Here is a 43,560-nt window from a genome sequence, read left to right on the forward strand (position 1 = left end):
ACTGAAGACTGGATAGCCTTGAATATAGCGCTGAAAAGTTACTTCACTGGTTCCATGTGTGTACTGCTGGTAATGGATCGTTTCTGTCCAGTTCTCTACTTGTCTCAGTTCCTGGAAACTGCTGAGCAGACGCTCACTGAATGTCATCTGCCCCATGTCAGTCCGCTGTCTCAAATAAGTCAACGTATTTACTGCATCATTGATTCGTACTTCCGTCGTCAGATCGATATAGCGCGTCGTCTGTCCAGTCCGTCTGGCATCGACCTCTGACGTATCCGCAAAGAACTGATTGATATACAGGTTGTTCGGCAGGCGTTCAACCAGATAGTCCTTGTACTCTATTTCTACTTCATCAGCTGAGAGATAGGTGAATGAGTCGCCAAGAGCAACAGTTTCCACTTCAATAAACTGATTGTTTGCGGCGAACAGCAGCTCATTGATGATTTCCGAAGTGAAATTCGATTCAGACACTGTGTAGTTGATTTCATTACTGACATCGTAAAATCCGATATTCTCAATATTCTCACGGTTTAAATAGAACCGGTTGAAGATACGGTTCTCATAATCGGTCGGCAGATCATCGAAAGCTTCTTCGAACAGCCCGAACGGAATGGGCGCATCAAAGACGAACTCCACCCACTCCCCCGTAGCTAGCTGGTCCTGATAGGCTTCCCGACTAAGGCGCTGAGGGTTGTTTACCTCACCAAAATTCATGGTATTAAAATACTCTTCGATCCAGTCCCTGGTATGGAACGCATCGGCTTTCTGTTTGCTTTCATTGATCGAGCGGTGCCAGACGATCTGATTGGGTGCAAAGACCTCTGTCAGTGTCCGGTCGACGAGGGAGGCTGGAACGAATCCACTTCCTCCTGAAGCAGGTTCTCTGAGTTCCCCGCCGGCTGTCCATAGCTGAAAGCTCAGAAACAGGCTGAGGCCTATAAGCACGGTCAGCAGCACATGTTTAATTCGGGACCAGGTCATACCCACTCATCCTCCTCTTCAAATGGCACATAAGGAAGCGACAGATAAAAGGTCGTTCCTTTTCCTTCTTTACTTTCAGCCCAGATGCGGCCACCATGCTGTTCAACGACCTCCTTGGAAATCGCCAAGCCCAAGCCGCTACCGCCCATTGCGCGAGATCTTGCACGATCGACACGGTAGAATCGGGTGAAGATCTTGTTCAAGTCGGCTTTCGGAATCCCCATGCCTTCGTCTGAAATGCTGATGATCACTGCATCGTCAGTCTTGTGCATGCGGCCAGTAATGGTTCCGCCATCCGGTGAATACTTGATTGCGTTGTTCATGATATTGTCGAGCACCTGAATCATCCGGTCAGGATCCACCTCAACGAAGATCGCTTCTCTAAGCAGCTCTTTATGAATACGATAATTTCTCGTCTCGTATTCCGCTGAATGGATCAACATGTCAAAGCGGTTCAGGACATGATCGACCATTTCAGTAATATCCACGATTTCAAGTTCAAGGGGACTCTTTCCTGAGTCGATGCGAGACAGGTGAAGCAGATCCTGGATCATTCGAATCATCCGGTCTGTTTCATTCTGAGTCACTTCCAGGAACCGCGGAGCAAGTTCAGGGTCTTCCCAGGCCCCATCTGCCAGTGCTTCAATATAGCTGCGCATACTGGTCAGAGGTGTTCTCAGCTCATGAGACACATTGGATACGAACTGTTTTCTTTCTTCATCGATACGTTCCTGCTCAGTGACATCGTGCAGCACACAGACGATTCCGCTGATGAAGCCGGACTCTCTCTGGATAAGAGAGAAGGAAGCTCTCAGCAGTGTCGCTACGCCGCCTTCGCTTGCATTGACCAGGACATCATCCTGCTTTTCAAGAATCGTCCGGAGTGTAATTTCTTCTTCAACATTCAATACGGATAATAGATTTTCTCCAATGGCTTCTTCATCCGTTCGTCCCAGCATCGTCTGAGCCATATCATTGATAATGATAATTTTCCCTCGTCTGTCGGTCGCGACGACACCATCAGTCATATGAGTCAGGACACTGTTCAGACGGCGTCTTTCCGCATCGATGGATTCCTGAGCTTCAGCTACATCGTCAGACAAGTCATTGATCAGCCCTGCAAGCTGTCCCAGTTCATCTTCGCCGTAGACCTTCAGCGTTCCTGAATAGTCCCCATCAGCGATCTGACGGGTCTGGATCTGCATCTCTTTGATCGGTTTAGTCAGTGCACGGGATACCATATTAGCCAGAACTAAAGATAGAATAATTGCGACTGCACTGGACTGCAGGAAAATCCACGTGATCTGAGAAATCTGTGCATACACCGATTCGATGTTGCTTTCCATTAAAATAGCGCCAAGAAACTGTCCATCATCCGCATCCGAAAAGACGGGTTCAACCACTTTCCATCTCCGGTTGTTCGTTACCGGATCGATCACCTGTCTAGGGACCGTCGATTCAGTAAACAGCGCCTGTCTCAAATCCACATCATCTGACAGCTGCCCGATGATGTTCTGTTGGGTACTGTCACTTGTTCCGACGACGACCAGATCATCATTGACGACCTGAAGATCGGTGATGCCACTGCCTGAAAAGTCGGCCAGCAGGCTATTGATCTCCTGAACCGGATCGACTTCATTGTCCTCAGTGTTATTGGCTTCAAGCTCAAGCAAAGGCAGGATCGCACTTTCCAGAAAGCTCATCTGAACTTGTCTGTCTTCCTGGAAATTGGCGATCAGCTGTCTTTCAATCTGGGTAATAAAATTCGCCCCGATTAGCTGCAGGGCGAATACAAGTAATAAGACTATGACAAAGACGATCTTTGTATTGATAGACTGATAAAATCTGATTTTTTTCTTCATAAATCACTACTTCTCCTGTTGTTCAGGACTTCTTAAATAATAGCCTACTCCTCGTCGAGTTACTAAGAACGTCGGGTGACTTGGGTTGTCTTCGATTTTTTCACGCAGACGTCTGACGGTTACATCAACGGTTCTGACATCTCCGAAGTAATCGTATCCCCATACTGTTTCCAGTAAATGTTCACGAGTCATGACCTGACCGATATGTCTGGCCAGATAATGAAGCAGCTCAAATTCACGGTGAGTCAGTTCGATCGTATCTCCACGTTTGGATACGATATAGGCATCCGGGTGGACAGTCAGATCGCCAACTTCGATGTCATTGGTTTCTTCCTTGACCGGCTCATTGCTCTGAATAGACGACTGACGTCTGACATTCGCCTTTACACGGGCAACCAGTTCACGGTTGGAAAATGGCTTGGTCACATAGTCATCTGCGCCCAGTTCCAGACCAAGGACTTTGTCGATCTCCTGATCTTTCGCTGTCACCATGATGATCGGCGTGTCTCTAGTCTTGCGTACTTCACGGCAGACTTCCAGGCCATCCATTTTTGGAAGCATCAGATCTAAAACGATCAGATCCGGATTCTCCTCTTCTACTTTTTCTACTGCCTCTTCACCATCATATGCGGTGACGACTTCGAATCCTTCTTTTTCTAAATTAAATTTCACTATATCTGAAATCGGCTTTTCATCGTCGACGACTAATATTTTTTTCAAAGACGTTCCTCCTCAGAAACATTTTACTTGCTCAATCAAAATCATAGAATCTGTTCCTCTAGATTATACCGCACCTGAAGGTCAGGTTCAATTTAAGGTGAATCATTGATTCCTCTGCTTAAACCAGATGAACGGTCAGTGCGACCGAGTCGTTGGCTTTGACCGCTTTATCCGGTCTGATTTCCAGAGACGCGACAGACGGATGATCAAGAATAATCACCGGAATAACCGGCTGGAACCCTCTATCTTCAATTAACTGCTTGTCGAACTCGGCCAGCTTCTGTCCTTTTTCAACAGTCATATTCCGTTTAACAAACGTTTTAAAACCCTCACCGTTCAGCAGTAAGGTATCGATACCAATATGGATTAGTACCTTGATTCCTTCTTCGGTTTCTATATAATAGGCGTGTTTGGCATCGGCTACTTCGATCAGCTTGCCGCTTACCGGTGCATAAACTGAATCTGATGTCGGGATGATTGCAAAGCCATCGCCGATCATCTTCGCTGAAAACAGCTCATCAGGCACTTCTTCAATAGTGATAACCTCTCCATCGGTTACCGCAGACACGTCCATCGTATGAGCCGATTCACTGATTTCATGTTCTCCATATTCAGCTGGTTGATTCCCCATAGTTTTCTCCTTTTTCATTCAATAACAAACTGCATTGTAGATGCTACTATTCTAACAATTAAAGCCATTTCAAGCAATGTCTTTTGAAAATAGCGTTTTGGTTGGTCTTCATTCGTCTTCGTGGTATTCTATTTATATAAAACCGCCGACAGGCAGCATATGCAAAGGAGGGGCAAAATGGATTTAGGATATATCCTTTCTCTCGTCATTTTAGGTGTGTCACTCGTTGTTCTTATCGTCATGGGCTTTTTAGCTATGAAGAAAATGAAACCGACTTTGAAAAACATCGAAGACACCAAAGAAGTGGTCAACGGACACATCGATCATTTCACGCGTGAAGCAGAAGTCATGCAGGAAAAAGTCGACCATATCATGGCTCGGGTCGATAACACCAAAAATGTTGCAGAGATCAAGATTCAAAATTTTGACGAACTTTCAGACAGTGCAGCCAGTCTTTCCGAATCTCTCATGTACCTGAAAGAGCACGGAGCTGAGTATTCAAAAGGCATCGCTGAAAACAGCTACAAGGAATTGAAAACAGACGGACCCCGTTTAGCCAGAACATTCAAACTGGCTTTCAAGAAAACGGTCGATAAACAGAAACAGCGGCATAAAACTGGACACGCTGATCAGCTGCCCGCTGTAGTCAATCATCAGTTAACTGAAATCGAAAGGTAGGAGACATCTATGCCAAAAGTAAGTTTAACCAAAGCCGTATTATTGAGTGCCGCATCAGCCTTTACTGCTCTGCTGCTTGCACCGAAACCAGGAAAAGCATTCCGCCAGGATCTTAAAGAGGAAGCTCTTAAATTGAAGGACACCGGTGAAGAAAAAGCCCACGAGCTAGTGGATGACTTCAAAGCGTCTTACATGGAAGCTGAAAAAGAACTGGAGTCTGAACAAGCTAAACTGGATGCCAAGCAGGCTAAGCTCAGCCAGACGATTGAAGAGATCGAAAGAGATCTGGCTCGAAGTGAAGCTAAGAATCAGGATGACACCGTCGTTGTGGATCCGGCAGCTGCCAGTCATGCGATGTATGCAGATGACAAAACCGGTGACGTGAAGAATACACCGCTTGAACCTGAACAGGATCAGGCTATTCCTAAAGATAAAGTAGACGAAGCTTTACACGACAACTACTTGTCAGACAATGAAGACTTCCAGCTCGATAAAGACAATCTAGCTGACGAAGAAGATGCTTCTCACAAAACAAATCCGAATAACTAATAGAATAGAGTTTGAAATCAGGCACCGGACTGCGGATTACTGCAGTCCGGTGCCTTTTTGAATGTTTCGGGCTGGATTCCTGTATTGTCGGGTATGGTTGGATTTGGGGGACGAAAGGTCCATAAAAAGATATATGGACCTTTCGCACCACACACAAGGACTCCAATGCCTCATAAATCGGTATTATGAAGCACCTGACGAGTATGAGGCGTACCCAACACCTCACAACATGCAGATATGAGTCATTCGACTCATTCTATTCAGAAAACCCAACCAAATTAGGACTGAAAAATTCTCCATGAGATTTTTCTTCAGCCTTTTATGTCCTTGTCCTCTTTTACGCATAAAAAAGCGGGAGAAATCATCTGCTGACTTCTCCCGCTTTCTCTCTTATTATTCTGTTTTTTTGACCCATACGGAAATGGATTCTGCATTGACAGGGAAAGTGGCTTTCCCTTCTTCATCGATTTCGATTTCTTCATCTCTGTTGTTCATCAGGTCGACATAGACCTCATTAGCATGCAGTTCGCCAACAGACATTTCCTTGAATCCTTCGTCTCCATTTGACATGATGACCGCACACCCTTCAGGATGCTCGTCGTTTCCTGTTCGGGTAAAACCGATACAGTTGCCGTGATCCAGGTAATTGTACTGTTCGCCGTACGCGTAATCTTTTCTCGCTTTCAGAAGCAACTCAATTTCTCTGCGACATCCATCGTAGTCGACGTCTCCCTTGTACCCATAATAGTCACTATAGAATACACACGGGTAGCCGTAGTAGCTTAATAGAATAAAGCCGTATGCCAGAGGTTTGAACCACGGCTCGACGTACGATTCCAGAGACTGCCCCGGCTGAGAATCGTGATTCTCAACAAAAGTGACCGCCTGTTCAGCATTCGCCTTGTAAAGCGTCCCGTCCAGAAGACGTCTCAAGTCGAATGCATTGTGCTGCTTGGATGCTTCATGGAGCGCATAGTGGAATCGTACATCCATCATGGAGATAGAATAGTCATGTTCTTCCAGATACTCCTCAAGATATTTATAGCGCTGATGCCAGTATTCCGCTACGAAGAAGAACTCCTCGCCATGAACCTCTCTGACATCTTCGATCAGTTCTCTCATGAACTGGCTGTCTATATGTTTTACTGCATCCAGCCTGATGCCATCGATATTTGTTTCTTCGATGAACCAGTGGATCCATTTTTTCGTTTCTTCAACGACTTCAGGGTGACTGTAGTCGATATCTGCAAACATCAGGTAGTCAAAATTACCGAACTCAGTGGAGACGTTGTCATCCGGTGCCCAGCCTTTGTCTTCTCCTTTGATTCTGTAAATGCCTTGCTCTTCTGTAATCGTGTCTTCTGATACCCCTGAAAAATGGTACCAGTGCCATTCAAAGTCAGAGTACTTGCCTTCCCTGCCTGGAAAGTTGAAATACGTCCAGGACTCGATTTCGCGTGTATCGCCTATGGCATCGTGACGATTCTCCGGATCGACAGGTGTGGCTTCGAACCGTTCAGTTCCATCTGCCCCTGCCTTATGGTTTAGGACGACATCGGCATAGACATGAATCCCCTGTTCGTGCAGTGCCTCAATTGCTTCCAGCAGTTCGTCCTTAGTCCCGTACTTGGTGCGTACCGTTCCCTTCTGATCAAATTCTCCCAAGTCATAGAGATCATAGATACCATACCCTACATCATCCTGACCGACTGATTTAAAACAGGGGGGAATCCATACTGCCGTGACACCAATCTCGCTCAGGTGCTCAGCATCCTCTTTCAATCGTTTCCAGTGCTTACCATCATTTGGCAAGTCCCATTCAAAGTACTGCATCATTGTTCCATTCATTGATATGTCTCCCCTTTTAGCTGTCTTCTAAATTAAAGACACACTGTATCTTTTAATTTTACCTTTGATTTCGATTTTTAACAAATGAAACCCCTTTGTCACAGCTTTCATTCTAATCTCAAAGAAGTTTGTTAAATCCCTTGTTTTTACAGTAACAGAAAGGTAAAATCAAGCTATTCACGAATCAGACATTGCTCTGTTCTGACACTTATATTTTTTTGGCAGGAAGGATTGTTTTTTTTATGAGAGCACTTTTAAGTCGATTTTCTAATTGGCCGATTCCAATTAAAATCGTCATTAGTTTTGCATTTGTCATGTTTGCCGGTTCTCTAATCTTGGCATTACCCATCAGTCAACTTGACAGTTCTCAGGCGACTTACTTTGATCATTTATTTGGTGCGATATCAATGGTCGCTGTCACCGGACTTTATACAGTATCTGTTGCCCATACATATAATCTGTTCGGACAAATTGTCGTACTGGCTCTGATCAAACTTGGTGGTCTCGGAATAATCACTATTGTGTCTGCTGTCATTCTGCAGCTCGGGCGACGAGTCAGTATGAAAGAGGAAGTCACTCTTCAGCAGGCGTTGAACAGAAGTGACAGGATGGGATTTAAAAACTTTTTAATATCTGTTGTCAAGTATACAACCCTTATCGAAGCTGTTGGTGCTTTTTTTCTTGCTTTTTATATGATACCCACTTTTGGATGGGGGAGAGGTCTCTTCACCAGTATCTTCCTAGCTATCTCAGCCTTCAATAATGCCGGATTTGATAACTTAGGAACGACCAGTCTGCAGCAGTTTGTCGAAACACCTATAGTGAACATTGTCATTCCTATTCTGATCATTCTCGGCGGGATCGGATTTTCGGTCTGGTTCGATGTAGCTAAACACTTTAAAAAATTCATCGCTGTCCGAAGCTGGATTGATTTCAAGGGCACTTACAGACGCTTGAAGATTCATACCAGGCTAGTTATTAAGTGGTCTTTCTGGCTGATTGTTTCAGCTATGGTCCTATTCATGTTATCCGAATGGAATCATGCTGGTACTTTAGGTAACCTGAGCTTTTTCGGAAAAATACAAGCAAGTTTCTTTCAAGCAGTGACCTTGCGTACTGCCGGATTTGCTACCCTTGACTATACTCAGTTACACATGTTCACGCTCATATTCTTTACGATCTATATGTTTATTGGTGGATCTCCAGGTGGAACTGCCGGGGGGGCGAAGACATCAACGGTCGCTCTTGTTGTTAAACTGATCAGCTCTGAGATACGCGGGATCGATAATGTGAACTACAAAAAGCGCACCCTTCAAATGGATATTGTTAAACGTGCACTGGTCATAGTTGTTATGTTTGTTCTTCTAAACTTTATTGCCCTGGCTCTCATGACAATCTTTGATGAGCATATTCCACTTCAATACTTGTTCTTCGAATCCGTTTCGGCATTTGGTACTGTCGGTCTTTCGGCAAATCTGACACCTGAACTTTCAAGGTATAGCCAGAGCATCATCATGTTATCAATGTTTGTAGGTCGTCTAGGACCAATCACTATCTTTACTGCCCTAGGAAAGAAAGACAGAAAACAGAAAAATATTACGTACGCAACCGGAAATATCTTAATTGGATAGGAGTTTTATAGAATGATAAAAACAGTAGGTGTCCTGGGACTAGGAGTTTTCGGATCTACTATTGCGAAAGAATTAGGTGAGCAGCACTATGATGTTATCGCCGTAGATAAAGACCTCGTCGATGTCAACAGAGTAGAAGAATACGTAGTACAGGCTGTTCAAGGTAATATTACTGATCTTGAACTTCTCGAAAGCATAGGTCTAAGCAATTGTGATGCCGTAGTCATCGGTACCGGATCGAATCTTGAAGCAAGTGTTCTAGCTGTAATGAACTGTAAAAAATTAGGGATTAAAAAGATTATTGCTAAAGCAAAGAATCGCACGCATATGGAGATTCTTCTTGAAATCGGTGCAGACGAAATCATCCGACCTGAAAAGGAAATGGGCGATAAAGTGGCTCGTAATATCATGCGCAATAATATCCTGGATGTCATTAATCTGGATGAGGATAATTCAATCATTGAGTTTACTGCTCCAGAAAGATGGATCGGTCGAAGCTTGAAAGATCTGGATCTACGTAAGAAGTATAAAATCAATGTTATAGGCATGAAATCCTCTCCGGACGGTCCATTGTCAATCAATGTTCCACCCGAGCAGAAAATTGAACCTGACAGTTTCATCGTAGCCATCGGTAAGCCTGACACCTTTGAGCACCTGGACTACACAGATCAGCTAAGATAAATAGACAGAAACAGCCTGTATGAAGGAAAGATGTTCATACAGGCTGTTTCTTTATTATTGTAATTAGTTAACTGGTGCCCAGACATTTTCAAGAATGTTAGTCTGATCGCGATCCGGTCCGACAGAAAATGTAGAAATACGTACGCCCGTCAGTTCAGACACGCGGCGGATGTAGTCCCGTGCATTTTCAGGCAGTTCTTCTAACGTTCTGCATCCAGTGACATCTTCATGCCATCCCGGCAGTTCTTCATATATCGGCTGACATTCACCCAGCTCTTTCAGGCTTGCAGGATAGTGAAGGATTTTCTTTCCATTACGCTCGTATGCCGTACAGATCTTGACAGTTTTCAGTCCTGACAGAACATCGATCGAGTTTAATGAAAGATTGGTAATCCCCGATACGCGTTTTGAATGACGCATGACAACACTGTCAAACCATCCAATACGTCGCGGACGTCCAGTTGTCGTGCCGTATTCATTTCCGGCATCTCGGATCTGCTGACCGATCTCATCATGCAGTTCAGTCGGGAACGGGCCGTCTCCGACACGTGATGTATAGGCCTTACATACGCCAACGACTTTTTCAATTTTAGACGGGCCGACACCACTCCCGATTGTCACGCCTCCAGCTACAGGGTTGGAAGACGTAACGAATGGATACGTTCCCTGATCGATATCCAGCATAACTCCTTGTGCGCCTTCAAACAGCACTCGTCTGCCGCCATCCAGTGCATCATTAAGGACCACGGATGTATCACAGACATACTGCTTGAACTGCTGTCCGTATGCATAATAGGTTTCAAAAATATCTTCAAAATCAAGAGCTTCTGAACCATAGACATTGGTGAAGAATGAGTTTTTCTCAGCTAGGTTGATTTTCAGACGTTCTCTGAAGATATCCTTGTCCAGCAGATCCGCAATACGAATACCAACTCTGGACGCTTTATCCATGTAGGCAGGACCGATTCCTCTGATTGTTGTTCCGATTTTATCGTCACCTTTGGCATCTTCCTGAAGCTGATCCAGTTTGATGTGATAGGGGAGTATGACGTGTGCGCGGTCGGATACTCTCAAATTATCTGTCGAAATGCCTCTGTCATGCAAGTACTTCAATTCTTTAACCAGTGACTTGGGATTGATGACTACACCATTACCGATGACACTGATTTTATCCTGAGCAAAAATACCTGAAGGAATCAGATGAAGCTTGTATGTGACCCCATCGAACTTGATGGTATGTCCGGCATTGTCTCCTCCCTGATAACGTGCAATGACCTCTGCACTTTCACTCAGGAAATCAGTAATCTTTCCTTTTCCTTCGTCTCCCCATTGTGTCCCTACTACTACGACCGATGTCATTTATCCACCTCTTCTATAATTTTCCAACAAAAAAAGAGAATCCCCCGTTCGTCTATTAAAGTATACAAAGAGACTTTCAGCTCAATTGTATCCTTTTTCAACATAGACGGAGGCATTCTCCTAACATTAATTGATTTAGTTTTAACAATGTTCATTATTTTACCACACATCTGTTAAATGTGAACCCTAAATCGTCAATTAAAGTGTAATTTCGAAATCAAGATCGTCGTCAGAAATTACTGTACTCACTAGAATAGCGGAGATGAAAATACCTAAGTTACTAGCCATCGGCATACCGAATACGCCTGATAACTCCGCTGTAGATACGCCGAAACCCATCATGATCGCTCCACCGATCATATTAGACCCAATGATTCTAAAGGGATCTCTGAACGCATAGGGAAGGGTTGATTCTGTGATTCCCACCAAACCTCACAAAATAGAAGTCGGATAAGCCATGATCAGATAAAGCAGCCAGACAAAACTGGTATTAATAAAGTTCTCTTGCTTGAATTGAGAAATAATGGCACTTTGATTTTAGGTAGATACAGGACGAGATAGCCGACGATAAATCCTGTAATGATAGCTGGCTTGTCTGAGAGATCATGCAGTCAATGCGATAGTCATACTAGAAAAGACAATGAACGGCAACATGTAGCACAAGCCGGTCATTATTAGTCATAACGATCACCCCACAAATCAAATGTATGATTTATCATAACAGTTGTTTTCAAATTTGCGTAAATATTTGTTTCAAAAAAACAGATTCCATTCGGTCTTCTGTTCTAAAGGACCGTTTGAAATCTGTTTGACCTATGATATCTGGTTTTCAGGGTAATAAGACATGGAAGAGAACTTGTTGTATTCTTTTATGAACAGCAGCTTGCAGGTTCCCCTGGCTCCCGATCTGTTCTTCTCAAGAATGACTTCAACAACATTATCTTCTGTCTCATCGTCTTCTTCGTCGTCTTCACTTCTATAGTAGTCATCTCTATACAAGAATGCCACGATATCGGCATCCTGCTCAATTGACCCGGATTCTCTCAAATCACTTAAGATTGGACGCTTATCCTGTCTCTGCTCCACTCCGCGTGACAGCTGAGACAAGGCAATGACCGGTACTGAGAGTTCTTTGGCCAGTTTTTTCAGCTGACGGGAGATCTCTGATACTTCCTGCTGCCTGCTCTCTTTTCCGCTGCCTTCAATCAGCTGCAGGTAGTCAATGACAATAAGGCCAAGATCCCCTTTTTCCTGTTTCAGTCGACGACATTTTGCCCGTATTTCAGCTGTCCTGATTCCAGGGGTATCATCAATATAGATGTTAGCTTTAGATAAGCTGCCCATGGCAACGAAGAGTTTCTCGAATTCTTCTTCAGTAAGCTGTCCGGTTCTAAGATTGGAGGCATTGATCGTTCCTTCAGCACAGAGCATTCGGTTTACCAGCTGCTCCGCTCCCATCTCCAGACTAAAGATTGCAACATTTTCATCCGTTTTCGTCCCAATATTCTGAGCTACATTTAAAGCGAAAGCTGTCTTTCCAACGCCGGGACGGGCTGCAAGAATAATCAACTCATCCTCATGGAGGCCTGCAGTCATCTGATCAAGCATCTTATATCCAGTGGATATCCCAGTAATATCATCATCATTCTGAAACAGTTCATCTATATTGTTAATTGTGTCTCTTAAGACTGATTCGATCGAGACGAATCCACTTCGGCTGCGTTTTTCCGATACTTCGAGAATGCTTCTTTCTGCTTCATCAAGAAGATTAGGAACATCATCAGCTTCCTGATACCCCTTCGACGCAATATCAGTTGCTGTCTGGATCAATTTACGCAATATGGAGCGTTCCTCGACGATTTTGGCATAATAGTCCACATTCGCAGCAGTCGGCACCATGCCCGCTATTTCAGCCAAATAGGGGGTCCCGCCAACATCCTCAAGCAAGCTCTTCGTTTCTAGACTATTTGCAATAGTCACAACGTCTATTGCTTCATTTTTTTCATTCAAGTCTACCATGACCTGGAAAATAAGCTGATGAGCGCGTCGATAAAAATCAGACGCTTCAACATATTCCATCGCAGGTATTAATGCTTCCGGATCTAATAGTACGGACCCTAAAACAGACTGTTCAGCCTCTATATTCTGTGGAGGTAAGCGATCGCCTATCATTTCCATTCTTCTGGTAGCTCCTTTTCTTAACTTAACTGTTTCTCTATTTTACATCATATTCATATAATTGTATATAAGGGAACATACGTTTAATATTTAATGTTTCACGTGAAACATTACTGCCAGGTTCCAGATACGTCTTGAACAAAAAAAGATGACCTCAGTCGGGCCATCTTTTAATGGTATCACATGCTTTAGCTTATTGCTGTTACTCTAACTGTCAGCTCAGCAGATACTTTTTTATGAAGTTTAATTTCAACGTGCTGAGTCCCTACAGAACGCATCGGAAGTGACTGATTGATTTTGCGTTTGTCGACCTTTATTCCAAGCTGTTTTTCAAGTTCTTTTGCAATCTGCTTAGTGGTCACTGAACCGAACAGTCGGCCATCATCTGCAGCTTTTTCTTTTATTTCAATCGAGCCGTTTTCAATCGTTTCTTTATCTTTTTCTGCAGCTTCAAGAATTTCCTGTTCTTCTCTTTTCTGAGCTTTCTTCTTCATATTCAGTTCCTGCTTAGCTCCGGAAGTTGCTTCCTTAGCCAGACCTTTCTTCAGCAAAAAGTTATTGGCGTATCCGTCAGATACATTCTTAACTTCACCTTTTTTTCCCGTTCCTTTAACATCTTTTAATAGAATAACTTCCATAGTCAAGTCTCCTTCTCTGTTCTTTAATCGAGTTGAGCATTTATAACTTCTTTTAATTCTTCTATTATTTCTGAAACACTTTTTCCGTCAATTTGTGTAGCTGCATTGGACAGATGTCCCCCGCCACCCATTTTTTCCATGATGATCTGTACGTTGATCTTACCTAAGCTTCTTGCACTGATTCCTACCATATCTTCAGAGCGTCTAGTAACGACGAATGCCGCTTCTACTCCTGACATACTCAGCATCGTATCTGCCGTCTGAGCAGAGGTGACAGTTTGGTAAATCGTCTCGTTGTCTCCGCTGGCAATGGCTACTCCATCTCGAACAAACTCAATTGTTTCGATCAACCTGCTTCGCTGCAGGTACTTCTCAGGGTCTTCTTTCAACAGTCGCTGAATCATAGTAGAATTCGCTCCTACAGACTGAAGATAACTTGCTGCATCAAACGTTCTGGATCCTGTTCTTAAACTGAAGTTGTTTGTATCAACGACGATTCCGCCCAGCATAGCTGTAGCTTCTATTCGATTGATCGGATCACCGTCTGTTGAGACATACTCAAACAATTCAGTGATCAGTTCAGCTGTTGATGAAGCATATGGTTCAATATAAACAAGAAGTGGATTCTCTGTAAATTCTTCTCCTCTTCTGTGATGGTCGATAACCATATTCTTCTTAGTTTTCTTAAGCAGGTTCGGTGCAATTGAGAGCACAGGTTTGTGATGATCGACCAGTACGACCAGATCATTGGGACCTATCCGCTTCTCGGCATCGGCAGGAGAAATGATGTTCTTCTTCACCTGCTCGTGTTTCTGAATCTCGCTCATCAGTTTGGCTACATCATCACTTAAGTCACCCTGATCTACTACGACGTATACCGTTTTCTTAAGCATCATTGCTATCCTGGCAACGCCCAACGAAGATCCTATAGCGTCTAGGTCGGGATTCTTGTGTCCCATGACGAATATCTGTTCACTATCGTTCATCAGTTTCTGCATGGCCTGACTGATCATGCGCGACCGGACACGGGTCCGTTTTTCCATAGGATTTGTCTTGCCCCCATAGTATCTGGGTTCTTCATCTACAGCTTTCACTATTGCCTGATCTCCACCTCGGCCTAAAGCCAAATCAAGATTACTTTGCGCAAGGTCTGCCAGCTTGTCAAAGGTAGCATCCCCGTAGGAAAGTCCCAAGCTGATTGTTAACGGCAAGTTCCTTTTGGATGTGCGATCTCGGATATTATCAATAATATTGAACTTCTCTTTTTCAAGACGTTCCAGTTCTTTTCTGTTCAGTAAGAGGAAGTAACGATCTGAAGATATCCGCTTATAGAATATTCCGTGCTGCCTGCCCCAGTTTGAGAAATATGTGGTCAGCATGCTGTCGAATCCAGATACGCCTCTGTCATCAAGCCCTTGAGTAATTTCGTCATAGTTATCCAGAAATAACCAGCCGACAACTGCACGGGCATCTTCATACTTTTCCTTAATCGTGGCATATTCAGTAATATCCATAAGATAAATCGCATGGATGTCTTTCTGAACAGTAACCTGGTAGATTTTATTTTCCCATTCAATCAGATTATTGTGGTTCGATGAATCGCTGTAACAGTCGAATAATTCTTCATGGATTTCTTCAAGTGTCTCACCCAGAACATTATCAGTCTTTGCCAACTGTGTCTGCATATAGGGGTTCAACCACTCGACCTGATTCTTTTCATTCAATAAAAGGATTCCAATAGGCATCTTAATCAGAGCTTCCTGCTCACCACGCTTAATTCGGTAAGAAAGATTCTTGATGTATTCATTGAGCTCTTTTATATAGATATTCCCTATACGCCAGAAAACTATTAGAGTAATGACAAAGAGAACCAGCATGATTGCTCCAAGCCACAGATACGCGATAAAACTCATTAGCGTCATAATCAATTGTATGGCAAGGGCAAAAAATATAATCAGACGTAATGACGGGTCTTTCAGAAACTTTGGAAGACTGTCTTCCTTCAATTTATTGTTCATAGTTTCTCCTTTTAGCCCATTTTCCTTTATTCTATCATCTTTCGCCCATCTATTCTATATGTGATAAGCATTTGACGAGAATGTGTTTCACGTGAAACAACTTATGCCAACGAAAAAAACAAGAAAAGAAAGAGCTGCAACAGTTATTACACTGTCACAGCTCGATAATGTTAATTTAGTTTAATCTTCAGTTACAAATGGCAACAAGCCCATGATACGAGCACGTTTAATTGCTTTTGTTAATTTACGTTGGTTTTTTGCATAAGTTCCAGTTACACGACGTGGTAAAATTTTACCTCTGTCTGAAATGAAACGTTTAAGCAAGTCCACATCTTTATAATCGATATATTCGATGTGATTTGCTGCAAAGAAATCTACCTTACGGCGTTTTCTTCCGCCTCTGCGTCCAGCCATGTTATAATCCTCCTTTTATCTTGAATCAAAATGGTAAATCGTCATCTGAGATATCGATGGAGTCATTGTTACTTTCAAATGGATCTTCATCGAAGTTAGCATAATTGTTCTGATTATTATTTCTTGGAGCCTGATTCTGGTTGTTTTGTTGAGAATAATTACCGCTGTTATTGTTTGAATAATTTGATGACCCATCATTCTGCGCACGTTTCTCAGTGACAGATTTCGGTTCAAGCATCTGGAAATTCTCACAAACGATCTCTGTTACATAGACTTTTCTTCCTTCGTTGTTCGTATAATTACGAGTCTGGATACGACCAGTCACGCCTACTAACGAACCCTTACGAGTAAAGTTAGAAATTGTTTCTGCTGTCTTTCTCCAGGCAACACAGTTTACAAAGTCCGTCTCGCGTTCTCCTTGAGCATTTGTGAATGGACGCTCTACTGCTACGGAAAAAGTTGCTACTGCAATCCCGCTTCCAGTATAACGCAATTCTGCATCTCTGGTTAATCTTCCCACTAAAACGACATTATTAATCAATCAAAGGTCTCCTTTCATCAAAAGGCAATCATATTTATTGTTTCACGTGAAACAATTAGTCTTCCAGACGTACGATCATATGACGAAGAATATCGTCATTGATACGAGCTAGGCGCTCAAATTCGTTGATTGCAGCTGCATCATTGGACTGTAGGTTTACCAGACGGTAAGTTCCTTCACGGTATCCTTTGATTTCATATGCAAAACGACGTTTCGCCCAGTCTTTTGATTCAGTAACTTCAGCACCGTTATCTTTAAGAATAGTTTCGAAACGCTCAACAAGAGCTTTCTTTCCATCTTCATCAAGATCAGGACGGATAATATACAATAATTCGTACTTAGCTGTTTGACTCATCTTTGACTGTCACCTCCTTATGGTCTTTGGCCCTTTCATTTGAAAGAGCAAGGAGAGTATTCATTTAAGAGTACTCACTCCGAAATATTATAGCATACAGCGACTTACAAAACAAGTCCTTATTGAGGTTTAATGTAAGTATCTACTGTATCTACTGCCTTTATCACTCCTAACCTATTTCTCATTTAATTATAATGAAAAATTAGTATTATATTACGACGATTATAGTAAGCTATGTATAAACCGCTTACAAACTAAAGCAATGGAGGTATTTAAGTTGATAACATTCATATTGGGTATTACAGCACTTATATTGGGTTATATTTTTTACGGTAAATTTATTGAGAAAAATTTCGGAATTGAGCACAAGCGTACCACTCCTGCCTTCGAACTCGCAGATGGTAATGACTATGTCGTTATGGGTACAAGGAAAAATGCTCTTATTCAGCTGCTTAACATTGCAGGTACAGGACCTATTTTTGGACCTATTATGGGGGCTTTATACGGACCGGTAGCATTTATATGGATCATTTTCGGCAATATATTTGCCGGCGCCGTCCACGATTTCATGCTTGGAATGATCTCACTTCGTAATGAAGGGGCTCACTTACCCGAACTGGCTGGACGTTATCTTGGAAAAATGATGAAGCACGTCGTTAATGCCTTTGCTGCTTTACTTCTTCTCTTAGTAGGTACAGTATTCGTGACATCACCGGCGAACCTCTTAGCTAATCTGACGCCTGGATGGATGGGAGCTGGACTTTTAACCATAGTTATATTTGTTTATTATATTTTATCAACTCTCCTGCCAATTGATAAACTTATCGGAAAAATATATCCGTTCTTTGGTGCTCTGCTTATTATCAGTACCTTTGCGATTTTTATTTCATTGCTTGGTAGAGGAGAATCTATTCCCAACTTAACTCTCACTACGCTGAGAAATACACACCCTAGTGGGGTGAGTCTATTCCCTGGTATTTTCTTTACGATTTCATGTGGGGCTATGTCAGGATTCCATGCTACACAAACACCAATCATATCCCGTACACTCGATAGTGAATCAGATGCCCGATTCGTCTTTTATGGCATGATGACTATCGAGGGAATTATCGCTATGATCTGGGCAGCCGCAGCTATGGCTTTCTATCAAGCTCCTGTTTTAAGTGGAGTCATTGCAGAAGGTACAGCTTCTCTAGCGGTTGAACAGATTGCTCGTCATTATTTGGGGGCTGTCGGTGGTACATTTGCAATACTTGGTGTAATAGTCTTACCGATTACTTCTGGAGATACAGCATTTAGAAGTCTGCGAATGATTATTGCCGATTACTTGAATATCTCTCAAAAAGAAATTGCTAAACGTTTAATGATTACTATCCCAATTTTTATTTTATCAATCATGCTGACATTTATGGACTTTAACATCTTATGGCGTTACTTTAACTGGGCTAATCAATCGACAGCTGCCATAGCTTTACTTGTTTCGACTCGTTATCTATTTTTGAAAGGTAAAAACTATCTGGTTACTCTTGTTCCAGCTTCATTCATGGTCTACGCTGTAACTGTCTATATCCTCAATGAACAAATCGGATTAGGTCTAAACTACACACCTTCATTGATTATTGGTCTGATTATTACCATAGGACTACTCGGTCTCTTCTGGTACTCTGGACTTAAACAAAAAGGGCAATTGGACTCTACTCATGTTCTTTTAAACGATCATCTTTCTATTCAGGAAGTACGCGCAGCAAGAGAACGAGTGTAACTCAGTCGACTAAAATAACGAGCTAATTTAACATCAGGCAGTTGCTTTACTTAAGCAGCTGTCTATTTTTTTGCTCATTGACTTATCTAGATATTGATTCTTCGCTCCTATACTGCTGTATCTAAAAAACGCACCCTGGATTCAGGATGCGTCATAAGTCTATTTAACTGCTTAGCTTTTTTCAGACGATTCTTGATCAGATACTTCTTCGCCGTTATCTTCCTCATTAAGTGGTTCGTCCACTTCTATTTCGTCTTCCACTTCAACTTTAGCTAATGTTGAGACGTAATTACCTTCTTCAAGTCTCATCAGGCGAACCCCTTGAGTAGCCCGTCCGGTTTTGGAGATGTTTTTCGCATGGAATCGGATTACTACACCACTTGTGGTGATGAGCATGATATCTTCTTCTCCAGACACTGTCTTCAAGCCGATCAGTGGGCCATTTTTCTCCGTGATGTTGGCTGTTTTGACGCCTTTTCCTCCACGTCCGCGAATCGCGTATTCTGAAGCTTCAGTACGTTTTCCATAACCATTCTCAGTAATGACCAGAACTTCAGACTCAGGACCCAGTATATCTGTCCCCACTACATAGTCATCTTCTCTCAAACGGATTCCCCTGACACCAGACGCCGCTCGTCCCATGCTTCGGACTTCATTCTCATGGAAACTGACAGCATAGCCCTGTCTCGTTCCAATAATGATGTGGTCGTCGCCGTGAGTAACCGATACGTTGATCAGTTCATCATCATCTTTAAGAACGATAGCCTTCAGTCCGCTCGTACGGATATTTTCGAAGTCAGACAATGCTGTACGCTTGACCGTTCCTTGACGAGTAGTAAAGAACAGCTGATCTTTTTCATCTGTTTCGCCTCGAGTGTTTATGATGGCCTGGATCTTCTCATCATTTTCGATTCCGAGGAAATTGATTGCAGGAATCCCTTTAGCTGTGCGTCCATATTCAGGGACTTCATAGCCTTTTGCTTTGTAGACTTTACCGGTATTGGTAAAGAACAGCAGAAGATCATGAGTCGAGCAGGTTAGAAGAGTCTCAACGAAGTCATCCGTATTCGTACCCATCCCTTTAACGCCACGTCCACCACGGTTCTGAGCTTTGAATTCAGAGATCGCCATACGCTTCATGTAGCCGTTATGAGACAATGTGACTGCTATTTCTTCTTCTTCGATCAAGTCTTCATCCTCAATACTCAATGCTTCACCTATAAGAAGTTCTGTTCGTCGATCGTCGCCGTGCTTCTCTGCGATTTCTTCGAGTTCAGTCGCAATGATTTCGTGGACCCGTTCCGGTCTGGCAAGAATATCTTTCAAGTCTTCGATCGTTGCAAGAAGATCCTGATATTCGCCTTCGATTTTTTCGCGTTCCAGACCAGTCAGACGAACCATCCTCATATCAAGAATGGCTTGTGACTGGCGATCACTCAGACCGAATCGCTCCATCATAGCCTGTTTCGCTGCATCACCTGTCTGTGATCCTCTGATGATCGATATGATTTCATCTATATGGTCAAGAGCAATACGCAAGCCTTCCAGAATGTGAGCTCGGGCTTCCGCTTTTTTCTTGTCAAATTCAGTACGTCGTCTAATGACGACTCGCTGGTGCTTGAGGTACTCGGTCAGAATCTCTTTTAATCCAAGTGTCTTAGGAATACCGTCAACGATTGCCAGCATATTGAACCCGAAAGATGTCTGCAGAGGCGTCATTTTATATAGATTGTTCAGTATGACACTCGCTGATACATCTCTTCTGACATCGATAACGACACGCATGCCGTCTCTGTCGGATTCATCATTAAGATCAGTAATACCTTCAATTCGCTTATCTCTAGCCAGATCGGCAATACGCTCAACCAGCTTGGCTTTGTTTACCAGGTAGGGTATTTCGTCTACGATAATGCGTTCTTTTCCATTGGGCTGAACTTCGATACGTGCTTTCGCGCGTATTTTGATCGATCCTCGTCCGGTTTCATAAGCTTTTCTTATCCCAGACTTGCCCATGACCATGGCGCCTGTCGGAAAGTCCGGCCCTGGCAGTACATCCATCAAATCGGCAATGGTCGCTTCTTCGTTCTCCATCAGTACACGGCAGGCCGCGATAACTTCTCGCAGATTATGTGGAGGAATATTCGTCGCCATACCGACTGCAATACCGGAAGCCCCGTTGACTAACAGGTTCGGGAATCGCGCAGGTAGAACATTCGGTTCTCTCTCTGAGCCATCATAGTTGTCGTGATAATCCACTGTATCTTTGTTGATGTCCCGAAGCATTTCCATAGCGATCTTACTCATTCTTGCTTCTGTGTAACGCATAGCTGCCGCGCTGTCTCCATCGACGGAACCAAAGTTTCCGTGTCCATCGATTAGAGGGTTACGGAAACTGAAGTCCTGCGACATACGGACCATCGATTCATAGATGGCAGAATCCCCGTGCGGGTGGTATTTACCCATAACGTCTCCGACGATACGAGCTGATTTCTTGTAAGCTTTGTCAGGCGTCATGCCCAGTTCATTCATGCCGTACAGAATACGGCGGTGTACAGGTTTCAATCCATCACGTACATCCGGCAGGGCACGTGACACGATTACGCTCATTGCATAATCGAGAAACGACTTTCTCATTTCACTCGATAGATTGATTTTGTCCATTCGTGCTTCTCTTTCTTCAGCCAAGTCTTTCTTCCTCCTTAAACTCCCTCAGTGCTCTTTTCTGGTAGGCAGGTATTAAATGTCGATATTCTGAACGTACTGAGCATTTTCTTCGATAAAGTCGCGTCTTGGTTCGACTTTTTCGCCCATCAGCATATCAAAGATCAGATCGGCTTCGATTGCGTCATCAACAGTGACCTGAAGTAGACGTCTGTTTTCTGGATTCATTGTCGTTTCCCATAGTTGTTCGGCATCCATTTCCCCTAGTCCTTTATAACGCTGAATTGATGGCTTAGGCGTCGCCGGGATCTCTTTAAGGTATTCCTCCAATTCCTTATCAGAATCAAGGTAGACCTCTTTTTTGCCCTGTTTAACTTGATACAGAGGAGGCTGGGCAATATAAACGAATCCTGCTTCGACAACTGGACGCATATAACGGTAAAACAGCGTCAGAAGAAGCGTACGAATGTGCGCACCGTCGACGTCCGCATCGGTCATGATGATCAGTTTATGGTAACGGGCTTTTTCAACTTCAAATTCTTCTCCAAATCCCGTTCCCATAGCAGTAAAGAGCGAACGGATTTCTTCGTTGGCAAGGATTCTGTCTAGAGACGCTTTTTCCACATTCAGGATCTTCCCTCGAATAGGCAGAATAGCCTGGAACAGACGAGACCGTCCCTGCTTGGCTGATCCACCGGCAGAGTCTCCCTCAACGATGAAAATTTCAGATTTTTCCGGGTCTTTTGACGAACAGTCCGCCAGCTTGCCTGGAAGATTGCTGATCTCCAGTCCATTTTTCTTACGCGTTACTTCTCTTGCCCGCTTGGCTGCCAGTCTGGCTTTAGCCGCAAGCAGTGCTTTTTCAACGATTTTCTTAGCAGTCTGTGGATTTTCCATCAGGAAGCGTTCGAAATGCTCACTGAACAGACGGTCCGTGATCGTACGGACTTCAGAATTACCCAGTTTGGTCTTCGTCTGCCCTTCAAATTGAGGATCCGGGTGCTTGATGCTTAATACGACGGTCAGACCTTCTCTCACGTCTTCCCCGCTGACATTGTCCTCGTTTTCCTTGATGAATTTGTTTCGACGAGCGTAATCATTGATGATCCGCGTCAATGATGTCTTGAAACCTGATTCGTGCATCCCCCCTTCATAGGTGTGGATGTTATTGGCAAAACTCATGATGTTCATGTGATAGCCGTCTGTATGCTGAAGAGCAACCTCAACAGCAATGCCGTCCTGCTCGTCTTCCAGATAGATAGGCTCTTCATAGAGAACCGTCTTGCTCTGGTTAAGGTACTCGACATAGCTCTTGATTCCGCCGTCGTACTGATACTCGAGACGGACCGGTTCAGCATCTCTCTGGTCTTCGATTGAAATCGACAGACCGCGGTTCAGGAAAGCCAATTCTCTGATACGGGTAGCCAGTTTATTGAAGTCGTAGACTGTTGTTTCTTGGAAGATTTCAGCGTCTGCCTTGAAACGGACCACTGTACCGGACTTGTCTGTCGTACCGATTTCTTTCAAGTCGTACATGACCGCACCGCGCTCATAACGCTGATTATAGACCTTGCCATTTTTATGAACATCCACTTCAAGGAATTCTGACAACGCATTAACAACGGATGAGCCTACCCCGTGAAGTCCACCGGAAACTTTATACCCGCCGCCACCGAATTTACCTCCTGCGTGAAGGATCGTAAAGACGGTCTCAACAGCCGGTCGGCCAGTTTTCGCCTGGATATCGATCGGGATTCCACGACCGTCATCCTTGACCACAATCAGATTGCCCGGTTCAATAATAACTTCGATGTTTTCAGCATGCCCAGCCATCGCTTCGTCAATAGAGTTATCTACGATTTCCCATACCAGGTGATGGAGTCCTTCAGAACTTGTCGATCCGATATACATCCCTGGTCGCTTACGGACGGCTTCCAGACCTTCAAGGACCTGGATCTGACTCGCATCATACTCTTCTCTTAATTCTACTACTTCTTTAGGTGTCAATTGTTCGTCTGCCACTCTATTCACTCTCCATTTCGATTTGACCACTGCGCACATTGAAGATGCGCGGATGATGAAGCAATTCTTTTTTCACGCCGTCCAGACTTGTCGTTGTCAGAAAGGTCTGGACTTTATCTTGTATGGTTTTCAGTAGATGAGTCTGTCGCTCATCGTCCAGTTCACTCAGTACATCGTCCAATAATAAAACGGGGTACTCCCCCGTCATCTCGTTCATTAATTCAATTTCAGCCAGTTTTAGACTCAGCGCAGTTGTCCGCTGCTGTCCCTGGGACCCGTACGTCTGAATATTCTTCTCATTGACGAAGAAACGGATGTCGTCCCGATGAGGACCGTAGAGCGTCGTACCCTGTTCCTTCTCTCTCTGCTCATGCTTTTTATACTGCTTTAGCAGATCGTTCATCAGCTGCTTTTTATCCGTTTCTGATGTCACAGAAAAAGAAGAGGCATACTCCAGCGTCAGCGTTTCTTTACCCTGAGAGATATCTGAATGAATGGGGCGTGCCCAGTTCTCCAGTCGTCTCGTGAAGGAAAAGCGCTGAGCAAGCAGTTCAGCCCCTTCGGCCGCCAGCTGTTCATTCAGGATACTTAAATAGGTCTGGTCCAGTTTTCCGCTTTTTCTATGCTGTTTTAAGTAAGCATTACGCTGTTTCAGGACTTTCTGGTACTCAACGAGGTGATACAGATAAATGGAACTCATCTGACCCATTTCCATATCCAGAAACTTCCGTCTCACAGAAGGGGATCCTTTGACGAGAGACAGGTCTTCCGGAGCAAACAAAATTACATTCAGATGTCCGATATAGCGGCTGAGTTTCTTCTGCTCAAGATGATTAAGCTTTGCCCTCTTCCCTTTTTTTGAGAGGATGATTTCAAGAGGATACTCTCCGCTTGATTTCTCGACCGTTCCGGCTACCCGGGCAAAATCCTGATCCCATCCGATCAGCTCTTTATCGTTGGATGTCCGGTGGCTCCTCGTCATAGCCAGCACATAAATACTTTCCATGATATTCGTTTTTCCTTGAGCATTTTCGCCCAAAAAGACGTTGATCTGGTTGGAAAAAGTTACCTCTGCATCAGAATAGTTGCGGTAACCCTTCAACGTCAGTTTCTTTAAATACATCAGTTATCCTCATTTTGAGCTGATTCTAAAAGATAGGTCCCGAAGCCTTCCACCTTGATGACATCTCCAGGATGCAGTTTGCGGCCGCGGCGGTTATCCGCTTCATCATTGACCCAGACGGTATAGTCCATCAGGAAAGGCTTGGCCATTCCTCCGCTTGATATGATTGTCGCATGCTTCAGAAATTGTCCCAGTGTAATGACTGATTGATTGATTTGTATTATTTCCGGCACTATAATTGGCTCCTTTAAAAAGCAAAGACGCGGATCAGATCATCCACGTTCTGCATAATTTCTCTTCTTATATTATACCTTATTTTGGAGTGTGAAACAAATTTTTATGGGAAAAAATCCGTTCTCATCGATTTTAAGGGTAAAATGACAAATCCTTCTTTTTTATTCAAATTCGCTTAGAGTCTTTATATTTAAATTTTTGGCTTATTTAAGGGGAATATGTATCTGAGAGCCAGCAATAGATCGTTCAATTTTAAAATAAGAGTCAAAATTGCGGAAAATTCCTTTATTTGACCGACTAGCTGGTACTTTATCCAGCTCGAGAGCCACTTTAAAGTTGAGTAGTCATTAAGTGAGACATTATTGACCACTCAACCGATCAATTCATTTGGGTAGACAGAGATTATTGAATTATTGTCCACTCATCCGAATCTACTGCTCCGGGTGGGCATAGATCTGCCAACTTCTGCCCACTCAGATGACTAATCATGGCGAGTGGACACTTGAAGCCAAATAACTGGCATTTTACTTCAATCGTCACTCCTTCTCTTCTAGAACGATCCGCATAAGAGCAAATTTGCCTGTTATATAACAAAAAAAGACCCGACAGCATTGGGTCTTTTCAGCTTTATTCACTTTATATTCATTTTATGTGGATGTACGGATCGGTGTGATCAGCTGAATGAATTCATTCTTGTCTTCACTTGGAACCAGAACAAATGGACGCAAGGTAGAAATCAGCTTAAGTGTGATATCCACAGGCCCAAAAGTTGTCAAAGCAGCTTTCAGATAGTCCGGATTGAAAGAAATCTCCATTTCTTCACCGGAAATTGACTGAGTGGTGACCTGTTCGTTTACTCGCCCGACTTCTGGAGAATTACCGGTGATTTCTACAGTATCATCTTTCACAGAGAGTTTAACGACGTTATTTTTACCTTCGTGGGAAAGAAGAGAGGCTCTTTCCACTGCTCCAAGAAGAATCTGTGCTTCCAAAGTCACTTCTGTAGCTGAACTATCAGGAATCAGACGGTCCGTGTCCGGATAATTTCCTTCAAGCAGTCTTGAGTAGAACAAAGTATCTTCGGTCTTGAAGAGGATCTGGTTCTCAGCGATCGCTACTTCTATTTCATCCAGGCTGTCGTCGAGCAGTCGAGTCAGTTCCTGAAGGCTCTTACCAGGAATGACCAGATTGTAAGACAGGCTTTCAGTTCCTTCAACAGGAATGACACGCTGACTTAATCGGTGACTGTCTGTAGCAACAGCTTTAAGCTTGCCGTCACTGATTGTCAGGTGAATACCTGTCAGGATCGGACGACTTTCGTGAGTTGATACGGCAATAACTGTCTGTTTAATGATTTTTTTAAGTAAGTTGACCGGAAGTGTAAATGACTGGGTCGTATCGATTTCCGGGAGATGCGGATAGTTAGCAGCATCCAGTCCGTTAATGATAAAAGAAGATGATGCAGACGTGATAGCTGTCTGAACTCTGTCTTTCACTTCAACAGTAAAGGTTTCATCTGGCAGTTTATTGACGATATCACTGAAGAAACGTGCAGGCTGAAGCACGATCTGACCTTCTTCTTCTATAGTCAGACCAGACTGTTCATCTGATTTTCTGACGAACGTTTCAATAGAAATATCAGAGTTGCTGCCTGTCAGTTGAATCCCTTCTTCTGAAGCAATAAGTTTAATTCCTGTAAGAATGGGAATAGTTGATCTAGATGATACAGCGAGTTGAACATCTTTTAATTTTTTTAAAAACGCTGATCGATTAACTGTAAATTTCATATGCATCCTCCAATAATAAATTGAGTACCCGTTTATAATTATATAGTAAATAAATTCTTAGTAATAGTAGTAGGGCCTGTGTATACTGTGGAAAACGTAAATTTCATCTGGAACAGAAGGTTTTCCACTTGTGGATAAGTTGTGAATAAAGATGTGCATGACTTGAGACTTTATCCACAAGAGCGATTAGAGACTTTTCTTGATTTCTTCGATCTGGTCTCTCAATTCGCTGTCGTTTTCTTCATTAAGAGCTTTCTTAATCTTTTCATGAGCATGAATGACCGTAGTATGATCTTTGCCGCCGAATTCTTTTCCAATTTTAGGAAGTGACGTGCTGGTCAGTTCTCGTGAGAGATACATAGCGATCTGTCTGGGTAAAACAATCTGTCTGACCCGTTTCTTCCCTTTCAAGTCAGCGAGAGAAATCTGATAGTACTTGCAGACTTTCTGCTGAATGGAAGCAATCGACACATTCTGCTTGGAATCATTCTTGACCATGCTTTTCAGTGCATCGGCAGCCAGACTGGTCGTGATGTCATTGCGCTGGATTGCTGAATAAGCCTGTACGCGGACAAGGGCACCTTCAAGTTCCCTGATATTCGAATCAATCTGTCCGGCAATATAGCTTAAAGTGTCGTTTGGTATTTCCAGACCTTCTGCGTTGGCTTTCTTACGTAAAATCGCGATACGGGTTTCCAGATCTGGTGGGGTAATGTCTACAGATAATCCCCATGCGAAGCGTGATACCAGACGTTCCTGGAGTTTAGGAATTTCGTTTGGCAGCCGGTCACTTGTCAGTACGATCTGTTTCCGGTCGTCATACAAGGCATTGAATGTATGGAAGAACTCTTCTTGAGTCCCTTCCTTGTCAGCAAAGAATTGAATATCGTCTACTAATAATAAGTCCACATTACGGTACTGCTGACGGAATTTTTCCTGAGTTCTGTTCTGGATCGAATTGATGAAATCATTCGCAAAATTTTCACTCGATACATATTTGATCTTTGCATTAGGGTTGATCTGAAGGTACTGGTGGCCGATCGCATGCATCAGGTGTGTTTTTCCTAATCCAACGCCTCCGTAAAAGAACAGCGGATTATAGATCGTACCAGGTTCTTCAGCAACGACTAAGGCAGCAGCATGGGCCATCTGATTGCCTTTTCCGATGACAAACGTATCAAAGGTATATTTACTGTTCAATGTACTTGAAACGGGTTGAGTTTCGAAAGCCTGAACAGTCTGTGTGTCTTCCTGTTCCTCATGGGCTGCCTGCTCCTCTGCTGTGACAAATAAAGGAGAGATTTCACGTCCCAGAAATTCATAAAGATATTCAACGACTCTAGTCGAGAGATTATTCTTCCAATACTCTTTATGTAATGTAGAAGGCACTTCGATCGTGACTGAATTATTCGTTATCCGGACGAGGTTAGCACTATGTATCCAAGTGTCGTAACTGACTTTTGACAAGGTTTCTTTAAATTTTTCCTGTAGATAACTCCATGTTGACTGTAAATCGTCCATTTTTTTCCTCCTCGCCGATAAGATGCTTTTTACAGTTTATCATGTATGATTTAAGTTTTCCACAATAGGTTTTATTTGTTGATAATCTTTCCCCAGGATGTACAAAAAGATATCCACAGACTTGATCCGACTGTGAATAACTGAAAATAAAGCTATACTTTTTTACAGGAAATGTGGATAACTATTACATAATCAAGACTGATATACCAGCTTAAATAAGAGTTATACACAAGTTGTATCTGACTGTGCATGACTCTTATAAACACACTGTGGAACTGTGGAAAACCTGTTGAAAGTGATGTGGGTTACTATTGTGTGGATGAACGGTATCAAGAGGCTGTGGACAAATAATCTGTATAATTAGCTGGCAAAAATCTGAATGTGTGACATAAATGTGTGGAAAAAAATGATTATTATATCTTATATAAAGCAGCAATTGCTCAGAAATACTTGACAAATGGTCAGATGTTTTCTAAAATAACATAGTCTGTCTAGATATTAATGCAGTCACTAACTTTATGCTTATTGATAAGTCAGAGGACAAAGGAAAGATTCAGGAGGTGTTTCTCAATGGCACAAGGACTAACATATCAACCCAAAAAACGTAAGCGTCAAAAAGTACATGGATTCCGTAAACGTATGAGTACAAAAAACGGACGTAGAGTATTAAAAAACAGACGTCGTAAGGGAAGAAAAAGAATTTCAGCTTAATGACGACAGGCGACGGGAGCTTCTTACTGATAGCTATAGTGAGAGCACGTTGCCTTTTTTTATTTAATGTCGAATTGTTTCAAATCGAATGATGTCTAGCTTAACGTGCCAGCCTCTCGAGAAAAAGATAAATTTACCCATTGCGCAGGATGCTCATTCAGGGCAAATTTCCTCTACTCGCTATCGCTCCGGCGATCTCAAGTATATCTGTAAGAGCTGAACCTCAAACAGATACTAAGGTATTTTCTTGTCGAGGCTTAACGGCACGTGAAGCTTTTCTATTTAATCAATGCTTAGCTTAGAAAGATGGGACAGGAATGAAGAAAGCTTATCGAGTAAAAAAGGAAGCAGATTTTCAAAAGGTCTTTCATCAGGGTGAATCCATGGCTAACAGGCAGTTTGTTGTTTACTCTTTAAACAAAGAAAACCAGTCTCATTTTCGTGTCGGGCTTTCCGTAGGGAAGAAACTTGGAAATGCGGTCAAAAGAAATGAGATCAAAAGAAAAATCAGGCACGTGCTTATTGAAATGGATCATGAAGACCTGATCAGACCTGATGTCGACTTTGTTGTGATCGCAAGACAGCCGACAAAGCAGATGTCTTTTAATGAGATGAAAAAAAGTCTGCTGCATGTTATGAAGAAAGCTGGTTTATTTGTTTAGTACTATGCAGTGAACCGGATATGCTTCGACTTTCAAAATAGATGTAATTAGAAGATTTTAGTTATTAGTAGAAGAAGAGAGGGAACATGATTGAATTTTTTAAGAAAACGTAAGCGATTGCTCCTTGCAGTCAGTATGCTTGCTTTAGTTGTATTTTTATCTGCCTGTGGAACGGATCCAGTTTCTGCAGAGAGTACGGGGATCTGGGAAGGTGTCATTATATATAACTTCGCCCGTGCGATTATCTGGGTATCGAATCTCTTCGGTGAAAACTATGGAATAGGAATCATTATTGTTACAGTCATCATTCGTGCAATGCTGATCCCGTTCACGCATTTTCAGCAGAAAAATATGCAGCAGATGAATGACATTAGTCCTCAGATGGAAGAGTTGAAGTCAAAGTATTCAGCTCGAGATGCTGAGACACAGGAAAAGCTGAAAGAAGAGCAGCAGCGCCTTTATAGTGAAGCAGGAGTAAACCCATATATGGGCTGTCTGCCGATGCTGATTCAGATGCCGGTATTCATTGCCCTTTATCAGGCAGTTAACCGTACACCTATCCTGGCTACGGGCGACTTCCTGTGGGTCAACTTAGGTCAACCCGATCCGTATTTCATCTTACCTATACTGGCAGGGGTATTCACCCTTGGACATTCGGTATTGATGAGTATGGGACGCGCGACTGAAGGAAACAAAGTGATGACATACGTTATGCCGTTATTCATCGTCTTCATTACCTTCCGTCTTTCAAGTGCTCTAGCATTATACTTTACTGTATCTAATGGATTTTCAGTAGTACAGACACTTCTCTTCCAGAATCCGTTCAAGATCAGAAAAGAGCGGGCTGACAAAGAGGCTCAGGAAAGAGAAGCGGAACGTCAGAGAAAACGGGCAATCAAGAGGGCTCAGAAGTACGGACGTAATGTGAAAAAATAAAAATCTTCTGACTTATTGTTTCGAATTTGTTAAAATAAAGGAGAAACAGAGATTGTGAATGGAGGATAGCGTTTATGAAGGATAAATACACAGCACAGGCGCCAACCACTGAAGAAGCGATTGACAAAGGACTTAAAGCATTAGGCATCAAGCGAGATAATGCGGATATTACTATTTCACAGGAATCAAAAAAAGGCTTCTTGGGTATTGGACAGAAAGATGCAGTGGTCGTTGTCAAAAGAAAAAATGCAAAGAATCCGGTGGAAGATCTCGTCTCTAAAGAAATCCTGCTTGGAGAGAAAGAGCCATCTACGATCGAGCCAGAAATCAAAGAAGCAGCTGAACCAGATGATAAGGTCAGTTCACTAGAGGAGTCGACTGATCCGGTCGAAGAAGGTGTTGAAGAAACCGATACGACTCATCCTGTACGTGCAGATGATGAAGAAAAAGTAGAAGGCACAATGAAAAAACCTGAGCCGGAAGAAAAGAAAATCATCGAACTGAATGAAAAAGACGAGGCAGCTATTCAAAATGTGGCTGACTATATCAAACGTATCGCAGATAAGATGGGTGTTGATGATGTGTCTGTTACCATTAATAGAACAGATCGTCGCGTTCAGTACATCATTGACACAGAAGATGCCGGTCTGATCATCGGGCGACACGGAAAAGTGCTCAACAGCTTACAGACACTTGCGCAAGTTCAGCTTCATCAGGAAGCAGACAATAAACTGTTTGCTAAAGTAGATGCTGAGAATTATCGTGACCGTCGTCAGAAAACTGTCGAACAACTGGCTTACCGTACAGCTGAAAAAGTAAAGAAGACCAAACGTCCAGTTATTCTGGAGCCTATGCCGGCACATGAGAGAAAACAGATTCATCGTTACCTCAACCAGCATAAAGGCGTACAGACTCATTCTGAAGGGAAAGAGCCGCACCGTTACTTAGTGGTCGAACCTTCAAAGGACAATCAGTTTAAAATTTAATAGACAAAACAAACGAGCCTGCGGTCCCAAACGCAGGCTCGTTCTTCACTATGTCGTAAGTTAGGGCATTAGAGCAAGGAAAAGAGTCTCTGACTTCAGCCAAGGTAAAATAGAATACGGGAATCTGTTAATGAGTCTGGTGGGTGTGGGGATTAAATAATTGAGATAATTAAATCCTTGCTGGAGGTTCAAGTTTAGAAAGAGGGTAAAGAAAAGTAGTGGGAAATCAGACATGAAATAAGAGATACATATGAAGTAAACCATGGGTTAAGAAAAGACTGTATTGGTTAGATTGAAATTGATGGGTGAAAAGAATAAAATGGTGAAGGCAAGTTTAGTCGGGTCAGAAATGGTTGTGAGACCAGCACGTGAGAGTGCTTATAAACGGTGAGAGTTGAGTGATAAGCATGAGGTTGGGTTGAAATCTTACTGTAAGTATAGGGGATTGTTGCCAGAATTGCAACTGGCAAACTTACGCTCTCAATAAAAAGACAGAATTAATAAACAGGAGGACAATAAGAATGAATATGACTGAAGTGATCGAGCTGGTCAATACGAATAGGGGAACAGGTCAGAAAGAAAATCTTAATAGAATGCGTCTGTTGATGAGTAAATTGGGTAATCCACAGGACAGCCTGCGGGTCGTTCATATCGCCGGCACAAACGGAAAAGGTTCAGTCAGCGCCTTTTTGTCATCGATACTCAGTCAAGCGGGGATCAAGTCAGGCGTCTATACCTCTCCGCATCTGGAATCTATCAATGAACGCATTAAAATTTCAGGGCAGATGATCACTGACGACGTATTTATTGAAGCCACCGAAAAAGTAGCTCCTTTTGTTGAACAAGTGGAGGAAGAAACGGGAGAACGTCTTTATTCGTTTGAAATTCTGTCGGCGGTAGCTCTGCTGCATTTTTCAGTCTGTGGGTGTGAGCTGGTCATTCTGGAAACCGGAATCGGAGGAAGACTGGATGCAACGAATGTGGTCAGCTCATCAGAAGCTTCTATTATCACATCGATCGGGTATGATCATATGAAAGTTCTTGGAGACACGATCGAACAGATTGCAGCAGAAAAAGCCGGAATCATTAAATCGAACGGTTTGGTCGTCTTCCCGGAAATGTCTGAAGAAGTGGATGCAGTCATCAGCAGGAAAGCAGAGGATGTGCAGGCTGATATGATCAGAGTCACTCCAAATCATATATCCTCTGTCAGTATGACCGACATTTACAGTTCGTTCTCGTATAAAGAGATGGATGGGCTTGTAATCCATTTATTAGGGAGACACCAGATCACAAATGCAGTATTGGTTGTCGAAGCCGCGCAGGTACTTGAACAGAGAGGTTTTGCTATTACCTCTGAGCATATTAGAAGAGGGCTGGAGCTGGCTGCCTGGCCCGGACGCATGGAAAAAATCAGCGAACACCCGACTATCCTGATCGACGGTGCTCATAATCCAGAGGGAGTAGCTGCATTAAGAGAAAACATCGGTTACCTTTTTCCGGATGAACAACTAATTTTTGTGGTAGGTATGATGAAAGACAAGGCATACAAGGAAATGATTGAACAGATGCTGCCCTATGCAGAAAAAGTCCTGACCGTTTCTCCGGACCCTTATAGAGGATTTGATGCAGAAACTACAGCTGAATGGCTGAAAGATAAGGGACAGGATGCTCAAGCTTTTAAATCTGTAGACGAGCTGATTGTTGAGTTGAAAAGTCAGTCCTACCTCAACCGCAAAGTGATTGTATTCGGCTCTCTTTATCTGATAGGAGATATGAGACGGTTGTGGCAGAACTGAAAATTGAATGTTTGAACGTAGAGAAACAGGCCAAATGATGGGTCTGTTTTTTTATTAAGTATTGAAAACGGGTAAGGGCTTTTATTATTAGAGGAGAATGGTTCAGTGGTAAAATAACTATAAGGATTGAGTGAGCTGAAATTAGAGAAAGGAGAGGATATGAAAAAATAAAAAAAGTAAAATGAAACGCTTGCATTTTTTGATTCAGTAAAGTATAGTAAAAATGCAAACAACTTGTATATACAAGTTAAGATAAAGGAGGAAATAAAAGTGGCAGATTTCAAACAAGATGCACAGGAGTTGCTGGATGCAATAGGCGGTAAAGAAAACGTCAATGCCGTCACGCACTGTGCTACACGTATGCGATTTGTACTGGATGATCCCTCAGAAGCGGATAAGGATAGAATTGAAGATATCCCGTCTGTTAAAGGAACATTCACCCAGGCAGGTCAGTTCCAGGTTATCATCGGGAACAGAGTAGCAGATTTTTACAACGAGTTCTCAGCAATTTCGGGACTTGAGGGTGTGTCTAAAGATGACGTGAAAAGTGCAGGGAAACAGAACATGAACAGCCTGCAGCGTCTGATGGCGGCACTGGCAGAAATTTTCACCCCATTAATTCCAGCAATTATTATCGGTGGTTTGATCTTAGGTTTCAGAAACGTATTGGAAGCAGTAGAATTCGGTGCCCTTGGTGGCCAGACAATTGTCGAAACATCGCAGTTCTGGAGCGGAGTCAATGCCTTTCTATGGCTGCCGGGAGAAGCGATATTCCACTTCCTGCCTGTCGGTATCACATGGAGTGTGACGCGTAAGATGGGGACGACTCAGATTCTGGGTATTGTTTTAGGTATCACATTAGTGTCACCACAGCTGCTTAATGCTTTCGGTGTACAGGATATTTTAGCAGGGGATGTAAACCAGTGGGACTTTGGATTCTTCCAGCTGGATATGATCGGGTATCAGGCTCAAGTTATTCCGGCCATGATGGCAGGGTTCCTGCTCGCCTATCTTGAAAAATGGCTGAGAAAGTTCATACCTGAAGCCATCTCAATGATTTTTGTTCCATTATTCGCTTTAATACCAACAGTATTTGTCGCTCATGCAGTTGTCGGACCGATTGGATGGCAGTTGGGCATCTGGCTATCTCAGGTCGTTCAATGGGGACTGACAGGTACATTCAACTGGGTCTTCGGATTTATCTTTGGTGGATTGTATGCACCGCTCGTAATTACTGGACTGCACCACATGACTAATGCGATCGATCTTCAGTTGGTTGCAGATTTCGATCAGACCATTCTATGGCCAATGATTGCTCTATCAAATATTGCTCAAGGTTCAGCTGTATTAGGTATCATCTGGCTGCACCGTGGGAATGAGAAAGAACAGCAGATCTCTATCCCAGCAATGATATCGGCTTATCTTGGTGTAACAGAACCGGCTCTGTTCGGTATCAACATCAAATACGTGTATCCATTCGTTGCAGGCATGATCGGATCCGCTTTTGCGGGAATGACTTCCGTAGCCTTAAATGTGGCATCTTTCAACATTGGTGTTGGGGGTCTTCCAGGAATCCTATCAATCATTCCTGAGTATTGGATTGGTTTCTTGATCGCTATGGCAATTGCTATCGTAGTTCCTATTGTACTAGTTGTTGTTTTTGAGAAAAACAATATCCTGACTAAATGGGAAAATGATCATCTGCCAATTCCAAAACTGGGTAACTAAGAGGCGTATCGATTGTTTCGCTTCACATAATTGAATAAACTTAAAGTGTCATTACTCTATGGAGGAAGGGTGTTTCCTGATATTCTTTGATTCTGGTCGATAAAACTGGAAAAAGAACATCTGACGGAATGCCCTTTTTCCTATGTTAAGAATAAAATTGGAAAGGACGAAAGATATGAGTACATTTCATGATAAAGTCATTTACCAGGCGTATCCTAAATCATTTAAAGATACCAGCAGCAACGGCATAGGAGACCTGAACGGAATAAAGGAGAAACTGCCTTATCTAGCGGATCTGGGCATAGACATGCTCTGGCTGAACCCGTTCTATAAATCTCCTCAAAACGACAATGGATACGACGTGGCCGATTATACTTCCATAGACCCAATATTCGGGACGTGGGATGACTTCGATGGATTGATTTCGGAAGCTAATTCGTACGGCATCGACTTGATGCTCGATATGGTATTGAACCATACGTCAACTGAGCATGAGTGGTTCCAGAAAGCGTTAGCTGGAGACAAGAAATATCAGGATTATTATATTTTAAGAGAACTGCAGGAAGACGGCAGCTTGCCGACGAACTGGGAGTCCAAGTTTGGAGGGAAAGCCTGGTCCAAATTTGGTGATACAGACAAGTACTACCTTCACCTGTATGATGTGACCCAAGCTGACCTGAACTGGCGTAACCCTGAAGTCAGAGAAGAATTATATAAAGTCGTCAACTTCTGGCTGGAAAAAGGGGTCAAAGGCCTCCGCTTCGATGTCATTAATGTAATTGGAAAAGATGAAATTCTTGAAGATGCTGAAGACGGCGTCGGTAAGTCCCATTACACAGATACACCGATCGTCCATGACTATATACAGGAGTTGAACAAGGAAACATTCGGCAGGTATGAGGATATCGTGACTGTTGGAGAAATGAGTTCGACCACTGTAGAAAACGGTGTGAAATATTCAAATCCTGAGCGTAATGAATTGTCCATGATCTTCAGTTTCCACCATCTGAAAGTCGATTATAAAGACGGTGAGAAATGGTCAATAATGCCTTTTGACTTTATTGAACTGAAAAAGATCCTGCATGAATGGCAGGAAGGCATGGTTGAAGGAGGAGGCTGGAATGCACTGTTTTGGAACAACCACGACCAGCCGCGTGCCAACAGTCGTTTTGGGGATGTAGAGAATTATCCAGTTGAAACCAGTACGATGCTGGCACAGACTATTCATCTGCTTCGAGGGACACCGTATATCTATCAGGGTGAAGAGATCGGCATGACCAATCCTAACTACGAGGACTTGGACGAGTATGTCGATATCGAAACGCATAATGCATACAAGAAGATGCGGGAAGACGGGATTTCTCATGATGAAGCCATGGCCATCATCAAAGAGAAATCACGTGACAATTCCCGTACACCGATGCAGTGGGACGATTCAAAAAACGCCGGTTTTTCGGACGCTGAACCATGGCTGAAGGTGGCTGACAATTATAAAAATATCAATACAGAAAACACTGATGTCAGCCAGGCGATCCGTGACTACTACAAAACGTTAATCCGTCTGCGTAAGGACATTCCGATCATTCAGGAAGGGTCTTATGACGTGTTGGAGCTGGAACACCCCAGTATATTTGCTTACGTTCGTGAATACGAAGGCGAGAAGCTGCTGGTGCTGAACCACTTTTACGGAGAAGACGACACGATCACTATCCCGGATGAGCTGCTGAATATGGATGCGTCGTACCTGATAGGAAACGGCAGTGAGAGAAAGCTGGAAAAAGAGTTTAAACTGGGGCCATACGAAACGGCTGCTTTTCTTCTTAAATAAAAGTAATTCCTTTAACTGAAAAAAGCGGAAGCCTTCTATTCATCAAAGAAGACTTCCGCATTTTTTATTATCAGGCAAACTGTAAGGCTTGTGACCTGTTGAATATGGACTATATTTGAAGGATAAAATGTAGTATAGTTGCTCTAAATAGACTAATCAGTCGTAAGAAACAGGCCCGCGTCTTCTGGCAAACTCGACGAATCTGAAGCGGTCCAGTCGGTGACGTGATTCAGTATACTGGAACAATGTAGCGTCTTCCAGATGGACTTCACTACGGGTAACGACAACATGCGTATCATTATGAAGCGTCATCAGTTCACGGTCTTCCTGGGTGGCCGGCTCAGCGATGAATTCTTTTCGAGCAAAACCGATGACAAGACCTAATTTGTTTTCAATGTAGTGATAAAGTGAATGACGAGCTTCATCATCCGGAATCGATTCGATGATTGATGTGAACAAGTAATCCTTATCTAGAATGACGACTTCTCCATCGACTTTTCTGGCACGTATGACACAATGCACTTCAGTGTCATGAGAAACCTTCAGAAAATTTGCAATGTGCTCCGGAATAGTCATCTTCTTGTTTTCAACGAGAATCGTTTCGCTGGACATGTTCTGAGCATCCTGAAGTTCTTTGTAACTGGTCAGGCCGGATATCGGAAAATCGAAGCGTTTGACATCGAGCACGATCGATCCCTTACCTTGTTTCTTCTGTATGTAACCACTTTCAAGCAAGAGGCTAAGGGCTTTTCTAATTGTTTCACGCGAAACATTGTACTTTATTGACAACTGGTTTTCGCTCGGTAGAAGTTCACCAGGTTTGTACTGCTGGTTTAATATATCGGATTCGATATCTAGAAATATATCCTGAAATCTGCTCATATTTTCCATTCCTTTTACTATAATCATTCGATACAGACCCTTTAAGTTTAAAAGAAAATGAACAGTAACTCAACAGTTATAAGATTAGAAGACTATTCATAATTTTTAGCTAAATTTTGAAGAAATTTAAAAAGGAGTATTTAATGAAGACACAAATAAAACAAGGATTGAAGCAACTGGAAGCCATACTGGTATACATTATCGTGCTAGGTGGAGTGGGTTTTATCGGATACCGGATTGGGATGGAAAGCACGCCTTTGACTGCTGAAGGAAATCTCGATGTGGGACGTCTGCTTATACGTATCGGAATTGTAATGGTAATTGCCGGAGGGCTGGTCTATGGGCACGTCATTATCCATGAATTGGGTCACCTGCTTGCCGGGAAACTATCGGGGTACACATTCATGCTTTTTAGAATCGGTCGATTTGGGCTGATAAAGGAAGACAGTCAGTTCAAGACCATTTTATTTACGATGAGCGGCACGATGGGTCAGTGTCTGATGCATCCGCCTGAGAATAATGACAGACGGCCTTACCGTTTCTACTTGCTTGGCGGGGTATTGGCAAATGGAATAACCGCGCTGATTGCGGGTACTTTTTATTTAATATACCCGTCTGAGTATATTATGATTTTTATTGTCATCGGTGTGATGTCTGCAGCTATGAACGGCATTCCATTAAGCTTCAATGATGGAAAAATACTGAGGAAACTAGGCAGGAGTTCAGTGGCTCAGGATCAGTTCTTTCAGCAGCTGAAATGGAATGGAGATTTTGTCCGTCATAACAAGACATACTCTGAGGCAGCCGAAGATCAGATGACGTTCAATCCTAATGAACCGGTAACGGAGCAGTTCAATATCTATAATAAGCTGATTGAAATCAATGCCAGCCTTGAGCAGAAAAATTTCAAGCAAGCTGAAAGTAGCCTGAGTGATTTGTATGACCAGAGAAGTGAAATCATTCCGGCTTACCGCATCGAGATCCTGCGAGAGTATGTGTACTGTCTGCTGATTGAAGATTCAGGTACGCCGGAGCTTATTGAGCGAATTCTTTCTGATAAGCTTCTGAAGAGTCACTTGAAAATGAAACAGGCAGATGTCTGTCGTGTAAACTGTGTGATTGCTTATTTTGTAGACAATGACCGGACTGAAGCCAAGCGATGGTATGATCTGGCGAGGGAACATCTGGATAAACTGCCATCTTATGCGGATAAACGAGTAAATACTAACCTTCTGGATCATCTTGGAACAGTTATGTCATTTGTAACACATAATAGTTGAGTAACGATAAACTGAACCTTCCTGGAAGGGATAAGAAGATAAAAAAGGAAACGAACCTTCTGCGACATTGTCTTGTAGAAGGTCGTTTCCTTTTTATTGTTAAAATGCGTGCAACTAGTCTGCTTCTGGAAAAATAAACTGAAGTTATCTGATTGTCAGGACTTGCCCCACACGAATGAGGTAGAGTCTGTAAAATCCGATTGATACTTGTCCCATCAGACCCGTCATCAAAAGTCAGCGCAACGACTTTCTCTGTGGTGGATCCTCTGGTCACTGTCTGTGCTGGAGCGGCTGATACTGGAACAGCAAAGGTCAAACTGATGATTACCCCTAAAAACAGACAAGCGACTTTTACGATTAGTGATCGCATGCTTTTTGTGCTCATTTCACTCACGTCTTTCCTCATGCACCAAAGACGTTTAAGTGTTATAAGCGAACAGTAGGCACATGAGAGCACGACCTTATTTTTCACCTTTATTATAAATCTAAACCATAGAAAAAGTACCAGTCAGTACTCAAAAAACAGTTATAAATTAGGGGATTTAAACGAAAAAAATGACGGATATTCCGCCATTTTCAGATGCATATTCACTTTAAATAGTCTTAGTGTAGCAGATGATCCGGTGGGCTTCCTTGAAGCCGATTTTCTCATGGAAGGCTGCACTGGTAGTGTTGTGGAGCTCCACGTCACTGGCAAATTCGGTTGCGTTCATAAAACGGGACCAGTCTTCGCAGACCTCAACCAGCTTTCTGGCAATGCCTCTTTTTCTGTAAGCCTCCTTGACATATATGCCTTCAAGATAACCTACTGGAGTGGTTCTCGTCCCTTCTACGTAGTCGAATCTCAGCTGGACATGTGCAAAGCCTACAACCTGGTCATCAGTTTCACAGACAAACAGCTCAGCCGTACTATCCTCCTGATACCTCGTCATTTCCCGCTGAAGTTCGTCGTAATCTTCGCTGGGCCATAGCAGTAAAGCGAGTTGAGTAATGTTTTCAATATGTATGTCTCTGGCTTTGACAATTTTATGCATAAGTATTCCTCCAGCTCAACTGTAATGAAAGAAATGAATGATTGTAGAAATAGTGTACCACAATTTGTGGTCAAACGCTTTCAGATAAAGCCTTAATCCAGTACGAATTACAGAAAGTCTCAAAATATATACTTAAGTAAGCATGAAGCATAAAGTTAGGAGGCGCATCTTAAATTCATTTCTTTATGTTATACTGATTCAAAAATGACTGATGAGGAGGACAAAAATGAGAGTAGTCATTATAGGCGCATCTTTTGCTGGGGTAGCTGCTGCTTTTGAAGTACGTCACATTCATCCGGATGCAGAAATTTTGTTGCTTGAAAAGCAGGATACCCTGGGATACATACCAAGCGGCCTTCATTTATATTGGGATAAGAAAATTACTGACTTGGATGAGGCCCGGTTCGTTACAGAAGGCCAGCTGGATAAGCATGGAATCGTGTATCATCTAAATGCTACTGTACAGAAGGTAAACACGACTCAAAAAATAATCACTTATGACCAGCACGATTTATCAGACCAGCTGTCTTATGACAAACTGATTATAGCGGCGGGATCGAGACAGTTGTCTGAGAAAATTATCGGCAGTGCCCAGGAGAGTGTACTAAAATACAAGCGGTACGATGAGGCTCAGGCGGCTTTGATTAAAGTTGAGGAAAGTGAGCATATTACGATTATCGGTGGAGGGCAAGTTGGGGTAGAGGCTGCAGATCTACTGACCGCAATGGAGAAACAAGTGACTCTGGTAGAAAGTATGGATTATGTTCTATTCAAGTATCTGGACGAGGATATGATTAAGCCGATCGAGAAGAATATGACTGAAAAGGGCGTTGATCTGAGAATGAGACAAACGGTCTCTTCCATAGAGATGGAATCAGACCAGAAAGTGACTGTCTACCTTGGCGAAGGATCTGTCACCAGTGATGCTGTTATCATGGGAGTGAATGTCAGACCGCATCTGCCTTTTCTGGATGAAACCATCAAGCAGCATACCGATCAGACAATTGCTGTCGACCGCTATTTAAGAACATCAGCCGAAGATGTATTTGCCGTGGGGGATTGCATTCAATTGTCAGGACCGGGAGAAGACAGGGTCTATGTTCCATTGATCAATAATGCTGTTCGGACAGGTATTGTGGCAGCAGCCAATCTGATTGAGCCATCCCAAACTTTTAAAGGTTCGCTACGTACGATTGGTACCCGTGTCTTCGGCAAGTATATAGCCAGCACAGGTATGACCGAAACCGAGAGTCTGTTTACTGACCGGACTGTTGAGTCTCACAGACAGGAGGTACGTCTGACCAGCCTGGCGGATTCTGATACCGTGACTCTGAAATGGGTCTATGATGCCAAAACACATGAGCTGCTGGGCGCTCAAATGATATCAGATGCCAATATACTTGAAAAAATAAATGTGCTGGCGTTGGCTATTCAGTCCAAGCAGACCCTAGAGGATCTGCAGCAGACCGATTACTTCTTTAATCCAGCTTATTCTCAGGTGACTGCCACCACAAATCTGATAGCCTGGATGGATGAGGGGGCGGACGAAGATGAAAATTGAACACTTTCTCGAGAAAAATGAAGTAAGAGAAATCACCATCTTCAATCAGCTCGTGCTGAATGGCGGGACGTTGTCTTATGGAAAGATGCTGAATCATTTGGGGGTATCGAAGGCGTCTCTTGAAAACGACTTGTCATCCATTGCTGTTAGAATTGAAGGTTTTGATCAGAAGGTCCAGCTTCAGTATGACGGACAGACGATTGTGCTCAGCATGAGTGATGATCTGTCGCTCCAGCAGATTTACCGACTCTATCTCGATCAGTCTATCAAGCTTCAAATCATCACTTTTCTTTTCAAGCATCAGGAGTTCTCGATTACACAGCTGACGCAGAAACTGGCAATCAGCGAGAGTTCATTATTCCGAAAAATTAAAGAACTGAACAGCCATCTTAAAGAGTTCGGCATTAAAATACGTAACGGACAGATGCAGGGTGAAGAGCTTCAAATCCGGTATTTCTATTTTCAGTTCTATTGCTATATAGAAGACAAAGCAACTTTTCTTACTGAACATCCTAATGACCGGCTGAGGCAGATGATCGACGCAATGGAAAAGTTCCTGAATGTAACGATTACTCCTGAAAACAGAGAGCGTCTGACAATTTGGCTGATTATCAGCAATGCACGTGTATCAATCATAGACAAGCAGGCCAAACGTCTGAGAACACAGATGAAGGCGTACAGAAAAGATCCCTTTTTTCATAAAATCCAAGTCTTTGTTCTACGCTATTTCAGCCGGTATTCTATTGAAGTAGATGAAGTTGAGTCCATGATTCATTATGCTTTTCTACTGGCATTTCCTGTTCTCACAGAACCGGATTTCCACGAATACAGATTGCTTCGGGACCGCCATGCACCTATCGCTTCAATGGACACACTGATAGCGGAAACGATCATCAATCATTTTAAGTACCGCAGATTACCTTATATGCTTGAACGGGACATGTCCTACCATCTCACTCATATCCATACCCGGCTATACTTTTTCCAGGGTGATATTGAAATCTACGAATATGAAGGAATTATATCGAAGGAAAAGCAAATCGTAGGAACGAATGTTGTATCGTTCGCACGCAAACTTTTGAAAACCAGTACCAAAACCCTCGCAGATAAGATGGGCGAGAATAACAGTCTTTTGAAGATGGAGCTGCTGAAATACATCAGTCTTCTTGTTCTCATCACCTTTAAAATGGCCAGTGTCATACAGGTGGGAATTGATCTGAAAATGGACGGCTTGTATAAAGAGACTCTTGGAGAGTTGCTCATACTGAAATTAAAGCCGATCAAAGGGGTCCGGGTAGAGCACTATGACCCTACAAAAATCTATGATCTCATACTGACCAATGAAGAACCGAAAGACCAGGCGAATTATGATGATGCCAGGATATATATACTTTCAGAAATTCTTTCTTCATTTGACATGGTGAATATACAAAGAATCATTCAGGAGCTAAATTAATAGAGCTGACATCATTAAGAAAGCTTATAATTGAGAAAATATGTGTATATCAATGTATGTAAGAGTCTTAGACAAAAGTAATAATCAAGTGAGATTCCAACCATTAGTTGATAACTCAAGTTTTGCAGTTGAATATCCAGGTTTAACCCTTGCGGTTATTGAAACTTCTTATAAATAATTATCAAAAAACACACAAAAAGACACCTCTCTTTGGTAAAATGTAGTCACCATAACAACATTCAAAGGAGAGATGTCTTATGACTAATATTTTACCAGAAAAATCAGAAAATCACGAGGTTGAATCGACCGTTTCCCACTTTTTTAAAGAATTCAAAATTGGAACACTCTTGAACCGAGCGAATGTAAAAAAAACTCGCGGTGTTAGTCCTGTGGTACTCTTTCAGTTCTTGTTTACTCTAGTCTTCACCTCAAAATCTGGAAACCAGGCTATCCTTTCTTCAAAAGCACCTGAAGAAATTAGTGTTTACACTGTAAACCGGTTC

General features: G+C 42.8%; 37 protein-coding genes and 1 pseudogene (1 of these 38 cut by a window edge). 17 read left to right on the forward strand and 21 right to left on the reverse strand.

The window, feature by feature from the left end; genetic code table 11:
* From ACYQ4S_RS00855 to ACYQ4S_RS00870, 4 genes are all read right to left on the reverse strand, one after another.
* Positions 1-981, reverse strand: partial view of a YycH family regulatory protein gene (locus ACYQ4S_RS00855; RefSeq protein ID WP_459768750.1) — the 5' portion only. The gene continues 336 nt to the left of window position 1, outside the view; only the first 981 of its 1,317 coding nucleotides appear in the window; its start codon is at positions 979-981; its stop codon lies off the left edge, out of view.
* Entirely contained in the window at positions 978-2,843 is a 1,866-nt protein-coding gene (gene walK / locus ACYQ4S_RS00860) for a cell wall metabolism sensor histidine kinase WalK (protein ID WP_459768752.1), read from the reverse strand. The genes ACYQ4S_RS00855 and walK overlap by 4 nt, the downstream gene beginning before the upstream one ends.
* A 6-nt stretch (positions 2,844-2,849) precedes the next feature.
* The gene (gene yycF / locus ACYQ4S_RS00865; protein WP_091267093.1) at positions 2,850-3,563 is read right to left on the reverse strand and encodes a response regulator YycF; all 714 of its coding nucleotides are present in this window, start codon (positions 3,561-3,563) and stop codon (positions 2,850-2,852) included.
* A 118-nt stretch (positions 3,564-3,681) separates the two neighbouring features.
* The gene (locus ACYQ4S_RS00870) at positions 3,682-4,194 is read right to left on the reverse strand and encodes a PTS sugar transporter subunit IIA (RefSeq protein ID WP_459768754.1); all 513 of its coding nucleotides are present in this window, start codon (positions 4,192-4,194) and stop codon (positions 3,682-3,684) included.
* A gap of 177 nt (positions 4,195-4,371) precedes the next feature.
* Between ACYQ4S_RS00870 and ACYQ4S_RS00875 the strand changes: the two genes are divergently transcribed.
* Positions 4,372-4,872, forward strand: a complete 501-nt coding sequence (locus ACYQ4S_RS00875) for a hypothetical protein (RefSeq protein ID WP_459768756.1) — start codon at positions 4,372-4,374, stop codon at positions 4,870-4,872.
* Positions 4,873-4,881: 9 nt separating this feature from the next.
* Positions 4,882-5,421: a hypothetical protein gene (locus ACYQ4S_RS00880; RefSeq protein ID WP_459768758.1), complete on the forward strand. Its 540-nt coding sequence runs from the start codon at positions 4,882-4,884 to the stop codon at positions 5,419-5,421.
* A 393-nt stretch (positions 5,422-5,814) separates the two neighbouring features.
* Here the strand turns inward: ACYQ4S_RS00880 and ACYQ4S_RS00885 are convergent, their stop codons facing one another.
* Positions 5,815-7,269, reverse strand: a complete 1,455-nt coding sequence (locus ACYQ4S_RS00885; RefSeq protein WP_459768760.1) for an alpha-amylase — start codon at positions 7,267-7,269, stop codon at positions 5,815-5,817.
* Between the two features lie 242 nt (positions 7,270-7,511).
* Between ACYQ4S_RS00885 and ACYQ4S_RS00890 the strand changes: the two genes are divergently transcribed.
* The gene (locus tag ACYQ4S_RS00890) at positions 7,512-8,900 is read left to right on the forward strand and encodes a TrkH family potassium uptake protein (protein WP_459768762.1); all 1,389 of its coding nucleotides are present in this window, start codon (positions 7,512-7,514) and stop codon (positions 8,898-8,900) included.
* Positions 8,901-8,912: 12 nt separating this feature from the next.
* On the forward strand, positions 8,913-9,581 hold the full coding sequence (locus ACYQ4S_RS00895) for a potassium channel family protein (protein WP_459768764.1): 669 nt from the start codon (positions 8,913-8,915) through the stop codon (positions 9,579-9,581).
* A 63-nt stretch (positions 9,582-9,644) separates the two neighbouring features.
* On the opposite strand, the gene ACYQ4S_RS00900 is transcribed toward ACYQ4S_RS00895, so the two are convergent.
* The 8 genes from ACYQ4S_RS00900 to rpsF form a co-directional block, all read right to left on the reverse strand.
* Positions 9,645-10,940, reverse strand: a complete 1,296-nt coding sequence (locus tag ACYQ4S_RS00900) for an adenylosuccinate synthase (RefSeq protein ID WP_459768766.1) — start codon at positions 10,938-10,940, stop codon at positions 9,645-9,647.
* A gap of 198 nt (positions 10,941-11,138) precedes the next feature.
* Positions 11,139-11,366: a hypothetical protein gene (locus ACYQ4S_RS00905; protein ID WP_459768768.1), complete on the reverse strand. Its 228-nt coding sequence runs from the start codon at positions 11,364-11,366 to the stop codon at positions 11,139-11,141.
* A gap of 387 nt (positions 11,367-11,753) precedes the next feature.
* The gene (gene dnaB / locus ACYQ4S_RS00910) at positions 11,754-13,118 is read right to left on the reverse strand and encodes a replicative DNA helicase (RefSeq protein ID WP_091266698.1); all 1,365 of its coding nucleotides are present in this window, start codon (positions 13,116-13,118) and stop codon (positions 11,754-11,756) included.
* Positions 13,119-13,306: 188 nt separating this feature from the next.
* Positions 13,307-13,756, reverse strand: a complete 450-nt coding sequence (gene rplI, locus ACYQ4S_RS00915) for a 50S ribosomal protein L9 (protein ID WP_459768770.1) — start codon at positions 13,754-13,756, stop codon at positions 13,307-13,309.
* Between the two features lie 23 nt (positions 13,757-13,779).
* Positions 13,780-15,774 carry a DHH family phosphoesterase gene (locus tag ACYQ4S_RS00920; RefSeq protein ID WP_459768771.1) on the reverse strand — a complete coding sequence of 665 codons (1,995 nt, stop codon included), beginning with the start codon at positions 15,772-15,774 and terminating at the stop codon, positions 13,780-13,782.
* Positions 15,775-15,954: 180 nt separating this feature from the next.
* The gene (rpsR, locus tag ACYQ4S_RS00925) at positions 15,955-16,188 is read right to left on the reverse strand and encodes a 30S ribosomal protein S18 (RefSeq protein ID WP_091266708.1); all 234 of its coding nucleotides are present in this window, start codon (positions 16,186-16,188) and stop codon (positions 15,955-15,957) included.
* Between the two features lie 25 nt (positions 16,189-16,213).
* On the reverse strand, positions 16,214-16,729 hold the full coding sequence (gene ssb / locus ACYQ4S_RS00930; RefSeq protein WP_346025586.1) for a single-stranded DNA-binding protein: 516 nt from the start codon (positions 16,727-16,729) through the stop codon (positions 16,214-16,216).
* A 55-nt stretch (positions 16,730-16,784) separates the two neighbouring features.
* A complete protein-coding gene (rpsF, locus tag ACYQ4S_RS00935; RefSeq protein WP_091266714.1) occupies positions 16,785-17,084 on the reverse strand; it encodes a 30S ribosomal protein S6 in 300 nt (99 codons plus the stop codon).
* 277 nt (positions 17,085-17,361) lie between these two features.
* On the opposite strand from rpsF, the gene ACYQ4S_RS00940 reads away from it, so the two are divergent.
* Entirely contained in the window at positions 17,362-18,846 is a 1,485-nt protein-coding gene (locus ACYQ4S_RS00940) for a carbon starvation CstA family protein (protein ID WP_459768773.1), read from the forward strand.
* Positions 18,847-19,017: 171 nt separating this feature from the next.
* Here the strand turns inward: ACYQ4S_RS00940 and gyrA are convergent, their stop codons facing one another.
* The 6 genes from gyrA to dnaA form a co-directional block, all read right to left on the reverse strand.
* Complete coding sequence (gene gyrA, locus ACYQ4S_RS00945; protein ID WP_459768790.1) at positions 19,018-21,507, reverse strand: DNA gyrase subunit A; 2,490 nt, start codon at positions 21,505-21,507, stop codon at positions 19,018-19,020.
* Positions 21,508-21,582: 75 nt separating this feature from the next.
* Positions 21,583-23,514, reverse strand: coding sequence for a DNA topoisomerase (ATP-hydrolyzing) subunit B (gene gyrB / locus ACYQ4S_RS00950; protein WP_428830628.1), 1,932 nt, complete (start codon positions 23,512-23,514; stop codon positions 21,583-21,585).
* Positions 23,515-23,530: 16 nt separating this feature from the next.
* Positions 23,531-24,652, reverse strand: a complete 1,122-nt coding sequence (gene recF / locus ACYQ4S_RS00955; RefSeq protein ID WP_346025156.1) for a DNA replication/repair protein RecF — start codon at positions 24,650-24,652, stop codon at positions 23,531-23,533.
* The gene (gene yaaA, locus ACYQ4S_RS00960; protein ID WP_346025157.1) at positions 24,652-24,885 is read right to left on the reverse strand and encodes a S4 domain-containing protein YaaA; all 234 of its coding nucleotides are present in this window, start codon (positions 24,883-24,885) and stop codon (positions 24,652-24,654) included. The genes recF and yaaA overlap by 1 nt, the downstream gene beginning before the upstream one ends.
* Positions 24,886-25,533: 648 nt before the next feature.
* A complete protein-coding gene (dnaN, locus tag ACYQ4S_RS00965; RefSeq protein WP_459768775.1) occupies positions 25,534-26,673 on the reverse strand; it encodes a DNA polymerase III subunit beta in 1,140 nt (379 codons plus the stop codon).
* A gap of 186 nt (positions 26,674-26,859) precedes the next feature.
* A complete protein-coding gene (dnaA, locus tag ACYQ4S_RS00970) occupies positions 26,860-28,194 on the reverse strand; it encodes a chromosomal replication initiator protein DnaA (RefSeq protein WP_091266733.1) in 1,335 nt (444 codons plus the stop codon).
* A gap of 570 nt (positions 28,195-28,764) precedes the next feature.
* Here dnaA and rpmH point away from each other — a divergent pair.
* The 7 genes from rpmH to treC all read left to right on the forward strand — a co-directional run bounded on the left by rpmH (position 28,765) and on the right by treC (position 36,844).
* Positions 28,765-28,905 (forward strand): 50S ribosomal protein L34, encoded by a 141-nt coding sequence (gene rpmH, locus ACYQ4S_RS00975; RefSeq protein ID WP_034298896.1) that lies wholly within the window; start codon positions 28,765-28,767, stop codon positions 28,903-28,905.
* 317 nt (positions 28,906-29,222) lie between these two features.
* Positions 29,223-29,567: a ribonuclease P protein component gene (rnpA, locus tag ACYQ4S_RS00980; RefSeq protein ID WP_091266735.1), complete on the forward strand. Its 345-nt coding sequence runs from the start codon at positions 29,223-29,225 to the stop codon at positions 29,565-29,567.
* Positions 29,568-29,657: 90 nt separating this feature from the next.
* Positions 29,658-30,503 carry a membrane protein insertase YidC gene (gene yidC / locus ACYQ4S_RS00985; RefSeq protein WP_346025159.1) on the forward strand — a complete coding sequence of 282 codons (846 nt, stop codon included), beginning with the start codon at positions 29,658-29,660 and terminating at the stop codon, positions 30,501-30,503.
* 74 nt (positions 30,504-30,577) lie between these two features.
* Positions 30,578-31,489, forward strand: coding sequence for an RNA-binding cell elongation regulator Jag/EloR (gene jag / locus ACYQ4S_RS00990; protein WP_459768778.1), 912 nt, complete (start codon positions 30,578-30,580; stop codon positions 31,487-31,489).
* Between the two features lie 521 nt (positions 31,490-32,010).
* Positions 32,011-33,288 (forward strand): bifunctional folylpolyglutamate synthase/dihydrofolate synthase, encoded by a 1,278-nt coding sequence (locus ACYQ4S_RS00995; protein ID WP_459768780.1) that lies wholly within the window; start codon positions 32,011-32,013, stop codon positions 33,286-33,288.
* 270 nt (positions 33,289-33,558) lie between these two features.
* Positions 33,559-35,016, forward strand: a complete 1,458-nt coding sequence (treP, locus tag ACYQ4S_RS01000; RefSeq protein WP_346025162.1) for a PTS system trehalose-specific EIIBC component — start codon at positions 33,559-33,561, stop codon at positions 35,014-35,016.
* 175 nt (positions 35,017-35,191) lie between these two features.
* Positions 35,192-36,844, forward strand: a complete 1,653-nt coding sequence (gene treC, locus ACYQ4S_RS01005) for an alpha,alpha-phosphotrehalase (RefSeq protein ID WP_346025163.1) — start codon at positions 35,192-35,194, stop codon at positions 36,842-36,844.
* Between the two features lie 156 nt (positions 36,845-37,000).
* Here treC and treR read toward each other — a convergent pair whose 3' ends face one another.
* Positions 37,001-37,726, reverse strand: a complete 726-nt coding sequence (gene treR, locus ACYQ4S_RS01010; protein ID WP_346025164.1) for a trehalose operon repressor — start codon at positions 37,724-37,726, stop codon at positions 37,001-37,003.
* A 143-nt stretch (positions 37,727-37,869) separates the two neighbouring features.
* On the opposite strand from treR, the gene ACYQ4S_RS01015 reads away from it, so the two are divergent.
* Both ACYQ4S_RS01015 and ACYQ4S_RS01020 read left to right on the forward strand, forming a co-directional pair.
* On the forward strand, positions 37,870-39,006 hold the full coding sequence (locus ACYQ4S_RS01015; RefSeq protein WP_346025165.1) for a M50 family metallopeptidase: 1,137 nt from the start codon (positions 37,870-37,872) through the stop codon (positions 39,004-39,006).
* A 200-nt stretch (positions 39,007-39,206) separates the two neighbouring features.
* A complete protein-coding gene (locus ACYQ4S_RS01020) occupies positions 39,207-39,449 on the forward strand; it encodes a hypothetical protein (RefSeq protein ID WP_346025166.1) in 243 nt (80 codons plus the stop codon).
* Between the two features lie 150 nt (positions 39,450-39,599).
* Here the strand turns inward: ACYQ4S_RS01020 and aac(6') are convergent, their stop codons facing one another.
* The gene (aac(6'), locus tag ACYQ4S_RS01025) at positions 39,600-40,040 is read right to left on the reverse strand and encodes an aminoglycoside 6'-N-acetyltransferase (RefSeq protein ID WP_459768782.1); all 441 of its coding nucleotides are present in this window, start codon (positions 40,038-40,040) and stop codon (positions 39,600-39,602) included.
* Between the two features lie 226 nt (positions 40,041-40,266).
* Here aac(6') and ACYQ4S_RS01030 point away from each other — a divergent pair, with 226 nt between their 5' ends.
* The 3 genes and pseudogenes from ACYQ4S_RS01030 to ACYQ4S_RS01040 all read left to right on the forward strand — a co-directional run.
* The gene (locus tag ACYQ4S_RS01030; protein ID WP_459768784.1) at positions 40,267-41,601 is read left to right on the forward strand and encodes an FAD-dependent oxidoreductase; all 1,335 of its coding nucleotides are present in this window, start codon (positions 40,267-40,269) and stop codon (positions 41,599-41,601) included.
* Positions 41,591-43,057, forward strand: coding sequence for a helix-turn-helix domain-containing protein (locus ACYQ4S_RS01035; RefSeq protein WP_346025169.1), 1,467 nt, complete (start codon positions 41,591-41,593; stop codon positions 43,055-43,057). The genes ACYQ4S_RS01030 and ACYQ4S_RS01035 overlap by 11 nt, the downstream gene beginning before the upstream one ends.
* Before the next feature lie 257 nt (positions 43,058-43,314).
* Positions 43,315-43,560, forward strand: a pseudogene (locus ACYQ4S_RS01040) (hypothetical protein); the annotation flags it as partial.

The sequence above is a fragment of the Alkalibacterium sp. s-m-28 genome (assembly GCF_054658175.1).

Excerpts from the sequence above, each read along its gene's own strand:
- walK (WP_459768752.1), bottom strand. The coding sequence starts at position 2,843 with ATGAAGAAAAAAATCAGATTTTATCAGTCTATCAATACAAAGATCGTC.
- ACYQ4S_RS00870 (WP_459768754.1), bottom strand. The coding sequence starts at position 4,194 with ATGGGGAATCAACCAGCTGAATATGGAGAACATGAAATCAGTGAATCG.
- ACYQ4S_RS00875 (WP_459768756.1), top strand. The coding sequence starts at position 4,372 with ATGGATTTAGGATATATCCTTTCTCTCGTCATTTTAGGTGTGTCACTC.
- ACYQ4S_RS00880 (WP_459768758.1), top strand. The coding sequence starts at position 4,882 with ATGCCAAAAGTAAGTTTAACCAAAGCCGTATTATTGAGTGCCGCATCA.
- ACYQ4S_RS00885 (WP_459768760.1), bottom strand. The coding sequence starts at position 7,269 with ATGAATGGAACAATGATGCAGTACTTTGAATGGGACTTGCCAAATGAT.
- ACYQ4S_RS00890 (WP_459768762.1), top strand. The coding sequence starts at position 7,512 with ATGAGAGCACTTTTAAGTCGATTTTCTAATTGGCCGATTCCAATTAAA.
- ACYQ4S_RS00895 (WP_459768764.1), top strand. The coding sequence starts at position 8,913 with ATGATAAAAACAGTAGGTGTCCTGGGACTAGGAGTTTTCGGATCTACT.
- ACYQ4S_RS00900 (WP_459768766.1), bottom strand. The coding sequence starts at position 10,940 with ATGACATCGGTCGTAGTAGTAGGGACACAATGGGGAGACGAAGGAAAA.
- dnaB (WP_091266698.1), bottom strand. The coding sequence starts at position 13,118 with ATGGAAATGATAGGCGATCGCTTACCTCCACAGAATATAGAGGCTGAA.
- rplI (WP_459768770.1), bottom strand. The coding sequence starts at position 13,756 with ATGGAAGTTATTCTATTAAAAGATGTTAAAGGAACGGGAAAAAAAGGT.
- ACYQ4S_RS00920 (WP_459768771.1), bottom strand. The coding sequence starts at position 15,774 with ATGAACAATAAATTGAAGGAAGACAGTCTTCCAAAGTTTCTGAAAGAC.
- rpsR (WP_091266708.1), bottom strand. The coding sequence starts at position 16,188 with ATGGCTGGACGCAGAGGCGGAAGAAAACGCCGTAAGGTAGATTTCTTT.
- rpsF (WP_091266714.1), bottom strand. The coding sequence starts at position 17,084 with ATGAGTCAAACAGCTAAGTACGAATTATTGTATATTATCCGTCCTGAT.
- gyrA (WP_459768790.1), bottom strand. The coding sequence starts at position 21,507 with ATGGACAAAATCAATCTATCGAGTGAAATGAGAAAGTCGTTTCTCGAT.
- recF (WP_346025156.1), bottom strand. The coding sequence starts at position 24,652 with ATGTATTTAAAGAAACTGACGTTGAAGGGTTACCGCAACTATTCTGAT.
- dnaN (WP_459768775.1), bottom strand. The coding sequence starts at position 26,673 with ATGAAATTTACAGTTAATCGATCAGCGTTTTTAAAAAAATTAAAAGAT.
- dnaA (WP_091266733.1), bottom strand. The coding sequence starts at position 28,194 with ATGGACGATTTACAGTCAACATGGAGTTATCTACAGGAAAAATTTAAA.
- rpmH (WP_034298896.1), top strand. The coding sequence starts at position 28,765 with ATGGCACAAGGACTAACATATCAACCCAAAAAACGTAAGCGTCAAAAA.
- rnpA (WP_091266735.1), top strand. The coding sequence starts at position 29,223 with ATGAAGAAAGCTTATCGAGTAAAAAAGGAAGCAGATTTTCAAAAGGTC.
- jag (WP_459768778.1), top strand. The coding sequence starts at position 30,578 with ATGAAGGATAAATACACAGCACAGGCGCCAACCACTGAAGAAGCGATT.
- ACYQ4S_RS00995 (WP_459768780.1), top strand. The coding sequence starts at position 32,011 with ATGAATATGACTGAAGTGATCGAGCTGGTCAATACGAATAGGGGAACA.
- treC (WP_346025163.1), top strand. The coding sequence starts at position 35,192 with ATGAGTACATTTCATGATAAAGTCATTTACCAGGCGTATCCTAAATCA.
- treR (WP_346025164.1), bottom strand. The coding sequence starts at position 37,726 with ATGAGCAGATTTCAGGATATATTTCTAGATATCGAATCCGATATATTA.
- ACYQ4S_RS01015 (WP_346025165.1), top strand. The coding sequence starts at position 37,870 with ATGAAGACACAAATAAAACAAGGATTGAAGCAACTGGAAGCCATACTG.
- ACYQ4S_RS01030 (WP_459768784.1), top strand. The coding sequence starts at position 40,267 with ATGAGAGTAGTCATTATAGGCGCATCTTTTGCTGGGGTAGCTGCTGCT.
- ACYQ4S_RS01035 (WP_346025169.1), top strand. The coding sequence starts at position 41,591 with ATGAAAATTGAACACTTTCTCGAGAAAAATGAAGTAAGAGAAATCACC.